Below are 57,671 nucleotides of genomic sequence, written 5' to 3' on the forward strand. Positions count from 1 at the left end.
GCTGTATGCGCAGGAAAACGGGCAGGGCATGATGTTCCCGGCCGACGAAAACGACGGTTCCGAGCCGTCGCCCTCGTCCGGTCCGATGGAAGTGGTGGAAAACAGCGAGCCTCCGCCGCCCTCGGCCGGTGGTGATGACGACCGCCCGAAGCGCGGCGCACCGCACCTGCGCGTCGTCAAGTAGGCCTCCGCCGCCCCTTCGGGGGCTTGTGGACGTTCCGGATCGGCCACACACTGGCAGCATGGCATCCTTCAGTGACCTTTTCTGGCTTCTTGTCCTCGCCGGCGGTATCGCGAGCTGGTACAGGCTGACGCGTGCGCGGGAAGTTGCCGCACGCGCCGCGGCGGGGCTGTGCAAGCGTTACGGCCTCCAGTTGCTGGATCAGTCGGTCGGCCTGCGCGCCATGCGCCTCCAGGGTGTGGACGGCGTGCGTCGGCTCGAGCGCTGCTACGGCTTCGAAGTGAGCCTGGATGGCCAGTCCCGCCAGTCGGCACGCCTGTGGATGGCGGGCCACGATATCGCCAGTTACTCCCTGCCGGGGGCCGACGCGCCGGAACTGGAAACCGTGGTGGCCATCGATCCCCTGGTCCACGGCAGCAACGTCATCTCGCTGGCCGACCGGCGCCGGCTGCACTGAGCACCCCCGGCTGCACGTCGAGCCGCAGGGAAAGATCGATGGCGCGTACATGCTTGGTCAGCGCGCCGCTGGAAATGAAATCCACGCCGGTTTCGGCAATGTCGCGGAGCGTGGCCAGTTCCACGTTCCCAGACACTTCGAGCGACATCCTGCCGTCGGTATAGGTGACGGCCTCGGCCAGCATCGCCGGGGTGAAGTTGTCGAGCAACGCGCGGTCCGCCCCGGCGTCGATCGCCTCGGCCAGTTCGGCCATCGTCTCCACTTCCACGATCAACGGCAGGGCCGGATGGATGCGCCGCGCCGCCTCCACGGCCGGACGAATGCCGCCCGCGGCGATGATGTGGTTTTCCTTGAGCATCATGGCGTCGAACAGGCCGATGCGATGGTTGGTGCCGCCGCCGCAGCGCACGGCGTATTTCTGCGCGCGGCGCAGGCCCGGCAGGGTCTTGCGCGTGTCGAGGATGCGCGTGCGCGTGCCCGCCAGCGCATCGGCATAGCGTGCGGTAACGGTGGCAGTGGACGACAGCAGCTGCAGGAAGTTGAGCGCGGTACGTTCGGCGGTGACCAGGGCGCGCGCCTTGCCGGCGAGACGGCAGATGGCGCTGCCGGCGGCGATGCGGTCGCCATCGTGGAGCGACCACGCGATGTCCACGTTCGGGTCCAGCGTGCGGAACGCCGCGTCGAACCAGGCCGTGCCGCACAGTACGGCATCTTCGCGACAGGTAAGCACGGCGGTGGCGGTGGCGGCTGCATCGAGCAGGTCGGCGGTGGCGTCGCCCGGGCCGATGTCCTCGCTCAGGGCGCGATCGACATCGGCTTGTATCTCGACGGCCGGCGGCAGCGCGTCGGCCAGGGATTGCGACTCGTTGGAAGTCATCGTGGGGATGCGCCCAGGGAAGAGGGCGCTACCTTAGCAAACCTCAGGCACCCGGATCCGGTGTGCGCAGGCGTTCCACGATGGCGTCCATGGCGCGGTCGAACAGCAGCGCGGAATCGAGCAGCCGCGCCGTGCCGTTGGCAAAGCCCTGGGCCAGGCCGGCAAGACTGTGGTCGGCCACCTTGAGGCCGCGACGGTTCACGAACAGGTAGCGACCGCTGATCGGGCTGATCCACGAGAGCTTGGCGCGGTCGGTGCTGCCGTCCTCGCTGGTGAATTCCATCCACTGGCCGACCTTCAGCTCGCGGGCCTGGGCGAGGTTGCGCTCGTCGAAGGCCTCGTCCGGCAGGGATTCGTCCTCGGGCACCGGCTCGACGATCGGTTCGTCGATCGCCTGGATCGCATCGGGCAGCGGCGTCACGCTGGCGATGAGCGTGCCCGATCCGGTCTCCGCTACGGATTCGCCCAACTGCTGCCGGTAGAACGCGTGCAACTGCGCCAGCAATTGTTCGGTGTCGGCATCCTGGAACGCCACGGCGGCCAGCCCGCGGCGCAGTGTCTGCTCCACCGAGGGCAGCAGCGCACGCAGGTCGCGTCGCCCGTTGAGGTCATAGACCGGACGGGCACTGGCGATGAAGTCGTCGACGAAGCGCAGCGATTCGCGGAATTCGGGCGATTCCTCGCCCTGGCGCAGCAGGGTGAGCACGATGTAGTTGGCCCAGGCCCGGGTCAGTACACCGTGGATCAGCGGCGGTAACGCGGCGCCGCCGACCCGGCCGACGATTTCCTGCGCGGCGCGCCGACGGGCGTGCTCCAGTTTTTCGCGGCCGCGGGTGGATTCGGCCACGCGCTGCTCGGCCAGCTCCGCACGCTTGCGGCTGATGTCGAGAAAATCCTGCAACTCCGTCGCGAGGCGGTTGAAGAGGTCCACGTCGTCGTCGAAGTCGCGCAGCAGCCGCTCGACGATGGTCCGGGTCTTGTCGAACAGGCGGCCGTCGCGATCGGACTCGGCCGACCAGCCCTTGGCCGCATCGGCCATGGCATCCAGCAGCTGGCGCGCCGGGTGGGACTTGTGCGCGAACAGGCGCCGGTCGAGCAGGGCGACCTTCAGGTAGGGGATCTGCAGGCGCGCCAGCATCACCTGCATCTCGGCGGGCAGGTTGCGGTCTTCGAGGATGAACTCGAACAACATGCCCACCAGGTCGATCGTGTCCTCGTCCACGCCCGACACGTGCGCGGTCTGTTGCCCGCGCAGCTGGCCGATCTGGACGAGCAACTGTTCCTTCAGCTGGGCCACGTCGCGGGTGACGTCAGCCTGTGTCGCCAGCGGTGCGGCCTGACTGGGCAGGCTGGCGATCTGGCTTTGCAGCAGGGTCAGCGCACCGAGCATTTCCGCCGCGCTGGGCAGGGGGCCGATCGGCAGGGCCTGGCCACCGCCGGTAGCCGTGCCGGTCAGGGCGGAGATCGCGCCGCGACGGGCGGAGAACATGGCGTGCAACGACTGCATGAACTCCGCGGCGGCCGCGTCGGTCACCGGGGCCGTCGCCTGCGCCGTTGTCATGGCCGATGACGCCGGGCCGGTAGGGGCGGGCGCGTCGCTGCGGCGCGTGGCGATCTCGTGGCGCAACTGCGGAAGCACGCCGGCCGCAGCCAGTTCGTTGTTGATGTCGTCGTAGAGCTCGTCGATGCCGGCGAGCACGTAGCGGTCGAACAGCTTGTAGATGATCAGCTTGACCCGAACCTCCACCACCAGCTCGCGCATGGCCTGGCGGAAGGCTCCGGCCAGCAAGGCGGGGCCGACGGGGTTGGAGGCGTCGTCCATGCGGGCGCCGCCGCAGATCACGGAGAGGCGCTGGTTCACCGCGAAGAGGGCACGCGCGAGGCGTTGCTCGTTCTTGCCGATCATGCTGGTGATCGCCAGCGATTCTTCCAGCTCGTTCTCGCCGACAAGGCTGAGTTCGATGTTCGCCAGAGGGCGGGCGTGCGCGTCGGACTCGGGCGCGCGCGTGCGGCCGGCGGAGAAGTCGGCCAGGTCGCGGGCCACCTGGCCCAGGAAACTGCGTTCGACGATCGCGCGCTTCTTGCGGACCTCGCGCATGCCGTCGAAGAACTGGGTTTGCGCGGCGTTATTCTCGGCCTTCTCGGCCAGGTCGAACAGGGCGTCGTCGATGTTCTCGAACATGTTGGTGGCCAGCGCGTGCAGCCGCTTGGTCGCCAGCCCGCGTACCGTGACCAGGAGCGCACCCACACTTTCGATACGAGGGTCCAGCCGATGGCTTAGATCGACGACGTTCGACGGCTCGTTCGCGTTATTCATCGCGCATCTCTGGATTCACCGGCCCCCGCCTGAGGGGCCATTGTGCGGGATCGAATGCTTTAAAGTGTGACTTGGGTCACGGATTCTGCGCGAGCCCGCTCTCCGGCGTAAAGCCGGCCAGTTGCAGCGTGCCGATGCCGGCTTCCGGCAGCATCACGGGGATGCCGTCCTCGACCCGATAGACCAACTGGCCGTCGGTGGTAATCAGGCCTTCGGTCAGGATATCGGTGACTTTCTCGCCGGCTACCGTGTCGACGGAGCCCGCGCGGATGGCGCTGTTGAGGGTGTCGCGCTCGGCCGCCGTCAGGGGGCGCAGGGGGCGCTTGCTGACCGGGCAGCAGAGGATGTCGAGAAGACGCTTGTCCATGGAGAGCGGCCGTGACGGCCAACCTGTAGATCGGGAATGCACTTACAATAGCGACTTTTGGGTGGCCGGGCCATGATTTCCAACGAAGGTAACGGAGCGGGCGCGCCGCGCGTGGGCGTGGTGATGGGCTCGCGATCGGACTGGGAAACGATGGAGCATGCCTCCGCCACACTGACCCGCCTGGGTGTCGTCCACGAGGTGCAGGTGGTTTCGGCCCACCGCACGCCCGATCTCCTGTTCGGCTATGCCGAGGGCGCGCGTGGCCGCGGTATCCAGGTGATCATCGCCGGCGCCGGTGGCGCGGCCCACCTGCCGGGCATGATCGCGGCGAAGACGGCCCTGCCGGTGTTCGGTGTGCCCGTGCAGTCCAAGGCCCTGAACGGCATGGATTCCCTGCTTTCCATTGCGCAGATGCCTGCGGGCATCCCCGTGGGCACGCTGGCAATCGGCCGGGCCGGTGCGACCAACGCCGCCTTGCTGGCCGCCTCCGTGCTCGCCCTGCACGATTCCGCCGTGGCCAGCGCGCTGGATGCCTTCCGCGCCGAGCAGACCCGCAACGTCCTCGACCATCCGGACCCGCGCACGTGAGCCGCACGCTCCCCACCGTAGGCATCCTCGGCGGCGGCCAGCTGGCGCGCATGCTGGCCCTGGCCGCGGCACCGCTGGGTATTCGCACCCTCGTGGTGGACGCGTCGCCCGACGCCTGCGCCGGCCAGGTGGCCGAGCTGGTGGTGGCCGACTGGTCCGACGATGCCGCGCTGGCCGCGTTTGCCGCACGGGTGGACGTGATCACCTTCGATTTCGAGAACGTGCCCGCCGCCGTCGCCGAGCGCCTGGCCGGGCAGGTCGATGTGTTCCCGAACCCGCGGGCCCTGGCCGTGGCGCAGGATCGCCTCAGCGAGAAAACCCTGTTCCGCGAAGCGGGTCTGGATACCCCCGACTTCGAGACCGTGGACACGCGCGACGACCTGGTTCGCGCCATCGCCCGGATCGGCACGCCGGCCATCCTGAAGACGCGGCGGCTCGGCTACGACGGCAAGGGGCAGTTCCGCCTGAAGTCGGACGGCGATATCGACGCGGCCTGGGCTGCGCTCGGCGATGCCGCCGGCCAGCACGGGCTGATCCTGGAAGCCTTCGTGCCGTTCGACCGGGAGTTGTCGGTGGTAGCCGTGCGAGGCCGCGACGGTGCCTTTCGTGCGTGGCCGCTGACGCGCAACTGGCATGTCGACGGCGTCCTGTCGCTCAGCCTCGCCCCCGCGCCGGGCACGTCCGACGACATGGAGCGTGCCGCCATCGCCCATGCGCGCACCATCGCGGAAAAACTGGATTACGTGGGTGTGTTCGCGCTGGAGCTGTTCGTCCGCGGCGGCGACCTGCTCGGCAACGAAATGGCCCCGCGCGTGCACAACTCCGGTCACTGGACCATCGAGGGCGCACACACCAGCCAGTTCGAGAACCATATCCGCGCCGTGCTGGGCCTGGCCTTGGGCGACACGGGCGTCCGTGGCGCCAGCGCCATGCTCAACTGGATCGGCGACCTGCCGGACCCGGCGCCGGTGTTATCGGTGGCCGACGGCCACTGGCACGATTACGGAAAGGGCGCGCGCGATGGCCGCAAGGTCGGCCACGCGACGATCTGTGCCGCCGATGCCGGCAGCCTGCGAGCGAAGCTTGCCGAGGTGGGTGCGGTACTGGGTCGCGATGAACAGGTGGCGCCGGCTGTCGAGCTGCTGGGCTGACGCCCCTCCGCTACCCACGTAGGAGCGCGCGATGCGCGCGACATCGTTTCGCGGCAATCTGCAACCTGGCGCGCCAGGCCTGGCGCCTGGCCTCAACACATGTCGCGCACATCGTGCGCTCCTACACGAGCCATCGCGCACATCGTGCGCTCCTACAGGCGGTTGTAGGAGCGCACGATGTGCGCGATCTCGGTGCGTCACAACACGCGGTTACGCGCTGCAACGCACCGACAAACCTCAGGCGAGGTTCTTCGCCGCAAAATCCCAGTTGACCAGATTCCAGAAGGCTTCCAGGTACTTCGGGCGGGCGTTGCGGTAATCGATGTAATAGGCGTGTTCCCACACGTCCGCGGTGAACAGCGGCTTGTCGCTGCCGGTGATCGGCGTGGCGGCGTTGGACGTGTTGACGATGGCGAGCGAGCCATCCGGGCGCTGCACCAGCCAGGTCCAGCCGGAGCCGAAGTTGGCGGCGGCCTGCTTGGCGAATTCTTCCTTGAACTTGTCCACGCCACCGAAGGCCTTGGTCAGCGCGTCGGCGAGCTTGGCCGGCGGCTCGGCGCCGCCCGGGGCACGCATGGAGTGCCAGTAGAAGGTGTGGTTCCAGATCTGGGCGGCGTTGTTGAAGATACCGCCCGAGGACGACTTGACGATGTCCTCAAGGCTCTTGTCCTCGAATTCAGTACCCTTGACCAAGTTATTCAGGTTGGTCACGTAGGTCTGGTGGTGCTTGCCGTAGTGAAACTCCAGCGTTTCGGCGGAGATGTGCGGCTCGAGTGCATTCTTTTCGTAGGGAAGCGGGGGAAGTTCGAACGCCATGAGGGAGCTCCTTAGCGGTGGCTGGGGGGAAGGGCGTCAACAGGGGGCGCGGCGGCCCACGCTGTTACACTACGCAACTAATCGCATTCTAATGATGAAACCCGACCTATGGACGTCGTAGACGAGATCAAGGCCATCGTGGCGGCCCATCCGATCGTGCTTTTCATGAAAGGCACGCCGGAATACCCCACCTGCGGATTCTCCGATCGCGCGGTCAAGGCGCTGGCAGCGGCGGGCGCCACCTTCTTCACCGTCAACGTCCTGGCCGATCCCCGCGTCCGGGCAGGCCTGCCGCACTACTCCAACTGGCCCACCTTTCCCCAGCTGTTCCTGCTGGGCGAGTTCATCGGGGGCTGCGACATCGTCGAGGACCTGCACTCGGCTGGCGAGCTTAAGCGCATGGCTGCCGATGTGGCGGAGGCCAATTCGTGAGTTCTCTGCCGTCGGCGCGCCTGCCTGCCTCCTGGGCTCCCACCTCCGGCCTGCTCGATGGGCGGGTGGTGGTGGTCACCGGTGTCACGGGTGGCCTGGGCGGCGCGACGGCGATGGCGGCGGTGCGCGCCGGCGCCACGGTGGTCATCACCGGGCGCAAGGTGCGTGCCCTGGAAAAACGCTACGACGAGCTGGTGGCACTGGGCGGTGCCGAGCCGGTGATCCATCCGCTGGACCTGGAAAGCGCCACCCCGAACGACTACACGGCGTTGGCCGAGGGCATCGAAAAGGAGTTTGGCCGCCTCGACGGCATCGTGCACGCCGCGGCGCACTTCAACGAGTTGACGCCGCTGGCCATGCACAAGCCGGATGACTGGCTGCGCGCCATGCAGGTCAACGTGTCGGCACCGTTCGCGCTGACCCAGGCCTGCATGCCCTTGATGGGCAAGGCCGCGGACAGCGCGGTAGTGTTCGTCCTGGACGATCCCGACCTGCTGTCGCGTGCGCACTGGGGCGGTTACGGGGTATCCAAGGCGGCCCTGGAGCGCCTTGCCACCGTGCTGCACGCCGAAAACGGCCGCGGCCCCCTGCGTGTGCACGCGCTGCTGCCGGCGCCGATGCGCACGGCCCTGCGCCGCGCGGCCTATTACGGCGAGAACACGCTGGAACGGCCGCTGCCCGTGGCAACGGCCGAGGCCATCATCTACCTGCTTTCGGACGCGGGGTCTGCCGCGCGCGGCAGCGTGCTCGACCTCCGTCCCGCCCCTTGAACGTCGTATAGGAGTTATCCATGGAAGCGCAGATGACGACGTTGTCGGCAGGCATCCTGCTGTTCCTCATCATGGACCCGCTGGGCAACATCCCGCTGTTCCTGGCCTTGCTCAAGGACGTGCCGCCGCAGCGGCGGCGCAAGGTCATGATTCGCGAGCTGCTGATCGCCCTGGGCGTGCTGGTCGGGTTCCTGCTGGGCGGCCAGTACATCCTCAAGGTGCTGCAGCTGCGCCAGGAGTCGGTGAGCATCGCCGGCGGCATCGTGCTGTTCCTGATCGGCATTCGCATGGTGTTTCCGCCCGTCGAGGGCGGCGTATTCGGCAAGCCGGGGGAGGGCGAACCCTTCATCGTGCCCATGGCCATTCCCGGCGTGGCGGGCCCGTCGGCCATGGCCGCGCTGCTCCTGCTGACCAACTCCCAGCCGGGCCGTACCGCCGAATGGGGGATTGCCCTGTTCCTGGCCTGGCTGGCCACCTCGGTGATCCTGCTCAGCTCCACCTTCCTGTTCAAATGGCTGGGTGAGAGCGTCCTGACCGCACTGGAGCGCCTGATGGGCATGCTGCTGATCGCCCTGTCGGTGCAGATGTTCCTCACCGGGCTCTCCGCCTACCTCCATATCGCGGTCTGACCCAGTCTTTCGGGTCTCCGCCCGCAGGAACGTACGCAACGGTAGGGTTGCTGTCATAATTGACGGCGAGCATGCACCGGGCGGACACCGTCCGTCCGGTGCATGTGTCCGATGCCCGGCGAGGGGCACTTGAGGATGTTCGAAGGCTTATGAGAAACCACGACTCCGTACCGGCCCCGTTCGGTTTGAACCGTTCGACGTCAAGGGGAGCCTGAACCATGCTCAGCATCGATCAGACACTGATGGAGCGCCTGCCCTGGCTGGCGCAGCACCCGTTGATCCGCAAGCCGCTGGTCGGCATGCTGGAAAAGCTGGCCCACGAGACCCGCTTCAACCAGACGCTGGATCACGCCGGAACGGCGCTGGGCTTCGATTTCTGCGAGCGCACCCTGGATTACCTGGGCGTCAGCTGCCGGATCACCGAGCGCGAGCGCGAGAACATTCCGGTCGAAGGGCCGCTCATCGTCGTGGCCAATCACCCCTTGGGCATGGTGGACGCGATCGCCCTGCTGCAGATGATCGGCACGGTGCGCCGGGATGTCCGCATCCTGGGCAACGACGTGCTGGCCGCCGTGCCCCAGCTGGGGCCGTTGCTGCTGCCCGTGGACGTGTTTGGCAAGGGTGCTGCCTCGCGCATGCGCAACATCTTCCGCGCCATCCAGGCCGGCGAAGTGCTGGTCATGTTCCCCGCAGGTGAAGTGTCCCGCGTGGGGCCGTCGGGCGTGCGCGACGGCAAGTGGTCCGACGGTTTCGCCCGCATCGCCATGAAAGCCGGCGTGCCGGTGCTGCCCGTGCACATCGCCGCGCGTAATTCGGTCGCCTTCTATGGCCTATCGATGCTGGCCAAGCCGCTCAGCACCGCCATGCTACCGCGCGAGGCCACCTCCGGCCGCCAGCGCGTCGGTTTCCGCATCGGCAAGCTGGTGGACGCCGACGAACTGAAACAGGTCAGCGGTGGTTCCGCGGAGCAGGCCGCACGCCTGATGCGCCGCCATGTCTACCGTGTGGGCCGCGGTCGCGACCTGGTGTTCGGTGGCCAGACGCCGCTTGCGCACCCCGAACCCGTGGAGCGTGTTTCCGCGGAGCTTGACCAGGCCGAGTTGCTGGCCTCGCTGCCGGACGGCAAGCGCATCGTGCTGCTGCAAGGCTCGCAGGACAGCTATGCGATGCGCGAGATCGGCCGGCTGCGCGAACTGACTTTCCGTCGCGTGGGCGAGGGCACCGGCAAGCGCCGCGACCTCGATGCCTACGATCCCCATTACGAGCACCTCGTGCTGTGGGACGCCAAGGCCCTGCGCATCGTGGGCGCCTATCGTTTCGGTCATGGCGGCCGGCTGATCGCCGCACGCGGCATGGCGTCCCTTTACACGTCCAGCCTGTTCGACTATTCGCCGGCGCTCGAGTCGCGACTGGCCCAGGGGTTGGAACTCGGTCGCAGCTTCATTACCCCCGCCTACTGGCGTTCCCGCGCACTCGACCAGCTCTGGCAGGGCATCGGCCTCTACCTGCAGCGCAACGCGGATGTGCGTTACCTGTTCGGGCCGGTCAGCATGTCCGTCAGCATGCCGCGCGAAGCGCGCGAATGGATCGCGGCGGCGCACCAGCATTTCTTCGGTGTGCAGGGGCTTGCGGCGGCACGTCAGCCGTTCGTCATCCCGGACGCCACTATCGCCTCGGTACGTGCCGAACTGGAAGGGCTGGACGCCGCCAGTGGCCTCGGCCGGCTGAAGCATCGCCTCGACGCGCTCGGCGTGACGCTGCCGGTGCTCTACCGGCAGTACGTGGACCTGGTGGAGCCGACCGGCGTTCAGTTCCTGGCCTTCGGCGAAGACCCGGATTTCTCCGGCTGCGTGGATGGCCTGGTGCTACTCGACCTGGCCGCGCTGAAGCCGTCCAAGCGGTCGCGTTACCTGGGCAAGGGCTGACGACGCCACGGGAATCTGCCCTTGTGCGGATTCCCGATGTCGCCCCAGTAGATGGACACGCCAGCGGGTATCGCTCGCGTATCCGTGCGTCTCGGCATGGCGTGGGGCCTGTATCGAGCCGGTGGCGATTTCGGGAATGGATTTCCAGCCTTTCAAACCCCAGTGCTCATCGTTAAACTGTCATAAAGCGGAGATAAGGTTGACCCTTGTCTGCTGGTCCGCCAGCCGTGTTCCGCTGTAGCCGAGAAAACAGGTCATCTGTTTCCCAACGTGTTGACCCACCTGCATTCGCGGGTCATTCGCCGTGTCCGGAGATAACGTTTTTTCTTGCGCAGAACGTAATAAATATCGGTTTGCAGATAATCGATATCAATTACGGAAAGGGTATTAAAAGCCGATTCAAAAGAATAAATAGCTGCCTCGAAAGGGGCCGGCCATGGACGGCTTTGGCATGACCTCAACCCAGTGTTTCAGGAAACCTTCCATGATCCGCAATTCCCTTTCGGGCGCCATCGCCCTGACCCTTTTCGCGGCCGCCAGTGTCGCGTCGGCGCAGGATAGCCAGGGCACGCAGGCCGCCGAGGCGCAGCGCGTCCGCAGTGCCGCCGCCAGCACCTCGAATACCACGAACGACAACGCCACCCGCCGCGCTACCCAGCAGATGGAATCGGTGCAGGTGAAGGCGGATTCGCTGTCGCTCGGCGCGGGCCTGATGTCCGTCCAGGACGCGCCCAAGGCCGTGTCCACCGTGTCGCGCGAGGCCATCATCCGCGCCGCGCCCGGCATCAATTTCACCCAGGCGATCGACTCGATCCCCGGCGTCACGGCGTCGACCGACGACTACACGGGCCTCAACGACGGCAACGCCTCGATCCGCGGCTTCAGCCTCGACGAGATCGGCGTGACGGTGAACGGCGCCCCGATCAACGACAGCGGCAACTACAAGATCTACGCCACCGAATACGGTGACAGCGAGAACATGGGCGACGTGACCGTGCAGCCCGGGTTCCCCGAGAACGGCACGCCGATCTCCGGCGCCGCGGGCGGTTCCATCGCGTGGGTCACGGTCGATCCGTCGCACACCGCCGGTCTGGACGTCAGCCAGTCCGGCGGCGGCAACAGTTATCACCGCACGTTCTTTCGCCTGAACACCGGTGACACCGGCCCGGTGCGCTCGTGGATTTCCTATTCCAACAACGAAACCAACCTGTGGCGCGGCCGCGGCAAGGCCAAGGTCACCAAGGTCGACGAGAAAACCGTCTGGCAGATCGACGACAAGAATTCGGTCGCGTTCTCGGTGCAGTACAACCGCCTGATCAAGACGAACTACGAGTCGCTGACAAAGGCCCAGGCGGCCCAGCAGTACGACCAGAGCTACCTGGGCACATATACGCCCGGCAGCACCAGCAGCAACTACTACGCGCTGCACCAGAACCCGTTCCGCAACTACCTGGCCAGCATGGACGGCGAGTTCACGCTGTCCGACAACCTGCGCCTGTCGGTGGTGCCGTATTTCCAGTACGGCTACGGCGGTGGCGGCTCGGGCAGCACCTTCACCGAGAACGCGAAGGCCAACGGCAACTACTACAGGACGGTGGCGTACGACCTCAACGGCGACGGCAAGATCGGCGGCACCCAGCTGGTCAACTCGTACAGCTACTCGACGACTTACCGGCCCGGCATCATCGCCAAGTTCAACCAGGACCTGAGCGACAGCAACAGCCTGGAATACGGGGTGTGGGCCGAGCGCCCGCGCCAGCAGCAGGGTCAGGCGTTCGTGCCCGTGGATTACGCCACCGGCGTGCCCATCGATACGTGGGCCGCCAAGGGCTCGCGCATCACCTATCCGGACGGCACGTCGCAGAAGGCTTACAGCCAGTACACCACGACGACCAACGCCAAGGCGTTCGTCACCGACAACTGGAACCCGACCGACAAGCTGACCCTCACGGGCAGCGTCGCCTATGTCTGGTCCAAGCGTGATGGCGATGTCACCGAATACCCGGATTCCGCGGGCGCGATCAATGCGGCCGGCAAAGTGACGGTGACGCCCACCAACATTGGCTACGGCGCCTCGCCTGTGGACACGTACCACAAGTGGACGCCCACGGCGGGTGCGAAGTACCAGCTGGATGCCGAGAACCAGATCTACTTCGGGATCGGCAAGACGTTCCGTGCCCCGATCAACGGCGCGGTGCTGAGCAACGCCCTCTACGGCTACGGCACGGCCCAGGCCGGCGCGCTGCCGAACAAGCCCGAAACCTCGACCAGTGCCGACCTGGGCTGGCGCTACTACGGCGAGCGCGCGTCGCTCAGCGTCGATGCCTTCGCGGCCAATTTCAACAACAAGCAGGTCTCCGGCTACGACGAGGCCACCGGTCTGGGCGTGTATACGCAGCTGGGCAAGGTGCATAACCGCGGCATGAGTGCCGAGGGTAGCTTCAGCTTCGACCCGCAGTGGTCGGTGTACGGCAACTACACCTACCTGCAGTCGCGTATGGAGGACAACCTCGATTCCCTCGGCGACGGCATCTACAACACCCGCGGCAAGACCCTCCTCAACGCACCGCGCAATTCGGGCTATGTGGAACTCAGCTACAAGAACGGGCCGTTCTGGGCCGGACTGAATGCCAAGTACCAGGGTTCTATCTGGGGCGACTGGTCGAACACGGAGCGTGTGGGCGGCTACACCACGCTGAACCTCAATGCGGGCTGGGATTTCCCGGACTTCTCCTCGACCTTCCGCAAGCCGTACATCAAGGTCAACGTGTTCAACCTGACCGATCGCAAGGCGCTGACCAATGCGAACAACACCTCGGCCTTCCTGGCGAGCAACCCCGGCAAGATCAAGGATGCCAATGGGGTGACCCTGTTCACGTCGGCGCCTTACTACTCGGTGCTGGAGGAGCGGACGTTCATGGTGACTTTCGGGGCCTCGTTCTTCTGAGTCTCGTCCGATCCGGATAGGGGGGGCAGGCCCTCCCTATCGGCCTTGCCCATGCGCATGATCTTCAGGCCCCTCCTCGCGAGGGGCCTTTTTTTGTGTCGACCGCGCAGGTCTGCGCGGTATAGGCAACACGGGCTTGCGCCCCGCTGCGCCGCTGGTCGACATCGCGGGCCGGGGGTGGTTCTTACAAGATCCGTTGACACGAGCCTTGTTGGAAAAATATATATAATAAAATCAATGCATTAATCGAAAGTAACGCCAGTCGCCATGGAAGTGGTATTTATCAAACTGGCGTGAAAACGTTACAAATCTGTCATACAATGCCGTTAAAGTTGGCTTAACAACTGTCGCCACCGGTCGCAAGGATGTGAGCCGGGTCACACGAGACGACACAGCCAACGATTTGGGGAAAGTCCAGATGCGATGCTCCACCCGGCTCCGCGCCAGGTAGCCCTTCGTCTGGAAAAAATTTTCGTATGCAAGCCACAGGGTCGACCACTAGATGAATAGCCGCATCCGCGCCAAACTCCTGCCGCTGGCGATCGCCTCGCTGCTGACGGCACCTGCGTTCGCGCAGGAAACCTCGTCCACGATCAGCGGCCGCGTCCTCGACGCCGCCGGCCAGCCGGTGGCCAATGCCACCGTCGTGATCGTGCATGAGCCGTCGGGCACGACGAAGACCACCACCACCGATGCCAGCGGCCGTTACTCGGCCCAGGGCCTGCGCGTCGGCGGTCCGTTCGACGTGACCGCGACCAAGGATGGCGCCCCGTCGGCTCGCCAGGACAACGTCTACCTGCAGCTGGGCGCGGACACCGCGGTCAACCTGAGCTCCGGCGCCGCCGCCAATGCCGCCGATGCCACCGCGCTGAATGCGGTCACCGTGTCGGCCGTCTCCGGCCAGTTCTCGTCGGAGAACAAGGGCCTGGGCACTACCATTTCGCAGGCGCAGCTGAAGGCCACGCCGGCCCCGAGCCGCAACATCGCGGACATCGCCCGTCTCGACCCGCGCGTCAACGTCGACCACGGCACCGGCGCGATCTCGGCCAACGGCCAGAATGCCCGTATGAACAGCATCAAGGTCGACGGCCTGGGCGTGGGCGACCCGTTCGGCCTGAACGGCACGGGCATGCCGACCGTCGGCTCGCCGGTCTCGATGGATACGATCGATTCGTTCAACATTTCGACGGCTAATTACGATGTCAGCTCCGACACGATCGGCGCGGATATCAATGCCGTCACCAAGTCGGGTACGAACGAGTTCCATGGTTCGGCCTACTACGGCTTCAAGAACGCCAGCAGCATGGTCGGCAAGGCCGGCTGGCTCGACCAGGGTCGGGACTACACCGAGTTCGATCGTAACTGGGTGGCTGGCGCGACTGTCGGCGGTCCGATCATCAAGGACAAGCTGTTCTTCTTCGCTGGTTACGAGAAGGAAGAAGTGACCGGCCTGAGCTCGGGCGCGGTGAACGGCCTCGATCCTTCGCTGACCACCTCGACGCTCAACAAGATCTCGCCTGCCGATCTTCAGCGCATCGTCAATGGCGCGAACGGTCTCGGCATCGTGCCCGGCAGCACCGGTGCCAACGCCGGCACGCTGACCGACAAGCGCTACATCGCCAAGCTGGACTGGAACATCACGGACGGCCACCGCATGAACCTTGCGTACTCGCGTACCAAGGAGGTGAAGCCCAATCCGCAGGGTAACGGCACGTCGTCCGTCGGCCTGTCGAGCTACTGGTACACCGTCAATTCCGACATCAAGAACTACACGCTGCAGTCGTTCGACGACTGGAACGACATCTTCTCGTCGGAAACCAAGATCGGTTACAGCGATTATTCGCTGAACCGTTCGGTCGATACGCAGCAGCCGATGCTTACCGTTCGCGCGAACAACACGACCTTCGGCACCAGCGCCACCGGCCCGACCGTCAACCTCGGCGAAGACCAGTTCAGCCATTACAACGTGGCTTCGGTGAAGACGCTCAACGCCATGTGGGCCGGCACCCTCTACCTCGGCGACCACACCATCAAGGGTGGTTTCGAGTGGGAGCGCAACCGCATCTATAACCTGTTCGGCCGCACTGAATTCGGTGCGTACACGTTCGGCAACGACGGCGTTAACAACATTGGCCGGGGCCTTTACAGCAACTATTCGCTGTATCAGCCGGCCCAGGGTTACTCGCTGGACGATATCGCCGCCCAGTGGGAGCTGCGTCGTCATACGTTCTTCCTGCAGGACACCTGGCAGGCGTCGGACAACCTGTCCGTCCAGTTCGGCTTCCGCGTCAACAAGTACCTGACCGACGACAAGCCGCTGTACAACGCGACGTTCCAGTCGAAGTACGGCTTCAGCAATGCCAACACGATCAACGGCAGCCAGTTGGTCGAACCGCGCCTGTCGTTCAACTACACCTTCGACAGCGAGTACAAGACCCAGCTGCGCGGTGGCGTTGGCCTGTTCCAGTCCGATCCGCCGACGGTGTGGATGACCAATCCGTACCAGAACAACGGCATCAACGTCGCCACGTACTCGTATGATCGCCTGGCCGATGGCGTGAACTGCAAGCTCGGCACCCAGACGCTGCCGTGCCCGCTGTTCAGTGCCGACCCGCTCAACCAGCCGACCAGCGGAGCGGGCACCATTCCCCAGCAGGCGGTGGATACGGTCGACAAGAACTTCAAGCTGCCCAGCGTGTGGAAATCGTCGATCGCGTTCGATCGTGAACTGCCGTGGCAGGGCATCATCGCCAGCATCGAGTACCAGCACCTCGACGTTCAGGACGGGATCCTCTACCAGAACCTGAACCTCGGTGGCCCGACTGGCCTCATGCCGGACGGTCGCTACACGTATAACGGCTGCATCGGCGGCTCGACCCCGGTGGGTGGCCCGACGGGCGTGAACTGCACGGGCAACGCAGCGGACCGCATCGGCTCGAATACGGCCGGCACGCTTGCTCGCGCTCGCCGCGACAACCGTTTCGCCCAGGGCGTCACCTACCTGACCAACACCTCGAAGGGTGGTGCTGACACCGTCACGCTGTCGTTCTCGAAGCCGATGGCGGATGGTTGGTCGTGGAGCGTCGCGGCCACTGGCGGTCATTCGACCGAAGTGAACCCCGGTACGTCGAGCCAGGCCACGTCGAACTATTCGAACAGTGCCTGGACCAACCCGAACGAAGATGTCGCATCCACGGCCAACACGAACATCGCGAAGCGCCTGAACGCCTCGCTCACGTGGCAGCACAACTTCTTCGGTGACTACGCCACCACGATCAGCGCGTTCTACGACGGTCACTCCGGCGTGCCGTACAGCTGGATCTTCGGCAACGATTCGAACGGCGACAGCTACTCGAAGGATCTGGCGTATATCCCGACCCGTAACGACGGCACGGTGTTTCGCAATGCGACCGGTACGGCAGCGGCCTCGCAGCAGCTGGTCAACCAGTTCTACGACTACATCAACGGTGACAGCTACCTGCGCAAGCAGCAGGGCAAGATTGCCAAGCGTAATGGCGCCACGTCGGCCTGGGTCAACCAGATCGACCTGAGCATGAGCCAGGAAATTCCCGGCATCTTCAAGGGCAACAAGGGCGAGATCCGCCTGGACGTGTACAACTTCCTGAACCTCGTGAACAAGAAGTGGGGCCAGCAGTCGTATGTCGGCTTCCCGTACACCCGCACCCTGGCCAACTTCGGTGGCGTCAACGCGCAGGGCGAGTACGTCTACAACCTTCCGACCGATACCAACGGCAACTACCAGCCGGGCCTGAAGGGCATCTACGACGCCCCGACCGACAACAGCGCGACCAAGATCAACCCGGTCTCGCGTTGGTCCGCCATGCTGACGGTTCGCTACACGTTCTAAGCGAAGGATTCGCTGTTTTATCCGGAGGCCGGCATCCGTGAGGGTGCCGGCCTTCTTTTTGCGCCGGACGGCGCCGGTCTTGACCCCCCGGCGCCGTCCGCGTGATCCTAGGCGGTCCGCTCCCGATCCGGAGCGGGGTTCGCCGCTAATCCGCGGTCGTAAAGGACGAGTAACTCCATGAATGCCATCCATTTCGGGGACCCGGTCAACGGCAAGACCGTGAGTGCCCGCGTATCGCCGGCCGGCGGCCTCGACATCCTCTCCCGTAACGAAGTGGCGCGCCTGCGCGACGCCAGCGGGTCGGGCCTGCACCAGTTGCTGCGCCGTTGCGCGCTGGCGGTGCTGACCTCGGGCAACCTCTCGGACGACCCGGGCACCCTGTTCGAGCAATACCCCGATTTCGACATCCAGGTGCTGCAGGAAGATCGCGGCATCAAGATCGAACTGAAGAATGCACCGGAGCAGGCCTTCGTCGACGGCCGCATCATCCGCGGCATCAACGAGCTGCTGGTCGCGGTGGTTCGCGACATCGTCTACGTCTCCACCCAGCTGGAAGCCGGCGCCTTCGATCTCGACGACACCGTGGGCATCACGCACGCCGTGTTCGAGATCCTGCGTAATTCCCGCATCCTGCGTCCGCAGGTGGACCCCAACCTCGTGGTCTGCTGGGGTGGTCATTCCATCTCTCGCGATGAATACGAGTACACCAAGCGGGTCGGTTACCAGCTCGGCTTACGTGGCCTGGATATCTGCACGGGGTGCGGCCCGGGTGCGATGAAGGGCCCCATGAAAGGCGCGACCATCGCCCACGCCAAGCAGCGTCGCAAGGGCAACCGCTATATCGGTGTGACCGAGCCGGGCATCATCGCGGCGGAGTCGCCCAATCCGATCGTCAACAACCTGGTCATCATGCCGGACATCGAGAAGCGTCTCGAGGCGTTCGTGCGGCTGGGCCACGGCATCATCGTCTTCCCGGGCGGCGTCGGCACGGCGGAAGAAATCCTCTACATGCTCGGCATCCTGCTGTTGCCGAAGAACAAGGGCATTCCTTTCCCGTTGATCTTCACCGGGCCGCAGCAGTCGGCCGCGTACTTCGAGCAGATCGACCGTTTCCTCCGCCTGACGCTCGGCGACGATGTGGCGAAGCACTACAAGATCATCGTCGACGATCCGGCGGCGGTCGCGCACGCCATGGTTGCGGGCATCGAGAAGGTGCGCAATCACCGGCTCGACAACAAGGATGCCTTCTTCTTCAACTGGGCCCTGGACATCCCGCTGCCGTTCCAGCAGCCGTTCCGCCCCACGCACGAAGCCATGGCCGGCCTGGCGCTGCATCGCGATCGCCCGAAGCACGAACTGGCGGCCGATCTTCGCCGTGCGTTCTCGGGCATCGTTGCCGGCAACGTCAAGGAGGAGGGCGTGCGCGCCATCGAACAGTCCGGCCCGTTCGTGATCGACGGCGAGCCGGAAATCATGCGCGCCCTCGACGAGATGCTGAAAGCCTTCGTTGCGCAGCACCGCATGAAGCTGCCCGGCGGCACGGCGTACGAGCCGTGCTACGTGGTGCGTACCTGAGAAGCGTACTTAAGTAATAGCGGGTCGGATCGGGCAGGCCGGTCCGGCTCGCCATTAGCTGAACGCCACGCGCAAACGGGCACGATGCGTCACACCGTCTAGACGGCTCCACAAGCGAGGATGGCGCCCACGCATCCCGTCCGGAGAGATTCCATGCTCGTCACCATCCTGCTCGTCATCCTCGTTCTCGCGCTCATCGGCGGCCTGCCCACCTGGGGCTATTCCAGCTCGTGGGGTTACGGTCCCAGCGGCGGTATCGGCGTGGTCCTCGCCATCGTGCTGATCTGTTGGCTGCTCGGCGTATTCTGATTTATCCACGTTCCCGGTGACGCTCAGGCGCACCGGGAATGGAGCACACCATGACCCGACCGCATCGTCCCGTTCCCGCGACCGACAAGGTGCCGACAGGTACCGAGCCCGTGCCTCTCGACGAGTCGCCCGTGAATCGCCCCGGTCCCGATCCGGATACCGACGGCGATCCCGTGGAGACCTGAGTTGTCGCGCGTGGCGTGGCCGGGCGACATCGTTCCTCGCAGCTTCTTCCATCGCGACGCGCGCGACGTGGCCCCGCAGCTGCTGAACAAGCTGCTGGCCTGCGCCGACGGAAGGGTAGGGCGCATCGTGGAAGTCGAGGCCTATGTCGGCGCCATCGATCCTGCCGCGCATACGTTCCGTGGCATGACCAAGCGCAACGCGGTGATGTTCGGACCGCCCGGCCACATGTACGTCTACTTTACCTACGGCATGCACTGGTGTGCGAACACGGTGTGCGGTGACGAAGGCGAAGGCTCCGGGGTCCTCATGCGCGCGCTGGAACCGGTAGCGGGTATCGCAACGATGCGCGCATCGCGGCCGCGTATCCGTAAAGACCGCGAGCTGTGCAGCGGCCCGGCCCGGTTGACCCAGGCCATGGGTATCACCGGCGCGCAGAACGGTATCGACCTGGTGCGGGCGCGGGATGGTTACACGATTCTGGACGACGGCATGCCGCCACCCGATGAGGTGGTCGGTTCCGCGCGTATCGGCATCCGGGAAGGCACCGACCTCCTGTGGCGATGGTTCGTGGCAGGCAATCCCCACGTCTCACGCGCCTGAGGCCCCTGTGCGTCGCGGGGGAGGGCGGGTTGGCTTTACCGTTCCATGTGGCATAACCTCTGGCGCATACCCGACATGGAGGCTCGCATGAAGCGCATCGTCACCGCGTTCGTTCTTACCGCCCTTTCCATTGGCGTCGCCTCCGCAGATACCTATCGCTTCGGCTCCCAGGTCGTGACCACGGGCGACAGCGAAGGCCGTCTCCGCCAGATCGCCGGCAAGCCCGATCGTGAAACGCCGATCGAAACACCGCGTGGCGGCCTCGAGGGGTATCGGCTGGAGTATGTCGATCACGGTAAATCCGTGCAGATCGAGATCGTCGACGGGCGCATCCGCTCGATCACGCAACTGCAAAACTGACTCGAGAACGTCGATGGGTTATCATCGACGTCCCAACCCCATGTCCTGGATTCGCCCGGTGCTTACGCCACCCTGATCGTCACCCTTGTGTTTACAGGCTGCGGTATCTACCGCAGGACGATCGCGTGTCGGTCCCCTACCGACCGCCTATCCGGTTACCAGGACAATTCATGAATACCTCTACCCGTTGGAGCCAGCAGTGGTTCTTCAACGTGCGTGGCGACGTGCTCTCGGGCCTTGTCGTCGCGCTCGCGCTCATTCCCGAAGCCATCGCGTTTTCCGTCATCGCCGGCGTGGACCCCAAGGTGGGTCTCTACGCATCGTTCTCGATGGCGGTGGTGATCGCTTTCACGGGCGGCCGGCCCGCCATGATTTCCGCCGCCACCGGGGCGATGGCCCTGCTGATGGTGAGCATGGTCAAGACCCACGGCTTGCAGTACCTGTTATTGACGACCATCGCGACGGGTCTGTTCCAGGTGCTGGCAGGCGCGCTCCGGCTCGGCGGCCTCATGCGTTTCGTTTCGCGGTCCGTGGTCACCGGGTTCGTCAACGCATTGGCCATCCTTATCTTCATGGCGCAGTTGCCCGAGCTTATCGGCGTGTCGTGGATGGTCTATCCGATGACCGCCGGCGCGCTGGTTATCATTTACCTGTTTCCCTACGTCACGCGCGCCGTGCCATCGCCATTGGTGGCCATCGTGGTGATGACGGTCATCGCCATCGTCTTCCGCATCGATATCCACCGTGTGGGCGACATGGGCGCACTGCCTGATTCGTTGCCGCACTTCCTGCTGCCGGACGTGCCGCTGAACTGGGAAACCGCCAGGATCGTCTTGCCCACGGCAGCGACGCTGGCGGTGGTCGGACTGCTCGAATCGATGATGACCTTGCAGATCGTCAACGACATGACCGACACGCGGTCGGACAAGAATCGCGAATGCATGGGGCAGGGTTTCGCCAATATCGCGACCGGCTTCATCGGTGGCATGGCGGGCTGCGCCATGATCGGCCAGTCGGTCATCAACGTACGCTCCGGCGGTCGCGGCCGGCTATCGACGCTGGTGGCCGGCGTGGTGCTGCTGATGCTGGTGGTGTTCGGCGCACCATGGGTCAGCCAGATCCCCATGGCGGCGCTGGTGGCGGTGATGATCATGGTCTCGCTCAGCACGTTCAACTGGCGATCCATCGCGGCGCTACGCACGCATCCCACGTCGTCCAGCATCGTCATGCTGGGCACGGTGGTGGTCACGGTCTGGACGCATGATCTTGCACGTGGCGTGTTGACCGGCGTGATCCTCTCCGCGGTGTTCTTCGCGCGCAAGGTCGGTCGCATGCTCGACGTGGACAGCTCGCTCTCCGAGGAAGGCGTGCGCACCTATGTCGTCTCCGGCCAGGTGTTCTTTGCATCGGCGGATACGTTCGGTGACTTCTTCGACGTGAAGGAAGAGGACCTGAGCGGCGTGGTGATCGATGTCACAGCAGCCCACCTGTGGGACCTGACCGCTATCGGTGCGCTGGATCGCGTGGTGCTCAAGTTCCGCCAGGCAGGCGTCACGGTGGACGTCGTCGGCCTGAACGCTGCCAGCCATGAACTGGTGCAGCGCCTGGGTACGCACCACCGCGAGGGTGCGTCACTGGATACCGGCGCTCACTGAGTGTATGGATGGGCGGGTTACCGCCCAAAAGAAAAGGGCCTGCATCGCTGCAGACCCTTTCAAAACCTGGCGCCCGAAGTTGGACTCGAACCAACGACCCCCTGATTAACAGTCAAGTGCTCTAACCGGCTGAGCTATTCGGGCGGGGAGCCACGTATTGTGTTGATGTCGATGGGGGCTGTCAAGCGGCTCTAGGCATTTTTTGCGCGGTGCCGGGCACACGCCGCCGCGATGTCGGCAGGGGCGGTTTCGCGACGGATGCGGCCCGACCGCGCCAACACGATGCTGACCGCCGTATGGGCTTTGCCCCGAAGGCACAGGCTGATCCGCTGGTTATCGTGGTTAGCGGTGCCATCGGGCCGGAAGTTCACCTCGGATCGCCCGGCCGAGTGAACGATGTTGATGGCGCGGGGCACGGTATCCGACACATCGAACAAGGCTTTGGCCTGTTGGTCGCGGGCGATCCAGCCCAGGCTCCAGTCGACGGTTGCGGAGCACAGCCGTCCGTCTTCGCTGGGACACACATAGGTAGGGTGGCCTCGGCGGATCGCCATGGCGCGGGCCTTGTTCAGCGATGTGAAGAGTGCTTCCCCAGTGGCTTTCAACTGATATCGGGCCAGCGTCCCGGCAAGGGCCGGCAGGGCCATCATCACCAGCATGCCGGTGATCACCAGGGTGGTGGTCAGGTCGGGCAGGGTGAAGCCGCCTGGGAGCCGTTGGCGTGTGGGCATGGGGGAGCGACCGCGGCAGGAAAGTCCTCGACCATCCTGACTCGGGCGAGCGCCATCCACTGTCGGGTGGGGACCTCACGCCCCGTAGGCGGCGGCCGTTTAAAATCATGCCTTCAGCCAGCATATCGTCGCCCATGACCGATCGCTTCCAGCTCGTCTCGCCCTATAAGCCCGCCGGTGACCAGTCGGAGGCCATCCGCCGCCTGAGCGAGGGCTTCGAATCCGGCCTGGCCGCCCAGACCCTGCTCGGCGTGACCGGGTCCGGAAAGACCTTCACCATCGCCAACGTGGTGGAGCAGATCCAGAAGCCGACCATCGTGCTGGCGCCGAACAAGACGCTGGCCGCCCAGCTCTACGGCGAATTCAAGGAGTTCTTTCCGCATAACGCGGTGGAGTACTTCGTCAGCTACTACGACTACTACCAGCCGGAAGCCTACGTGGTGGCCTCGGATACCTTCATCGAGAAGGATTCCAGCATCAACGACCACATCGAGCAGATGCGCCTTGCTGCGACCAAGGCGCTGTTGTCGCGCCGCGACTCCCTGATCGTGGCCACCGTGTCGGCGATCTACGGCCTGGGTGATCCCGAGGATTATATGAGCCTCCGGCTCATCCTCTCGCGCGGCGAGCATATCCAGCAGCGCGCGCTGATCCGTCAGCTGACCGAACTGCAATACGTGCGCAACGAGATGGACCTGCGGCGCGGCACATACCGTGTACGCGGCGAAGTGGTCGACGTGTTCCCGGCGGAGTCGGAGTCCGAGGCGTTGCGCATCGAGCTGTTCGATGGCGAGGTCGAAAACCTCTCGCTGTTCGACCCGCTCACCGGCGAGGTGCTGCGCAAGGTGCCCCGATACACCGTGTATCCGAAGACCCATTACGCCAGCACGCGGCAGAGCGTTCTCAACGCGATGGAGACGATCAAGGTCGAGCTGTCCGAGCGGCTGGAGCAGCTGTATCGCGACAACAAGCTGGTCGAGGCCCAGCGCCTGGAGCAGCGCACCCGTTTCGACCTGGAGATGATGGCCGAGGTGGGCTTCTGCCAGGGCATCGAAAACTACTCGCGACACATGACCCGTCGTGGTCCGGGCGAGCCGCCGCCGACACTTTTCGACTACCTGCCGCCGGATGCGTTGATGGTGGTGGATGAATCGCACGTCACGGTTCCCCAGCTCGGTGCCATGTACAAGGGCGACCGGTCGCGCAAGGAAACCCTGGTGGAATTCGGTTTCCGGCTTCCTTCGGCCATGGACAACCGCCCCCTGCGTTTCGAGGAATGGGAGCGGCGGGCGCCGCGCGCGATCTACGTGTCGGCAACGCCGGCCAAATACGAGCTGGACCGCTCCGACGACAACGTCGTGGAACTGGTGGTGCGCCCCACGGGCCTGATCGATCCCGAGGTGGAAGTCCGGCCGGTGCGTACGCAGGTCGACGATCTGTTGGGCGAGATCCACAAGCGTGTGGCGATGGGCGACCGCGTGCTGGTCACCACCCTGACAAAACGCATGGCGGAAAACCTGACCGATTACCTCTCCGAGCACGAGGTGCGGGTCCGCTACCTGCATGCGGACATCGACACGGTGGAGCGCACCGAGATCATCCGCGACCTGCGCCTGGGCGAGTTCGATGTTCTCGTGGGTATCAACCTGCTTCGCGAGGGACTGGACATGCCCGAGGTATCGCTGGTGGCGATCCTCGATGCGGACAAGGAGGGTTTCCTTCGCTCCACGCGCTCGCTGATCCAGACAATCGGCCGCGCGGCGCGCAACGTGCGGGGCAAGGCCATCCTCTACGGCGACACCATCACCGGTTCCATGAAGGATGCGATGGACGAGACCGCGCGCCGACGCGAGAAGCAGGTCGAGTACAACACGCTCCATGGCATCACGCCGACCACGGTGGTGCGACGCATTGCGGACATCATGGAAGGCGCGCGTGCCGACGTGGGCTCCCGCGGCAAGGGTCGCAAGGGCAAGGAGTCGAAGAAGGCCCAGGAGGAGCAGGTCGATTACGGTGCGCTGACGCCGGAACAGGCGGGTGTGACCATCAAGAAGCTGGAAACGCGGATGTACAAGCACGCCCAGAACCTCGAGTTCGAGGAGGCCGGCAAGCTTCGCGACGAGATCCACCGGCTGCGGGAGCGGGCCCTGCGCTGAGGTGGCTGCCCCGGCGGGTTGCGCCGGTCCGGCAAAAATATATGGCGGGGCTCTTGCAGCGGGGACCGGGCGCCGGTAAACTGCGCAGCTCTTCGGGCGGTTAGCTCAGCGGTAGAGCACTACCTTGACATGGTAGGGGTCACAAGTTCGATCCTTGTACCGCCCACCACTTCCCTCACGGGGCAGTGGCATGAAGAAGCTGAAAAAAGGAGCCTGCGGCTCCTTTTTTTGTGCCCGGCATTTGGACGACATGCAGAACGGCCCCCACTCACGCTTAGTGATGACCGGCAACCCGGTGCAGGCATGGCGTGCGCTAGCCAGACTGGAGCCCCTGACGCGAATCGGTCCGGATTCTCACGACCCATCGCCTCGCGTCCCTGCACACTGAGGAGGATCAGCGCGATGGAGTACGTCATGAAGAAGACGCGATACCCGGGCCCAGGCCGGCCCGCGGGCTACGCCGGCTGCATGCATCCCTCAGGTGCCGACCTTGCGGGCATACTCGGCGGTATGCAGGAGCAATTGGGCCGGCTCGACGAGCGTACGGCCAGTATGAATGTGCTCCTTGACCGGATGATGCAGCGTCAGGACGCAACCGATGCCCGTTTGGCAGCGGCAGAGGTCCGTACGGAGCAGCGTTTTTCGGAGGTGGAGCAGCGTTTTGCCGACGCTGAAGCCAGGTCGGAGCAGCGCGTACTCGCATCGGAAGCGCGATCCGATCAGCGCCTTGCGGCAACCGAAGCCCGACTCATAAAGCGTCTGGATGCGAGCGACGAGCACGCCAGGGCCGAAACAGCGCGCCTCGGCTTGCGACTGGATGGTGTGGAAACCAGGCTGGAGCAGCTGATCGCCTGGAAACACCGCGTCGTGGGTGCGGTGTTGGCCGCGGGCGTGGCCGGTGGTGTTGCAAGTATCGTGGCCGATACCGTGTTTCGTCTGCTCGGCATGTCGCGGTAACCGGAATGAGGCCACGTGGCGGCTCAGGGCCCGCCAGCACGCCGCAGAGTCGCTACACTCGTTGCTTTCCCGGTGGAGCGACATCCCGTGGGCTACCTTCTGATCAAATCCCTGCACATCGTCTTCGTCATCGCCTGGATGGCAGCGGTCTTTTACCTGCCGCGGATACTGATCAACATCGTGGAGGCGGGCGGCGAGGCCGCGGTCCGCGCACGGCTCATCCTGATGGGCCGTCGGCTCTACCGGTTCGGGCACATCATGTTCGGGGTGGCGCTCGTTTTCGGTCTGGTGCTCTGGTTTTATTTCCACATCGCCGGCGGTTGGCTGCACGTGAAGCTGGCACTGGTCGCCGCGATGCTCGCCTACTACCTCTGGACGGGACGCCTGCTGAAACGCAGCGAGGCTGGCGGTTCGCTGCCGTCGTCCAAGGCCCTGCGGCTTTGCAACGAGTTGCCGGTGCTGGTCCTGTTGGCCATCGTCTATCTCGTTGTCGGGAAGCCGTTCTGACGTCTCGTCCCGTGCGACATGAGGCAGGCATCATCACCCGCATGATTCCCGAGTCCGCTGGAGCCCCGTGGTGACTGTAGCGAACGACATCGCGCCAGGCCTCATGGTCCTGCATGGCAACCGCCTGGAAGAACTGCGTGACGTCCTGGTGGCGTGGCTTCGGCGTGCACCCCTGCAGCCCCTGGAAAACGAATCGATCCTGGTCCAGTCCAACGGCATCGCGCAATGGTTCCGCCTGGCTCTGGCACGCTCGGAGGCCGATGGTGGCATGGGTATCGCCGCGGCCGTCGATGTCCAGTTGCCGGGGCGTTTTCTCTGGGTCGCGTACCGCGCCGTGCTCGGCAAGGATGCCGTGCCGCCGGAGTCGCCTTTCGACAAGTCCCGTCTGGTCTGGCGCCTGATGCGCCTGTTGCCTTCCGTGGCCGCCGAGGAGGGCTTCGCATCGCTGAGCGCGTTCCTCGGCAAGGACGACGACGCGCGCAAGTGCCACCAGCTGGCCGAGCGGCTTGCCGACCTCTACGACCAGTACCAGGTATACCGTGCCGACTGGCTCGACGATTGGGCGGCAGGACGCGACGTGCTGCGGGATGCCCGCGGTGCGGCGCCCGACATGGCGGAAGACGATCGCTGGCAGGCGCGCCTGTGGCGTCGCCTGCTAGACGATGTCGGCCCGGACGAGGCCGACGGCCACCGTGCCGCGGTCCACGAGCGCTTCCTGAGGGCCGTGGCCTCCACGTCGGAGCGTCCGGCAACCCTGTCGCGCCGCATCGTGGTGTTCGGCATGTCGTCGCTTCCGCGGCAAACGCTGGAGGCCCTGTCCGCGCTGGCGCGCTGGTCGCAGGTGGTGCTGGTGGTGATGAATCCGTGTCGCCACTACTGGGCGGACATTGTCGACGACCGCGAGTTGCTGCGGGCCGAGCGGAGGCGTCAGGAAAGCAAACCCGGCATGCCCCTGCTGCCGTCCGACGAGGACATGCACCTCTACGCCAACCCCCTGCTGGCCGCCTGGGGCAAGCAGGGTCGCGACTACATCCGCCTGCTCGACGAGTTCGACCATCCGGATACCTATCGCGAGCGTTTCACCGCGTGGGACCAGCGCATCGACCTGTTCGCCGAGCCGACCGGCAACACGCTGCTCGGGCAGGTGCAGGCGGCCATCCTCGACCTGGAGCCCCTGCCGGAAGAACCGCGGCCGGTGGCGGCGGACGACACCTCCATCGTCTTCCATCTCGCGCACGGGCCGCAGCGCGAGGTGGAGATCCTGCACGACCAGCTGCTTGCCCGGTTCGAGGCGTCAGCCCGCGACGGCCATCCCATCCTGCCTCGCGACGTGATCGTGATGGTGCCCGATATCGGAACCTACGGCCCGCACATCGACGCCGTCTTCGGCCGCGTGCCGCGCGACGACCCGCGATTCATTCCGTTCAGCGTGGCGGATCGTGCGGCCCGTGGCACCGTTCCGCTGGTCATGGCGCTGGACATGCTGATGGGCATGACCGAGTCGCGGTTCACGGCCGGCGAGATGGCCGATCTGCTCGATGTCCCGGCGGTGCGCACGCGTTTCGGCCTGGCGGAGGACGACCTGCCCTTGCTGCATCGCTGGATCGGCGGCGCCGGTATCCGCTGGGGGCTGGATGCGGCACAGCGCGGTTCGCTGGGGCTACCGGCCCTGGAGCAGAACACCTGGGCGTTCGGCCTGCGGCGCATGTTGCTGGGCTATGCCGTGGGGGAAGGGGAGGCATGGGGCGATATCGAGCCCTTCGACGAGGTGGGCGGGCTCGATGCGGCACTGGTCGGTCCGTTGTCCGATCTCCTCGCCGCACTCGGTCGCCACTGGCAACACATGGCCGAACCGGCGCCAGCCGCGACATGGGGGACACGCCTGCGCCGGCTGATCGACGATTTCTTCGACCGCTCCGATGCCGAGGATGCCAAGCAGTTGGAGCGCCTCCTGGATGCCCTCGATACCTGGGAGGGCGCTTGCGCCGAAGCCCGGTTCGACGAGCCCTTGCCGGTGGACGTGGTGCGCGAGGCCTGGCTGGGTCAGTTCGACGACGCGGGACTCTCCAAGCGATTCCTCGCCGGTGCAGTCAGCTTCGGTACGCTGATGCCCATGCGGGCCATCCCGTTCCGGGTGGTCTGCCTGCTGGGCATGAACGACGGCGACTACCCGCGTGCCCGCCCCCCCATGGATTTCGACCTGATGTCGCGGTCGGGTGCGTGGCGGCCGGGCGACCGCTCGCGTCGTGAGGACGATCGCTACCTTTTCCTCGAGGCTCTGCTGTCCGCGCGCGATGCCCTGCACATCGGCTGGGTCGCGCGCAGCGCCCGCGACAACAGCGAGCGCGCGCCATCGGTGCTGGTGGGACAGCTGCGCGATTACCTGGCATCGGCATGGCTGTGCGCCGACGGTCAGCCGCTTCTGGCACACCTGTCGGTGGAGCACCCGTTGCAGCCCTTCAGTCGTGCCTACTTTCGTCAGGGCGACGCCCGGTTGTTCACCTACGCCAGCGAGTGGCGCCAGGCGCACGACATCGCACCGTCCGCCGACGCGTCGACCTTGCCGGCGCTGCTCGTCGAACGGCCCATCGGGCTTGCCGTGCTGCGGCGTTTCCTGCGTCATCCGGTGCGGGAGTTCTTCCAGGCACGGCTCGGCGTGCGGTTCGAACTGGGTGACATCGCGGGCGACGACCAGGAGCCGTTCGCGGTCGATGCGCTGGGTCGGTTCGGCATGACCGACACCTTGCTGCGTGCCGCCATCCACAGCGGCAACGACGCCGCAGACGCGATCGATATGGCCGCATCGCGGCTGCAACGCAGCGGCCTGCTGCCCATGGGCGGGTTCGCTGCGCCGGTGCGCCGTGAACTGACGGCCACGGCGTCGGCCATCTTCGCCCGGTTCATGACCGAGCGCCGCCGCTGGCCGGTCGATGCCGGCAAGCGGGAAGTGCGTGTCGAGGCCGCGGGTGTGGTCGTCGAGGACTGGCTGGCCGAGCTCCGTGCCGATACGGAAGGCAACCTCGCCGCTTTCCTGCTTTCGCCCGCGAATGTGCTGGAGCCCGATGGCTCACCACGTACGCACCGGCTGGTGATGCCGTGGATCGACCACCTGGTGGCCCAGGCCGCCGGGCTTGCCGTGCAGACCCGTTACGTCGGGCCGGATGCCACGATCGTGCTTGCCCTGATCCCGACCAACCGTGCCACGGCGATGCTGGAGACGCTGCTGCTTGCATGGCGCGAGGGCATGCGGGCGCCGCTGCCGGTCGCCGCGCGCACCGCGCTTTCGGCGCTCCTGGCCCCGGAGGAATCATCGATGCAGGCCGCACGACAAGCCTACGAGGGCGTCTACGATCGTGCACGGGGCGAAGTGGACGGCGATCCGTACCTGATGCGCGCGTGGCCCGAGTTCGATGCGCTCGAGCGCGCCGGTTTCACCCGCTGGCTGCAGCCCTATCGCGACCTGCTGGGCGCGCTTCACGTGGAGCGCGCATGACCCTCGACTTCCAGACGCTGGACCCGCTGACCATGCCGCTGGACGGCGTGCGCCTGATCGAGGCCAGTGCCGGCACGGGCAAGACGTGGACGATCGCCGCACTTTACGTGCGCGCCGTGTTGGGCCATGGCGTGGCGCAGCCCCTGCTGCCACCGCAGATCCTGGTGGTGACGTTTACCGAGGCGGCCACGCAAGAACTGCGCGAGCGCGTGCGGGCGCGTCTCGTCGAGGCGGCCGCCGCCTTCCGTGCCGGCACGACAAAAGAACCCTTCCTCGCCGCGCTCCTGGATGCCTGCGAGGCGGAGCGTCATGGCGCGTGCGCGCGCCGGCTCGAACTCGCCGCGCAATGGATGGACGAAGCAGCCATCTTCACCATCCATGGCTGGAGCCAGCGGATGCTGATCCAGCATGCCTTCGGCAGTGGCCACGCCTTCGCCCAGACGCTGGAGCCGGACGAGAGCGAACTGCTCGCCGAGTGCGTACGCGACTACTGGCGCAAGGCGTTCTACCTGCTCGACGAGGCGCGTCTCGCGCCCATCCTCGAGGAATGGCAGACGCCCGATGCGCTTGCGCGCGCACTACGCCCCTTGCTGTTCGGCGGCGAGGCCACGTTGCGCGTCAACGGCGAGGTATTGGCCTCCGGCGGCGATCTCGATGCGGCCCTGCTCGATCGTGCCGCATGGGACGAGGAGGATGAGCGACGCCACGCGGATGCGGCGCGCACTTGGCTCGCCGATATCGATCGCATCGAGGCGACCATTACCGCCGCGGTAGGCGACAAGACCCTGCACAACGGCTGGTACAAGCCGGACCGTATTCCCACCGATCTTGCCGCCATGCGTTACTGGGCGGAACGTGCCGAACGCGTCGACTTCGATATCGCGCGTTATTCCGTGACGCGGCTGGGCAAGGCGACGGGCAAGGGCAAGCATCGGCCCGAGCATCCGGCGTTTGCGGCGCTGGAACACTGGCAGGCCTGGCAGGCGGGAAAGGTAGGCGTTCGCCATGTCGTGTTGGCCGACGCCCTGGCCTGGGTACGCGAGCGTTTCGCCGCGCAGAAACGGCGGCGCGCGCAGATCGGGTTCGACGACCTCCTGCTGCGCCTGGATCGGGCGCTCGCGGCCGACACCGGTACGGGACTGGCGCAGACCATCGCCCGGCAATACCCGCTCGCCCTCATCGACGAGTTCCAGGACACGGACCCCTTGCAGTACCGGATCTTCCGCGCGATCTACGCCGCGGCGGAAGGTACCGGACTGTTGTTGATCGGCGACCCCAAGCAGGCCATCTATGCCTTCCGCGGGGCCGACATCCAGACCTACCTCGGGGCCAGGGCGGAAGCCCTCCCGCCGCATTACAGCCTGGACACCAACCATCGTTCCAGCGAGGCCATGGTGGCGGCCGTCAACGCGTTGTTCGGGCATGCCGAAACCCATGCCACGGGAGCCTTCCACTTCCCCGACCGCGGGCTGCCCTTCGCACCGGTGCGGTCCCGTGGCCGTAGCGAACGCCTGGTCATCGACGACGACGTGCCCGCGGCCTTGCAGGTCTGGCTGCTCGACGACGAACAGCCGGTCGGCGTGCGTATCTATCGCGAGCAGATGGCAGGTGCCTGCGCCACGCACATCGTCGAACTGCTGAATGCCGCGGGCCGTGGCCGCTGCGGTTTCGTTTCGGCCGAAGGCCACTTCACGGCGTTGAAGCCGGCGGATATCGCCGTTCTGATCCGTAGCCACAGCGAGGCGACCCAGATACGCGATGCGCTGGCGCAGCGCCACGTGCGCAGCGTGTTCCTGTCCGATCGCGACTCGGTGCTCGAAAGCATCGAGGCCCACGACGTCCTGCTCTGGCTGCGTGCCGTGGCCGAGCCATCCTCCGACACGGCCATGCGTGCCGCGCTGGCCACCCGCAGCCTCGATCTGGGCTACGGCGAGCTGGAGCGCCTCAATGTCGACGAGCGGCACTGGGAGCGGCGTGGGCAGGAGCTGTTCGAACTGCGCGAGACGTGGCGCCGGGGTGGGGTGCTGGCCATGCTGCACCGTTTCCTGCACCTGTTCGACCTTCCGGCGCGGTTGCTGGCGCAGCGCGGCGGCGAACGCAGCCTGACCAACCTGCTGCACCTGGCCGAGCTGCTGCAGCAGGCCGCGTCCACGATCGAGGGTGAGCAGGCGCTCATCCGTCATCTGGCCGAGCGTATCGCCGACACCGCCGGTCACACGGGCGACGACCAGATCGTCCGCCTGGAAAGCGACGACGATCTGGTCAAGGTGGTGACCATCCACAAGTCGAAGGGTCTGGAATATCCCCTGGTCTTCCTGCCCTTCGCGGCCGCCGTGGCAGGCATGCGCCCGGGGCAGGGGTATCGCTACCACGACGGCAACGGGGCACAGCTGGAACTGGTCGCGGCCAGCCACCAGGGTGCGGGCGATGCCGTGCGTGAAGCGAAGGAGGCTGCCGAGCGCGCGGTGTTGCAGGAAGACCTGCGCCTGCTCTACGTCGCCCTGACCCGTGCGCGTCACGCGTGCTGGATCGGTGTCGCGCCGGTCAGTCATGCGTCCGCGAAAAAACCGCAGCTGCACAAGGCGGCGTTGGGTCACCTGCTGACCGGTGGCGCGGAGATAGACAACGGCGCGATAGAGGGTCTTCTGCGGCGCCTTGCGGACGGTCATGCCTGCATCGCCGTGGACTACATGCCCGCGCCGGAAGACAACCGATACGAACCCCCGGTGCAGCAGGAACATCCTGCACCGGCGCGTCGTGCGCACATCGCGCGCGCCGAGCCCTGGTGGATCGCCAGCTACAGTGCACTGCGTCATGCGGAGGACGACATCGTCGCGCCGGAAACCGCCACCGACGACGTGATCGTCGAATACGCGAGCGAGCGTCCGGCGGCGCTGGCGGAGGCCGGCAGCATCCATGCGTTCGAGCGTGGCGCGGAGGCCGGCACCTTCCTGCACGACCTGCTCGAGTGGATGGCGGAGGAAGGCTTTGCGGCGGTCGCCCGCGATCCGCAGCGCCTGCGCGATACCGTGGCACGCCGCTGCGAGCGTCGCGGCTGGGCGCACGCGATCGACCTGCTGACGACCTGGCTGCTCGGGTTGCTGTCCACGCCGCTGTCCTTGCCTGACGGCCGCACGCTCGCGCTCGGTGCGCTGGACGATCCCCGCCGCTATCGCGCGGAGCTGGAATTCCTGTTCGAAGCGAAGGGTGTCGATACGCTCGCGCTGGACCGCATCGTCCGCACCCACACGCTGGATGGCGCGGCAAGGCCGGCGCTCGCGTCCGATCGCGTCAACGGCATGCTCAAGGGCTTCATCGATCTCATCATCGAGCACGAAGGGCGCTGGTACGTCGTGGACTACAAGTCCAACTGGCTGGGCACCGACCAGCACGCCTACACGCCGGAGGCCATGCGCCGCTCCATCCTCGACGCCCGCTACGAGTTGCAATACGCGCTCTACCTGCTTGCGCTGCATCGCCAGCTGCGTACACGCCTGGGCGACGCCTACGACTACGACACCCATATCGGCGGCGCCATCTATCTTTACCTGCGTGGCGTGGACGGTCGCGGTCACGGCGTGCATGCCGAGCGTCCGCCGCGGGCGATGATCGACGCGCTGGACACCTTGTTCCGGGGAGCGGACGCATGAACACCGTGCCGACACGCGACGACCTCGATCGCTGGATGGACAACGCGGTGGCGGAGGATCGTCTTCGTCCGGTCGATCGCGCGTTCGCGCGCTTCCTCGGCAGCCTCGATCCCCAGGGTGATCCGCGGGTCCTGCTGGCGGCGGCGCAGGCCAGCCGCGAGCTGGGCGATGGACATATCTGCGTCGACATCGGCACCTGGAACACCGCCGCCGACGCCGCGCTGGCGGATATCCGGCCTGTCCTCGCAGCCTCGCCGCTGGTGGCCGGTCCCACGGGGGACGCCGCCGCGCCGCTGGTCCTCGATGGCGATCTGCTCTACCTGCGCCGTTTCTGGCGTGACGAGGCACGCGTGGCCGAGGCCGTGCTCGGCCGGTTGGCGCCGCTGCCGGTGCCGGACGACTTGGCCGCGGAGCTGGATCGCCTGTTTCCTGTCGTGGAGAGCGGACCCGACTGGCAGAAGATCGCTTGCGCCATCGCGGCGCGGGGCGCGTTCGCCGTCATCACGGGCGGCCCGGGCACGGGCAAGACCACAACGGTCATTCGCCTGCTGGGGCTGTTGCAGACGATGGCGCAGCGTGCGGGCCAGCCGCGCCTGCGCATACGTCTCGCCGCGCCCACCGGCAAGGCGGCTGCGCGACTCAACGCGTCCATCGCCGTGCAGATCGATCGGCTGCAGGTCGATGCCTCCGTCAAGCAGGCGATACCCGCGGAAGTCACCACGCTGCACCGCCTGCTGGGCAGTCGTCCGGACAGCCGTCGCTTTCGCCACGATGCCGACCATCCGCTGCACCTGGATGTCCTGGTCATCGACGAGGCCTCCATGATCGACCTGGAGATGATGGCGGCCACGCTCGATGCGCTGCCACCGCAGGCACGGCTGGTGCTGCTAGGTGACAAGGACCAGTTGTCCTCCGTGGAAGCCGGTGCCGTTCTCGGCGACCTGTGCGCGCGAGCCGACCGAGGCTATTACGACGCCCGCACGCGGGCCTGGCTGGCCGGGACGCTCGGCGTCGACGTGGGCGCCTGGTCCGTGCCGGACGACGAGGCGCGGCCGCTGGACCAGCAGGTGACCATGCTCCGGCGTAGCCGACGCTTCGGCGAGCACAGCGGCATCGGCGCGCTGGCACTAGGCATCAACCACGGCGACATGACCGCCGTGACAGCAGCGTTTTCCACGTCGAGCGGCGAATTGGCCTTGCTGCCGGCATCGGCCGCGTCCATCGCCGCCGTGGCGATCGACGGGCGCGGCCAGACTCCGGGCTATCGGCACTACCTGGACTGGCTGGAGGCAAACCGGCCACCGCTCGGGGCTGACCTCGCAGCCTTCGAGGCATGGGCGGCGGGTGCGCTGACGGCTTATGCGCGATTCCAGTTGCTGTGCGCCACGCGTCATGGCGACGCCGGGGTAGACGCGCAGAACGAACGCATTGCCAAAGGCCTGCTCGAGCGTGGGCTGGTCGAGGCCACCAGCGGCTCGTACGAAGGGCGGCCGGTAATGGTGACGCGTAACGACTACGCGCTAGGCCTGATGAACGGCGACGTCGGCCTGACCCTGTGGGTGCCGGACGGGCAGGGCAGCATGGCGTTGCGCGTGGCGTTCGCCGTCATGCACGAACAGGGTGGGGAGCGCATTCGTTTCGTGGTGCCCAGTCGTCTCTCCGCGGTGGATACCGTGTTCGCGATGACGGTGCACAAGTCGCAGGGGTCCGAATTCGAACACACGGCGTTGGCGCTGCCGGCCGAACCGTCGCCCGTGCTAACGCGCGAGCTGGTCTACACCGGCGTGACCCGCGCCCGCACCGCGTTCACCCTGCTGGCCTCGGCGGACATCCTCGCCTACGCGGTGGGTCGCAAGACCCATCGCGCTTCGGGACTGCTCCGCCGCCTGGTCTGAAGGGGGCGAGCCAGCGAGGTGTCAGTCCACCCGGTAGTACGCTTTGTACCACTCGGCGAACTTCGCCAGCCCCGCGTCGATCGATGTGCTCGGTGCGTAACCGACGTCCCGGCGGATCGCCGAGACGTCGGCCCAGGTATCCGGCACGTCGCCCGGCTGCATCGGCAGCAGGCGCTTTTCGACCGTGCGGCCCAGGTGTTTCTCGAGCAGGCCGATGAAGTCGAGTAGCTGGACGGGTTCGTCATTGCCGATGTTGTACACGCGATACGGCGCCGACGAACTGCCGGCATGCGGCGCCACCGGGTCGTAGCCCGGGTCTGGCTGGGCCGGGTGGTCCAGCGTGCGGACCACGCCCTCGACGATGTCGTCGATATAGGTGAAGTCGCGGCTGTGGTTGCCGTGGTTGAAGACGTCGATGGCCTCGCCCTGCACGATGCGGCGGGCGAACAGGATCGGCGACATGTCCGGCCGGCCCCACGGGCCGTACACCGTGAAAAAGCGTAACCCCGTGGTGGGCAGGCCAAACAGGTGGCTGTAGGTGTGCGCCATCAGCTCGTTGGACTTCTTGGTCGCCGCATACAGGCTGACCGGGTGGTCCACGGCATCCTCGACGGCGAAGGGCATTTTCCGGTTCGCGCCGTAGACCGAGCTGGACGATGCGTAGACCAGATGGCCGACCGCGTGCCGGCGGCATGCCTCCAGGATGTTGACGAAGCCGACCAGGTTGCTTTGCACGTACGCGTGCGGGTGGGTCAGCGAATAACGCACGCCGGCCTGGGCGGCGAGGTTGACCACGCGCTCCGGCTGGAAATCGGCGAAGGCCTTGTCCACTGCAGCCTGCTCGGCAAGATCGGCGCGTACGTGGGTGTAGTTCGGGTGGTCGATGAAGCGGGCCACGCGTGCTTCTTTCAGCGCGGGGTCGTAATAATCGTTGTGGTTGTCGAAGCCCAGCACGGTGTCGCCGCGGGCCAGCAGGCGCTCGGTGAGGGCCGAGCCGACGAAACCGGCGGTGCCGGTGACCAGGATACGCATGGGGAGGGCCTGTTCTCGTAGCGAATGACACAGTGTAACGGACGCCCGGATTGACACGGCCGCGTGCCTGATCTAGCTTTTGCAGGTATCCAGCCGACGAAGGTGGCCCGCGGTAACGCTGGCCGAGTGTGCGACATGCGGACTACGCGCCCCTCCCTCTGACTCCACGCCACGTCTTCGTCATCTTCGAAGGGCGCATGGCGCCCTTTTTGTTTGTCCGGAATTCGCATTCATGATCCAGATCACGCTACCCGACGGCAGCCAGCGCCCGTTCGATCACCCGGTGTCCGTGCAGGACATCGCCGCCTCCATCGGTGCGGGCCTTGCCAAGGCCACGCTCGCCGGCAAGGTGGACGGCACGCTGGTGGATGCCAGCTTCACGATCGACCACGATGCCGCGCTCGAGATCGTCACCGACAAGAGCCCCGAGGCGCTGGACATCCTGCGCCACTCCACGGCCCACCTGCTGGGCCAGGCCGTGCAGCGCCTGTTCCCCGGCGCGCAGGTCACCATCGGCCCGGTGATCGACAACGGTTTCTACTACGACTTCGCCTACGAACGCCCCTTCACCCCGGACGACCTCGAGGCCATCCAGGCGGAGATGGAAAAGATCGTCAAGGAACAGATCCCGGTGACGCGCTCGGTCAAGAGCCGCGACGAGGCGATCGACTTCTTCCGTGGCTTGGGCGAGGAGTACAAGGCCCAGATCATCGAGAGCATCCCGGCGGGCGAGACGCTGTCGCTCTACACGCAGGGTGAGTTCACCGACCTCTGCCGTGGCCCGCACGTGCCCAACACGGGCAAGCTGCGCGCCTTCAAGCTGATGAAGGTGGCCGGCGCCTACTGGCGCGGTGATTCCAACAACGAGATGCTTACCCGCATCTACGGCACGTCCTGGCTCAACGACAAGGACCTCAAGGCCTACCTGCACCAGCTGGAGGAGGCCGAGAAGCGCGACCACCGCCGCATCGGCAAGCAGCTCGACCTCTTCCACATGCAGGAAGAAGCGCCTGGCATGATCTTCTGGCACCCCAAGGGCTGGGCCATCTGGCAGGCGGTGGAGCAGTACGTGCGCGGCGTCTACAAGAGCAGCGGCTACCAGGAGGTGCGTGGTCCGCAGATCATGGACGTCAGCCTCTGGAAGAAGTCCGGTCACTGGGACAACTACCAGGAGAATATGTTCTTCACCGAGTCGGAGAAGCGCACGTACGCCCTGAAGCCCATGAACTGCCCGGGCCACATCCAGATCTTCAACACCCACCTGCACAGCTACCGCGACCTGCCGATCCGCTACGGCGAGTTCGGCGGTTGCCACCGTAACGAACCCTCCGGTGCCCTGCACGGCATCATGCGGGTGCGCGCCTTCACCCAGGACGACGGCCATATCTTCTGCACCCCGGCCCAGATCGAAGGCGAGGTCGCGGCGTTCCACGCCCAGGCCATGAAGGTCTACGACGATTTCGGCTTCAACGAGATCGCCATGAAGATCGCCCTGCGCCCCGAAAAGCGGATCGGTGCCGACGAGGTCTGGGACAAGGCCGAGCACGCCCTGCGCGCCGCGCTCCAGGCGGCCGGCGTGGCCTGGGAGGAACTGCCGGGCGAGGGCGCCTTCTACGGCCCCAAGATCGAGTACCACATGAAGGATTCCATCGGCCGCGCCTGGCAGGTGGGCACGATGCAGGTCGATTTCATGATGCCCGAGCGCCTGGGCGCCGAATATGTCGACGAAAACAGCCAGCGCCAGCACCCGGTCATGCTCCACCGGGCCATCGTGGGGTCGATGGAGCGGTTCATCGGCATCCTGATCGAGCACCACGCGGGCTTGCTTCCGACGTGGCTTGCCCCCATTCAGGCGGTTGCATTCAGCATTACCGACGCTCAGGCCGATTATGTGCAGGAGGTAACCCAAGCCCTTGTCGGACAAGGGTTCAGGGTAAACTCCGATTTGCGCAACGAAAAAGTCGGATATAAAATCCGCGAGCACACGTTGCAGAAGGTGCCTTATCTGATCGTGGTCGGTGACCGCGAGAAAGAAACAGGTACCATCTCCGTACGTACCCGCGGCGGCGAGGACCTCGGCAGCATGCCGTTGGCCCAGTTCGTCGAACGTTTGGAAGCCGAGACCCGTCGCTGACGCCACGGGTCCGGTATTGGGATCAATCTTCTGGAGGATAGCGGTATCGCTACGACCGATAACAAGGGCAATCGCAAGAACAGAGACATTCGTGTCCCGCAGGTCCGCGTGCTTGGCGCGGAAGGCGAGCAGCTCGGCATCATGCGGACGGAAGACGCCATCAAGGCCGCTGAAGAGCTGGGCATGGATCTGGTCGAAATCCAGCCGAACGGCGATCCGCCGGTCTGCAAGATCATGGATTACGGCAAGTTCAAGTTCGAGGCCCAGAAGAAGGCTTCGGCTGCGAAGAAGAAGCAGAAGCAGGTCGAGATCAAGGAAGTGAAGTTCCGCCCCGTCACCGACGAGGGCGACTACCAGATCAAGCTGCGCAAGATGCGCGAGTTCCTGGAAGAAGGCGACAAGGTCAAGGTCACCATCCGCTTCCGCGGTCGCGAAATGTCCCATCAGGACCTCGGCCAGAACCTGGCCCGCCGGGTCCAGACGGACATCGGCGAAGATGGCGTGGTGGAGTCCTTCCCCCGTCTCGAAGGCCGCCAGATGGTCATGATGATCGGCCCCAAGAAGAAGATCTGAACCAGAAAGGCGCCCCCGGGCGCCTTTTTGCTACCCGCGACGGATAAGGGGTGTAGGAGCGCACGATGTGCGCGATCCGGGCTCGCCCCGCCCTCGCCCCGCCCTCGCCCTGTCCGTGTCCCCCACGATTGGGGCTCGCCGCGTCCCCGCTTTGTAGGCTTTTCGCGCACAACGTGCGCTCCTACCGCGTTCTTCGTGTATCATCGCCGGCTCGGCCCGTATGGATGGGCCGTACCACCGTACCCGGCAGGATGGAAAGTGCTTGTCCCGCAAGGGCTTGCCGCCGGATCAGTCAGCAACCGAATACGGAGCATTCCGATGCCCAAGATCAAGACCAACCGGGCGGCAGCGAAGCGTTTTCGCAAGACCGCATCCGGCAAGTTCAAAGCCGGTCATGCCTTCAAGTCACATATCCTGACCAAGAAGTCGACCAAGCGTAAGCGCGGCCTGCGCGCTCCCAACCACGTCAAAGCTTGCGACACCAAGGGTGTAGCTCGCATGTTGCCGTATCTCTAAGGGAGGGTTGAACCATGGCTCGTGTTAAGCGTGGCGTTACCGCCCGTCGTCGTCACAAAAAAATCCTCGGCCGTGCGAAGGGCTACTACAACGCCCGTCGCAAGGTATTCCGCGTAGCCAACCAGGCCGTCATCAAGGCTGGCCAGTACGCCTATATCGGCCGCAAGCAGCGCAAGCGTCAGTTCCGCGCCCTGTGGATCGTCCGTATCAATGCTGCTGCCCGTCAGTTCGGTCTGTCGTACAGCCGCCTGATCAACGGTCTGGCCAAGGCCGAGATCGCCGTCGACCGCAAGGTCCTCGCCGACCTCGCCGTGCACGACATCAAGGCATTTGGCGTGATCGCAGAGAAGGCCAAGGCCAGTCTGGCTGCGTAATCCGCTTTGAACGCGCGATAGCGATGTCGCGCGAAGATGGATGACGTGGGGAGAAGGCCTTGCCTTCTCCCCATTTCTTTTTTGGACGTCAGGAAATCCGATGGAATCGATCGAGCATATCGACGCGTCCTTGCGCGACATCGATGCGGCCGCCTCGCTGGAGGCGCTGGACGCCGTCCGCGTCGCGCTGCTGGGCAAGAACGGTGCAGTCACCGCGGCGCTCAAGGCCCTGGGCCAGTTGCAGGGCGATGAGCGTAAGGCGCGGGGCGCCGAGGTCAACCGCGTCAAGGAGCGCCTCACCGACGCCATTGCCGCCCGCAAGCAGGCGCTGGAGCAGGCCGAGCTGGATCGCCGCCTCGCCTCGGAACGCATCGACGTCACGCTGCCGGGCCGCGATGGCGAATACGGCGGCATCCATCCGATCACACGTGCGCTCGAGCGCATCGCCGACATCTTCGGTCGCCTCGGCTACCAGCGGGCCGACGGCCCCGAGATCGAGGACGACTGGCACAACTTCGAAGCGCTGAACTTCCCGCCGCACCATCCCGCGCGGGCGATGCACGACACCTTCTACTTCGGCGACGGTCGCCTGCTGCGCACGCATACCTCGCCGGTGCAGGTGCGCTCGATGCAGGGGCGTCAGCCGCCGATCCGCATCATCGCGCCGGGCAAGGTGTACCGCAGCGATTCCGACCAGACCCATTCGCCGATGTTCCACCAGATCGAGGGCCTGCTGGTCGACGAGACCTCCAGCTTCGCCGACCTGAAAGGCACGCTGGCCGAGTTCATCCGCGCGTTCTTCGAACGCGATTTCGAGATGCGCTTCCGTCCCAGCTACTTCCCGTTTACCGAGCCCTCGGCGGAAGTGGATATCCGCTGGGATGCCGAAGACGGTTCCACGCGCTGGCTGGAAGTGCTCGGCTGCGGCATGGTCCACCCGACCGTGCTGGCCAACTGCGGCATCGATCCGGAGCGTTACACCGGGTTCGCCTTCGGCCTGGGCGTGGAGCGCTTCGCCATGCTGCGCTACGGCGTCGGCGACCTGCGCGCCTTCTTCGAGAACGACCTGCGCTTCCTTCGCCAGTTCGCCTGACCGCCCTCCGGATCAAAGAGTGTTCCCATGAAATTCTCCGAAAACTGGTTGCGCGAACTGGTCGCCATCAATGACGACCGCGCGGCGCTGGTCCATGCGCTCACCATGTCCGGCCTGGAAGTGGAAGAGGTCACCGAACTGGGTGACGGGCTGCAAGGTGTGGTCGTGGCCGAGATCGTGGCCGCCACCAGGCACCCCGAAGCCGATCGCCTGCAGGTCTGCATGGTCGACGCCGGCCTCGGCGAACCGGTGCAGATCGTCTGCGGTGCGCCCAATGCGCGCGTTGGCATCCGCGTCCCGCTGGCCACGGTGGGCGCCACGCTGCCCGGCGGTATCGCGATCAAGGCGGCGACACTGCGCGGTGTCGAATCGTTCGGCATGCTGTGTTCGGCCAAGGAACTGGGCATCGACGCCGACGCATCGGGCCTGCTCGAGTTGCCGGCCGATGCGCCGGTCGGCACCCCGCTGGCCGACTACCTTGGCCTGCCCGACGCCAGCATCGAGCTGAAGATCACCCCGAACCGCCCCGACGTGCTGGGCCTCAACGGCCTGGCGCACGACGTGGCGGCCCTGTTCGGCAGCCGGGTCAAGGCCATCGGTGTCGACGCGGTGCCGGTGACCGCGAGTGCCACGCGCGAGGTGCGCCTCGACGCCGGCGCGGACGCGCCGCGCTACCTGGGGCGCATCATCGAAGGTATCGATGCAGCGGCCGCCTCGCCGCTGTGGATGGCCGAACGCCTGCGTCGCGCCGGCATCCGTCCGATCAGCGCCATCGTGGACGTCACCCAGTACGTGATGCTGGAACTCGGCCACCCGCTGCATGCCTTCGACAACGACACGCTGCACGGCGCCATCGTCGTGCGTCATGCGGGGCCGGGCGAAACCCTGAAGCTGCTCGACGGCAACACGGCCACGCTGGACCCCTCGTTCGTGGTGATTGCCGATGAAGCCCGCGCCCTGGCCGTGGCCGGCATCATGGGCGGCTTCGATTCGCGTGTGACCGAGAGCACGCGCAACGTGTTCCTGGAAGCCGCGCATTTCGCCCCCGCGGCCATCATGGGCCGCGCGCGCAAGCTCGGCCTGCACACGGATGCCTCGCATCGCTACGAGCGCGGCGTCGATCCGGCGCTGCCGCGGCGCGCCATGGAGCGGGCCACCGAGCTGCTGCTGCAGATCGCCGGCGGCCAGGCGGGCCCGATCACGCTGGCGGAGCGTCCGGAAGACCTGCGCGAGCATGCGCCGGTCGTCCTGCGCCACGCGCGCCTGCACCGCATCCTGGGTATCGAGGTCACGGCCGACGAAGTGGCCCGTATCTTTACCGCCCTGGGCATGGGCGTGGAAGAGATCGCCGACGGCTGGCGGGTGACCCCGCCGAGCAGCCGCTTCGATATCGAGCGCGAGGAAGACCTCATCGAGGAAGTCGCCCGCATCCACGGTTACGAGCGCATCCCCACGCACATTCCCGCCGGCCAGATCGCCTTGCGCTCGGAGCCGGAGGCGCGCCTGACCGAGATGGCCCTGCGCGACCAGCTGGCCGCGCGCGGGTACTTCGAGGCGGTGACGCTGTCCTTCCTCGGCGCCGACCTGCTGACCACCTGGGGCCTGGATCATGCCTGGGTGCCGCTGGCCAACCCGCTTTCCGCCGACCTGGCGGTGATGCGCACCTCGCTGCTGCCCGGCCTGGTCGAGGTCCTGCGGCACAACCGTGCGCGCCAGCAGGAGCGCGTCCGTTTGTTCGAGGTGGCGCGCAGCTTCCATGCCACCGGCGGTGCGCCCGATGAGATCGGCCGCGTGGCGGTGGTCGCCTCGGGCCCCGCGCGTGCCGAGCAATGGGGTGCGCCGTCGCGCACGGTCGATTTCTTCGACCTCAAGGGCGACCTCGATGCCTTGATCGCCCACACCGGTGAGCCGGCCCGCTGGTCGGTCGACACCGAAAGCCTGCCGTCCTGGCTGCATCCGGGTCGCAGCGCGCGGGTGCTGCGCGACGGCCAGCCCGTCGGCTACCTGGGCGCTCTGCATCCGGCGCTGGCCAAGGCGCTGGACCTGGGCCCCGATGTGCACGTGATGGAGTTGGCCCTCGAGCCGATCCTCGCGCGTCGGCTGCCCAGCGCCACCCGAGTGACCCGCTTCCCCGCCGTCCGCCGCGACATCGCCGTGGAACTGCCGGAAGAGGTGTCCTGGTCCGCCGTCGAGACCGCCGTGCGGGGTGCCCTGGGAGAGGTCCTGAAAGAGCTTCGACTGTTCGATCGATACGCCGGAAAGGGGATCGACGAAGGACGAAAGAGTCTCGCTATGGGCTTGATTTTACAGGACGCTTCACGCACCCTTACCGACGAAGATGCCGACGCTCGCGTGGCAGAAGCGGTGGGGGCATTGGAGAAGACATGCAAGGCAAGATTGCGAGGGTAAGATGGCGCTGACCAAGGCGGAAATGGCCGAGCGGCTTTTCCTCGACGTGGGTCTCAACAAGCGTGAGGCCAAGGAGTTCGTTGACGCGTACTTCGAGGTCGTGCGCGAAGCCCTCGAGCGTGGCGAACAGGTCAAGTTGTCCGGCTTCGGCAATTTCGATCTGCGCCAGAAGAATCAGCGTCCCGGTCGCAATCCCAAGACCGGCGAAGAAATTCCCATCTCTGCCCGGCGGGTCGTCACCTTCCGTCCCGGCCAGAAACTCAAGGTAAGAGTCGAGGGCTATGCTGGACCCAGGGAATAACACCGAGCTTCCGGCGATCCCGGCAAAGCGCTATTTCACCATCGGTGAGGTCAGCGAGCTTTGCGGCGTCAAGCCGCATGTACTGCGCTACTGGGAGCAGGAATTTCCCGCGCTCAAGCCGGTCAAGCGCCGCGGCAACCGTCGCTACTACCAGCGCCACGACGTGCTGATGATCCGCCAGATCCGCTCGTTGCTGTACGACGAGGGTTTCACCATCACCGGTGCGCGTGCGCGGCTGGAGGGCCCCCAGGCCCGGATGGAAGCCAGCATGTCCCATCAGATCGTCCGTCAGGTTCGCCTGGAGCTGGAAGAAGTCCTTACCCTGCTTCGTCGTTGAACCGCTTTCGCAGTTCACGGCGTTGCTGCTACAATCGTTTGCTCGTCGGGGTGTAGCGCAGCCTGGTAGCGCACTACGCTGGGGGTGTAGTGGTCGCGAGTTCGAATCTCGCCACCCCGACCATTATTCGAAAAGGCGTCCCGATGGGGCGCCTTTTTTCGTTTAAGGTGGCGGCCAGGAGAACGGTGCCCATGACTTCCCCTCGCCATCCGTCGCCCGACGGCAGCCATCATCGACCGCATGCGCTGGAGCCGGCGGTTCGCCTGCCGTCCACCGCGCATCTGCGCGCCCTGGAAGCGGCGGCCAGGCTGGGTTCGTTCGAACGGGCCAGCCATGAGCTGGCGATCACGCCCAGCGCCGTGGCCAAGCGGGTGGCTGCGCTGGAGTCGCTGCTGGGCGTAAAGATGCTGTCGCGTACGGGGCGGGGCGTGGAGCCCACGGCCATCGGTCGGGAATACCTGGAGCAGGTGAATGTCGCGCTGGGCCTGCTTACGCGGTCCGCGTACCACCAGCGTGCGTCCACCTCGCGCCGGCGCCTGCGTGTCGCCACGCCACCCACGTTCGGTCGCGACCTGCTGGTGCCGCACCTGCCGGCTTTCAGCGAACGGCATCCGGACATCGAACTGGAGCTGATGCCCTCGATCCCTTACCTGGACATCACCGCGCCCGGCTGGGACGTGGAGATCCGTTTCGGCGACGGTGCGTTCGACGGCGTGCTCAGCGAACGGCTGACCGACGACACCGTGTTCCCGGTGGCCAGTCCTGCCTACCTGGCCCGGGTCCGCTTCGATACGCCCGCCGACATGCTGCGCCGTGGCGTGCTGCTGCGCTGCCCGCTCGAACCGTGGGGACCGTGGATGCGTGCGGCGCGCGAGCATACCGGCACGGGGGATGTCGACGAGCCTACCCAGGGCCATCGGTTGATGGATCTGGGCATGCTGATGGAAGCGGCGTTGAACGGGCAGGGCGTGGCCCTGGTCCGGCGTAGTCTTGCCTGGCGGTATCTGCAGGCGGGGCGGCTCATCCCGCTGTTCGCTATCGAAGCGCGGCCGACATCCGCTTACTACCTGTGCTCGCCACGTGGCGTGGACGACGGCGGATCGCGCGCCGCGTTCGGAACGTGGCTGCGCGAGGTGTGTCGGGCAGCGCAAGGCGCATCTGCTTCGCGGAACGCGTAGGAACGGCGACCTCAGGTGGTGCCCTGCACCCGCGCATGCACCGGCAGCCACGGCTCGCCATGCTCGTCCAGCAGCACCGAGCGATCCAGGTCGTGCACCGACGTATGCCCGGTCAGTGCCATGCTGACGTCCAGTTCGCGACGCAATATCTCGATGACGCGCGTCACGCCCTCCTGGCCCATGGCACCGAGTCCGTAGAGGAATGCCTTGCCGATGAGGCCGGCACGCGCGCCCAGCGCCACGGCCTTGAGCAGCGACTGCCCGGTCTGGATGCCGCCGTCGAACAGCACCTCGATATCGTTGCCCACCGCGTCGACCACGCGGGGCAGGGCGACGGCCGAGGCGATGGCGCCGTCCAGCTGTCGGCCGCCGTGGTTGGAGACCACGATGGCATCGACGCCGGCGGCCACCGCTGCACGGGCATCGTCGGGGTCCATGATGCCTTTGAGGATCAGCTTGCCGGGCCACAGGTCCCTGATCCAGGCGATGTCGTCCCAGCTCAGCCGTGGATCGAACTGGCTGCCGATCCACTGGGCCAGCGTGGTCAGCCCGCCGGCCCCGTCGATCTGGCCGGCCAGGTTGCCGAACGATCGACTCGGTGCGGTCAGTACGCCTTGTACCCAGCGCGGCTTGCCGAGGATGTCCACCAGGTTCTTCAGGGTGAGCTTCGGCGGCACGGTCATGCCGTTCTTGATCTCGCGATGGCGTTGGCCCTGGATCTGCAGGTCGGCCGTGACCATGAGTGCCGAACAGCCGGCCTCGCGCGCACGGGCGATCAGGGAGCGGGTGAAGCCGCGGTCGCGCATGACGTAGATCTGGAACCAGAAGGGGTGGTCAACTGCTGCCGCGACCTGTTCCACCGAACAGATCGACATGGTGCTCAGGCAGAACGGGATGCCCGCCGCGCCGGCGGCGCGCGCGGCCAGTATTTCGCCGGACCCGTGGGTGAGGCCGGTCAGCCCGGTGGGTGCGATGGCCAGGGGAAGCGACACCGGCTGGTCGACGATGGTCGTCGCCAGGTCGCGCTGGTCGACGTCGATCATTACCCGCTGGCGCAGGCGGATGCGGTCGAACACGGCGCGATTGTCGCGCAGCGTTACCTCGTCGTACGAGCCATGGTCGGCGTAGTCGAAGAAGGCGCGGGGAACGCGCTTGCGGGCCAGCTCGCGCAGGTCGGCGACACAGGTGATCGGAGCAGACATGGGTCGTCCAGCGCAGGGATACGGTGATCCGATGCTAGGACGACCCGCCGGCGCCGGTCGCGAAAAAAAGGCGTGGCTGGCGCGACGCGGGCTCGCGTCAGTAGAGGACGCGCGCCCGCAGCGTGCCTTCGATGGCCGCCAGTTCGTTGCGCAGGGCCACCGCGTGCTCCTCGCTGGTGGTCACGTCGATGACGACGTAACCCACCTGCGGGGAGGTCTGCAGGTACTGGCCGTCGATGTTGACCGCCTCGCGCGAGAACACCTCGTTCACCCGCGACAGCACACCGGGGATGTTGCGGTGGATATGCAGCAGGCGGCGGCTGGTCGGGTGGCCGGGCAGGGACACCTCGGGGAAGTTCACCGCCGAGAGCGTGCTGCCGTTGTCGCTGTAGCGCACCAGCTTGGACGCGACCTCGATGCCGATGTTCTCCTGCGCCTCGGCGGTGCTGCCGCCGACATGCGGGGTGAGGATCACGTTGTCCATGCCCACCAGCGGCGAGACGAACGGATCGCCGTTGCCCTTGGGCTCGACGGGGAACACGTCGATGGCGGCGCCGGCAAGGTGCTTCTCGCGCAGCGCGTCGGCCAGCGCGTCGATATCCACCACCGTGCCGCGCGAGGCGTTGATCAGCATGGAGCCGGCACGCATGCGGGCGATCTCCGCGGCACCGATCAGGTGCCTGGTCTGCGCGGTTTCCGGCACGTGCAGCGTGACCACGTCGGCACGCTCGAGCAGGTCGTCCAGGCTGGAGGCCGGCCGCGCGTTGCCCAGCGACAGCTTGGGCTCGATATCGTGGAAGATCACGCGCATGCCCAGCGATTCGGCCAGCACGCCGACCTGGGTGCCGATATGGCCATAACCGACGATGCCCAGCACCTTGTCGCGCACCTCGAAGCTGCCGGCGGCCGACTTGGACCAGCCGCCGCGATGGCACTCGGCGTTCTTCTCGGGGATGCGCCGCACCAGCATGATCGTCTCGGCGATGACCAGCTCGGCCACGCTGCGCGTGTTGGAGTAGGGCGCGTTGAACACCGGCACGCCCAGGCGCTCGGCCTCGGCCGCATCGACCTGGTTGGTGCCGATGCAGAAGCAGCCCACCGCGATGAGGCGGCGCGCCTCGGCCAGGACGTCGGCGGAGAGGTGCGTGCGCGAGCGGATGCCGACGATGTGCGCATCGGCGATGCGCTGCTTGAGTTCGTCCTCGGGCAGCGATTTCTCGTGGAACTCGATCTGCGAGTAACCGGCCTGGCGGAAGGTGTCGAGTGCGCTGCGGCTCACCCCTTCCAGCAGCAGCACCTTGATGTCTTCTTTCGGGTACGACGTGCGTTTCATGGCTGGCGCTTCTGTTCCGCGGATCGGCTGAACACTATGCCAGATCGGGGCGCCCATGTTGCAGCGCGGCGACGGGACTGGCACCCTCGATGGACACCCGAGCGAGATTCCCATGACCGATCCGCGCCTGGCCGAACTGGCCCGTCTCCTTCCCGACCTGAAGCTGTCCACGGAACCGGGCGACCTGGAACACCACGGGCGCGACTGGACGCGCCGCTGGACACCGGCGCCACTGGCCATCGCCTACCCGGCCACGGTGGCGGAAGTGCAGGGCATCGTGCGCTGGGCGAACGGGCAGGGCGTCGGGCTGGTGCCGTCCGGCGGTCGCACCGGCCTCTCCGGCGGTGCCGTGGCCGCCCATGGCGAACTGGTGGTCACGCTCGACCGCATGAACCGCGTACTCGACTTCGACCCGATCGACCGCACCCTCACCGTGCAGCCCGGCATCGCCCTGGAAGCGGTGCATAACGCCGCCCGCGAGCACTCGCTGATCTACCCGGTGGACTTCGCCGCGCGCGGTTCGTGCCAGATCGGCGGCAATATCGCCACCAACGCCGGCGGCATCCGCGTGATCCGCTACGGCAACACCCGCCAGTGGGTGGCCGGGCTGAAGGTGGTCACGGGCACGGGCGAGCTGCTGGACCTTAACCGGGGGCTGGTCAAGAACGCCTCCGGCTACGATTTCCGGCACCTGGTCATCGGCTCCGAAGGCACCCTTGGCATCGTCGTCGAGGCCACCCTCAGCCTGACCTCGCCGCCGCCGCCCTCGCAAGTGATGCTGCTGGCCATCCCTGCCATGGATGCCCTGATGAAGGTGTTTGCCGAAGCGCGGCACTCCCTCAGCCTGGGCGCCTTCGAATTCTTCACCGACCGGGCGTTGCACCACGTGGTGGCCCATGGCGCACGGCGTCCCTTCGAGGAAGACCATCCGTTCTACGTGGTGGCCGAGTTCGACGTGCCCGATGCCGCCGCCGAAGCCGCCGCCCTGGCCTTCTTCGAGTTCTGCCTGGGCGAGGGCTGGGTGGTGGACGGCGTCATCAGTTCCAGCGAGGCGCAGGCTGCGTCGTTGTGGCGGTTGCGCGAGGGCATCACGGAGTCGCTGGCGCCGCACAAACCCTATAAGAACGATGTCTCGGTGCGGATCTCCGCCGTGCCCGCCTTCATGGCGGACATGCAGACCCTGCTCGCGGCGGAGTACCCCGATGTCGACGTGGTCTGGTTCGGGCATATCGGCGACGGCAACCTGCACATCAACGTGCTAAAGCCGGAAGGCCTGGACAATGCCGTGTTCGTCGCCCAGTGCGAGCACGTCACCTCCTTGCTGGTCGACACGCTGCACCGCCATGGCGGCAGCATCTCCGCCGAACACGGCATCGGCCTGGTCAAGAAGCCCTGGCTGGGCAGTGTTCGTAGCGAAGCCGAGATCGCGCTGATGCGCGGGATCAAGGCGGTATGGGACCCCAACGGCATCATGAATCCGGGGAAGCTGCTCTAGCACACTCTGAACCAAGGGTATCTGGCCCGGCGCGGAAGCGGCGAGGGCATGCCTCGAGGCGCATGAAAGGGACATGTCGTCAGCGTCAGGCGACGCGACGCAACAGCGGTATTTTTCTTGCCAGGTGAATCACGAGGGCCGTCGACACGAACACCGCGAGCCAGACGATCGGGATGCGGGCCCAAGGTGCGGTCAGATCGTCATCGACGTGCAAACGTTCCACGTAGAGCCACAGGACCATGGGATGCAGCCCGTAGATGCCGAGTGAGCCGTCGGCAATCCAGCGGATCGGCGTCATCAGCGGTGTCGGCACCCGGGGGATGGTCGTCAGCCATACGAAAGCGGACACGGACGCTATCGCGACCAGGGGCGTCTGGTAGGCGAAGAAGAACTCGTTCGGTTCGCCCCGGTATCCGGAATATAGATAAGTCGCCACGACGATACCGGCCACCGATGCCACAAAGACCAGCAGACATCGCCATCGGTCGGCCGGCGAGACGATCGGAGTGTACCGGGTCAGATAGGCGCCCAGCACGAAGAAGCCGACGAATCCTGAGAACAGCTGCACGCCCAGGAACGATGGCGGATCCCAGTCTTCCGACACCAGCAGGCGCACCTGGTTGAGCACGCAGGACACCATGAACCACAGCAGCAGGAAGATCCTTGTCTCCGCCGGTGTCGATGCTCGCAGCATCCTGCTCAGGAAGGGGGCGGAAAGATAAAGACCCAAAGCCACGTAGAAGTACCAAAGGTGTCGGTACGGCTCCATGAGGTAATGGGCGACCTGTGCGGTCCACGAAATGGATCGGTCACCGAAGACGACGACATACAAGACGGTCCAGAACACCAGGGGTGGCACGACGCGCAACGCGCGGCGGCGATAGAACGTCGGGATCGGCTCGTCCTTCCACAGCAGCAATGCCCCGGACAACATGAAGAAGATCGGGGCCGCCGCCCGGGCAACGGCATCGTAGGTCACGGATGGCAGCCACATCGAGCCGAACGCATAAAAATAGGTGGCAGCGGTATGAACCAGCACCACCATGGCGCAGGCGACCGCCCGTGTGACGTCCATGGCCGGCGAGCGACCGGCTTGCGGAGCAACATGCGGTTCCGGCCGTGGAAGCTTCAACCTCAACATGGTCAACGACAACATAGCGTCTCACCGAGTCGATGCACGTGCACCGCCCCCAGAAGCACGCCAAGCGTGATCGCCAGCGACAGGACCAGGGTCGCGGCTTCGAAACCCAGCGCGTCCATGGCACCTCCTGTCAGCAAGGCAGCGATGGGCGTGCCACACAACGTGGCTGCCGAAAAACGCGTCATCTCGTGGCCCACATCGTGTGACGGCACATGGCGTTGCAGCCACGACTGCGACTGGATGCCATGGCGGGCGGCGGCGAAGGAAAACAGCAGGAACGCCAGCAGCGTCACGGCCGGACCGCTTGCCTGACAAAGAAGTAGATAGGCGGTAGATGCGACGGCCCAGCAGGCCAGCATCCGGCGCGCGGTACCTGGAAACGAGGGCGCGACGCGCTGGGCGACGGTGCTGGCCACGCCGACGCCCATACATTGCACGACATAGATCAGCAGATAGCTTCCGCCTCGGTGTCTGGCCAGGATCAAGGGCAGCAGGATCTGCACCGGACCGAACACGAGCACCGAGCTGGCGAAGACATAGGCATGGAACACCCGCGGAATAGCGATGGCCTTGGCTGTGGCCGATGTCGTGACCCGTGGGCTCGACGGGCTGCCGGGCGAGCGGCGAATCGGCCCATGGCGGCGCAGCGCAGCCAGCAGCGGCAGGGAGCAGAGGACACAGATCGCGTCGATGCCGAAGGCCACGGCCAACCCAGTATCTCCCCGGGTGCCGAAGATCAGCCATCCTGCAACCAGCGGCAGTACCACGGTCGCCACCGCCGAGACCAGCGCGAAGATCGCGTTGCCGATAGACAGCCAGCCTTTGCGGACATACAAAGTGAACACCGCGCGCCCGGCGGGAAATGCAACGGCCCAGACGATTCCACCGAGTGCCGTCGAAACATAGACGGCGACGATCGACATGCCACCCCGCCAGACCAGCAACGCGATCGCCGCATTGGCGATGACGAAGAACCACCGACACAGGCGCAGCGTTCGCAACGGGTCGACGCGATCGAGCAGGCGCGGGAAAGCCAGCAACAGACAAAGGCTCGGCGTAGCTTCGATCGCCATCGTGATGCCGAGGTCCCATGCTTTTCCGGTCAGCCGCATGACCAGAAACGGCAAGGCGACCAGGGTGAAACTGGCTCCGAGCGTGGTCGTCAGATTGTCCAGAAGCAGCAGCTTGAAACGTGGCTCCCGGCGTCCCACGCGCCACAGCCGCCGCAACCGCCCCATCGCTCCGATCATGCTCACGATCCGCCGGATCGATCCGCGTGCCGCATGAAAAATACATCGCCGTCGCGATCCAGCCTCAGGCCAAACGCGGTAGCGATCGTCCGCAGTTTATGCTCGTCGAGCAGCCATGCGGGCTCGACATCGTCCACGCCGACATCGAGCACCCATTGCATGCCGAACCAATGCGTGAGGATGACGCCATCCTCCGCGAGCGCTTCGGCGATCGCAGCGAAGTAACGCTCGAAATGCTTTTGGCAGCAGGCGAAGCTGCTCAGGTTGTTGTCGACGATGTAGTCGAACGAACCGGCGTCGAAAGCGTTGGCGAAGGTTTCGCCATGCTTGTTCATGAGCAATGGTGTATAGCCGGGTAGATCGAGCCTCTGCGCATGTCGCCATTCATCGACGGACACCGTGACCGCGACGACGGCATCGACGTCGTCCGCCAGCAGACTGGCGAGGGATGAATTGCCGGCCCCGACATGCAGGATGCGCTTGCCCGCCAGGGGAGCACGCGTCAGCCAACGATTGATGGCCAGCTGGTCGTCGGTGGGCGCGCAGGACGAATAATCGATCAGCGGCCACGAGATGGCACCCGCGGCCGCGTCATAGCGTTCGACCGTTGGCTCGATGCCGCAGTCGCCGAGAATGACACCGATGTCAAATCGTGCCTTGAAAGACGGCGCGCAAGGCACGTTTTCGGACAGAATATTCTGAGAAGAGGGTGCCATGGCGCCTGACTCCGCGAGGACGGATGATCAATGTAGGCACGGCAATTGCCGCGTTAAAAGATGTCTGGATAAAAGACTCTCGTCGGGGGATGGAAACTGTGCGGCTCCTCACAGATTGCCGAAGACCGGAACGACATGCTCGACGCCGGCCTCATGACATCGTTGTCAATATGATCAGTCTTTCGGTGCTTCTGGGCTTCATCGGGTTTTCGACCCTGCTTCTGGCGCTGTGTCTGTTGTTTCTGCTCGTCTGGTCTTTGGTGAAGGCGTTTCGTCCCGTGCAGGTCGCCACCCCCAGGTTGGCGAACTATCCGTTCGTCTCCATCCTCGTGCCGTTTTTCAACGAACCCGAAGACTCGTTTCTGCGTACGCTCGACGCGATCGAGGCCACGGATTACCGCGGAAAAATGGAAGTCATCCTCATCGACGACGGTTCGAGCAATACGACACCCGGCTCTCTTGCCGAATGGTTGCGACATCCTCGACGAAAGCACTACGTGCTGTGTTCGCTCGCGCGAAACAGTGGTGCCAAGGGGCGAGCGCTCGATGCGGCCCTCCCCCTGATTTCGACCGATTCCGACGTCGTAACGGTGATAGACAGCGATACTGTCATCCTGCCCGGAGCCCTGCGTCTGGCCGTGGAGGCGTTATACGCGTCGCCCACGCACGCGGCGGCCTGTGGCTTGATCGTACCAGCCGGTCGCCACGACTCCTGGCTGCATAGCTTCCAGTTCTACGAGCATGTCGGCGCACTGGCGACGATCCGTTTCGTTCAGAGCCGCATGGGAATGGTCAACGTCGTTGCCGGCGCGTTCTCCTTGCACAAGACCGCCGTGATTCGGGAGCTGGGTGGCTGGGGCGAATGGCTGGTAGAAGACATCGCCTGGACCTGGCGGGCACTGGCACATGGCTACACCATCGGCTACGCGCCGGATGCCATCGCCTATACGGTCTGTCCGTCGACCTTGTTCGGGCTGTTCCGGCAGCGACGTCGCTGGGCACGTGGCAGGCTGGAATCGTTCCGTGTCGCCTGGCGGATATCCCGCGCGCATACGATGAAGATGCTGCCCTGGTGGCTGCTCTGGGCGCAGTCCGCCCTGCTGCCGACGCTGCTGCTCAGCATCGCCGCCGCCTGGCTGTACGAAAGCAGGCTGCTGTTCGGTCTGGCCGTGGCGAACTGGGTGATGATGGCCCTTTTGAACGGAGTGGCCTGTCTGCAGGCGCGCCACAGGCTGAAGCTTGGCTGGCAGGACATGCTGCTGGTTTCGCTCTACAACACCGGCATCGATACCTTATTGCTGCCTGCCAATGTGGTCGGCCTGGTCGACGAATTGCGCGGCGGACGCAAGAGCTGGCTGACCCGCTGACCAGCACTTGATGCACGGCGGGAGCAGGCCACGCTCCCTTCTACCGGACGACATGGCATGGATTACCACGCGTTTCTCTCCCAGTTCCCGGATACGTATATCGGCCGCGGTCGCACCGATCGGCGCGAGATCGCTTTGACTTTCGACGATGGCCCGGGGCTGGCTACATCGGCCTTGCTGGCGATACTGCGCGAGTACGACGTGCAGGCGACCTTCTTCTGTCTGGGCGAGAAGGCACGCGGTGTGCCCGACATGGTTCGGGCTATCGCACGCGATGGGCACGAGGTAGGCAATCACGGTTTCACTCATCGCGACGTGCGCGCGCTCGATCCCGAGACATTCTGGATGACCGAGGTTCTCCCGGCGCGCTCGCTGTTGGAGGATGTGGCGGGCACGCCGGTGGCGCTGTTTCGTCCACCGTTTGGAGAGATCTCCCCGGCCCAGACCGCGCGCCTCGCCGAAGAAGGCGTGACGCTCGTCGGCTGGTCGATCGATCCGCGTGACTGGGACGAGGTCGAGGCAAAGGACCACGCCGGCCGCGTGGTGCGCGACGTGCTAGAACAGGTGCACCCCGGTGCGATCGTCCTGCTTCACGATGGTGACGAGGGCGAACGCGCTCGTCCCGCGATCGTCGAGATCGTCAGGCACGTCGTGCCCGCGCTGTGGGCGATGGGTTTCAGCTTCGTCACCGCCGGTCGATTGTGGGAAGCCCGATAGCCGAAGTGTTTAAGGTTGGCAGGCGGCGGTGCGCCCATTAGCCTATTGGCCCCCGCCTTCCCCACAGGACCCGCCCCCATGGCCCAGGATTCCCCCGACCTCTACCCGTCGATCGAGCCCTTCAACAGCGGCATGCTCGAGGTCTCGCCGCTGCACACGCTGTATTTCGAGGAAAGCGGCAACCCCGACGGCAAGCCTGTGGTGTTCCTCCACGGCGGCCCTGGTGGCGGCACCAACCCGCGTTGCCGCCGGTTCTTCGATCCGAAGAAATACCGCATCGTCCTTTTCGACCAGCGTGGCTGCGGCAAGTCCACGCCGCATGCGGAGCTCACCGACAACACCACCTGGGACCTCGTCGCCGATATCGAGCAGGTACGTGAACACCTGGGTATCGACACGTGGCAGGTCTTCGGCGGCTCGTGGGGCTCGACCCTCGCGCTGGCCTATGCCGAGACCCATCCGCAGCGCGTCAGCGAACTGGTGCTGCGCGGCATCTTCATGCTGCGCCGTTCGGAGCTGGAGTGGTTCTACCAGGGCGGTTGCGACCAGCTGTACCCGGACGCCTGGGAAACCTACCTCTCGGCCATCCCGCCGGCCGAACACGGCGACCTCATCAGCGCCTACCATCGTCGTCTGACCAGCACGGACCCGGCGGTGCGCGTCGCCGCCGCACGGGCCTGGTCGGTTTGGGAGGGCGCGACCAGCTACCTCTACCAGGATGAAGGCCATATCGCCTCCAGCGGTGAGGACGAGTTCGCCCTCGCGTTCGCGCGGATCGAGTGCCACTACTTCGTCAACGCCGGCTTCTTCGAGGTGGACGGCCAGCTGCTGCGCGACGTGGACAGGATCCGCCACATCCCGACGGTGATCGTGCAGGGCCGTTACGACGTGGTCTGCCCCATGCGCAGCGCCTGGGACCTGCACCGCGCGTTCCCCGAGGCCGACCTGAAGGTCGTGCAGGACGCCGGGCACTCAGCGTTCGAGCCGGGCATCGTCCGCGAGCTGGTGCGGGCCACGGATCGCTTCGCCGGCTGAGACAAAAAAAAGGCTGCCCGGTCGATGCCGGGCAGCCAGGGCTGGATCAGAACAAGCGTCAGAACAAGCGCAGCGGCAGGGTCACCAGGTCCACCACGAAACCGTCGTGGTCGGATGAGCCCATCGCGTTCTTCACGCCCGTGGCCGAGGCCGCGTCGTCCAGCGTCTGCACCGGTGCGTCGAGGTTGCCGCGGCCGTACTCCATGCGCAGGAACAGGCCGCGTGCCACGGTGTTGAGCAGCGCGTGGTCGAGCACCTGGTGCGTCGGCACCGAGCGGGGCGCCTGGCCCTGCACGTTGCCGAAGTTCTCGGTGAACAGGAACGAATAGCGATCGTTCGCCGGCACCGAATCCACCGCGTTCCACAGGGCCGGCTTGACCAGGTTGCCGCCGAGCTTCAGCAGGTTCTGGCTGTCGTCGTAGCGGCCGGAAATCAGGCCGACCACATCGGTGAAGCCATCGCTGAACTGGTAGGCGTTGAAGTCGCCGACGACCAGCAGCGGCGCCAGCAGGTTCTTCCGTCCCGACTGCAAGGTCTGGACCTGCGCCGCGAGCGACTTCGCCTGGAGGAAGCGCTTCTGCCGGTCACGCTCGGCCGTGCTGCCGGTCTTGTCCACGTTCTGCCGTGCCTTCGGATGCACGGCGATCACGTTGATGCGCATCTTGCCGAGGATCGAGGGCACCTCGGCGGTCAGCAGCAGCGGCGGATGGTCGTGGACGAAGGCGGTGCTGCCCTGGTCCTGCCAGGTCTCGTCGGCGGCCAGCTGGTGGACGTCCAGCACGCGTACGCGATCGGTACGGACCAGGAAGCCGACGTTGATGCCGCTGGGGTCGTGGCCTTCCTGCAGGAATGCCTCGTACTGCGCCGGGTAATCGTCACCCAGCTGCTTGGCCAGGCCTTGCAGCACGGTCAGGCTCTTCACTTCCTCCACCGAGAGGATGTCCGGCAGCTTCAGCACGCTGCCGACGTACGCGGACAGGCGCTGGGTCTTCAGGCGCACCTGGTCGGCGGTCGGCTCGGTGTCGCCACCGCTGCAGGTAAAGGTGGTGTTGAACTGCGTGTCGCAGAAGCGCTCCATGTTGAACGCACCCACACGCACGGCGAAGAACGGTCGCGAGTCCACCGGACGCGGCAGTTCGGCCGCTTTGGTCACGGTCACCTTCGTGGGAATGAAGGTGTACGCCCCGAACGTATACGACATGACGCCCTCGGCGCGGAACGTGGTGCCGGCGTTGAACGGCGTGTTCGCCGCCACCGCGCCGTAGTCGGCCGTGTTCATCTTGAACACTTCCGGATTGCCGGACCAGTTCGGCAGGTTCACGCCGTCCGGCACCGGCACGGTGTAACGCACGCCGGGCTTGCGCAGCGAGCGCTGACCGTTGGCCGTGACGTACACCTCCGCGAACGGCTCGTTGCTGAAACGCAGGTTGCCGGTGGTGATCATGCCGTTGTCGATCGCCACGCGCATGCCGACATAGCACTGGAAGTTGGTCTCGCCGCAGGACAGCGCGTTCGGGTCTGTCGAGGGCACGTTGGCGCCGAAGACGACCGGTGCGGGCAGCTTCGCACCACGCATCGTGGTCGCCACCGTGGCGTTCTTCAGTTCGGGCAGGTTGAAGTAGTTGTCGACCGTGGCCTCCACGTCGACCATGTCGCCGATCGCGACCGACGGCGCGGATTGCGTGAACACGTAAATGCCGTTGGAAGTGAGGCGGTCGTCGTCGGCGCGGCTGTCCGGCGTCTGCATCGTGAAGCCGGCCGGGCCCACGGCGGTGACGATGTTGCCCTTCGTGGCGACACGCTTGCCGAGCAACGGCGACACCTGCCCGCGACCGGTGACCTGCCAGATCTCGGCGGTGAGCGGGATCTGGTTGAGGATCGCGCCGACCGCGGTGGCCTTGGCCAGCGTGACGCCGCCGGTGGCGTCGCTCAGGTTGACGCGGAAGGCCTTGTCCGGCCCAGCGGCCTTGGCGCCATGCACGTTGACGGTAAGCGTGGTGGCGGTCGATCCCGCAGGAATCGTCAGCGTCGTGTCGACCGCATCGTAGTCGCCGGCGGCGACGGTCGCG

At 65.8% G+C, this 57,671-nt stretch carries 47 protein-coding genes and 3 tRNA genes (2 of these 50 only partly in view); 37 read left to right on the forward strand and 13 right to left on the reverse strand.

Annotated elements, in window-relative coordinates; all coding sequences use genetic code 11:
• Together QRN34_RS11180 and QRN34_RS11185 are read left to right on the forward strand one after the other, a co-directional pair.
• Positions 1-184, forward strand: partial view of a ClpXP protease specificity-enhancing factor gene (locus QRN34_RS11180; protein ID WP_285404546.1) — the 3' end only. Its footprint begins 260 nt before the window's first position; the window shows 184 of its 444 coding nt (coding positions 261-444); the start codon falls outside the window, past its left edge; the stop codon is at positions 182-184.
• 58 nt (positions 185-242) lie between these two features.
• Positions 243-638 (forward strand): DUF3301 domain-containing protein, encoded by a 396-nt coding sequence (locus QRN34_RS11185; protein WP_285404547.1) that lies wholly within the window; start codon positions 243-245, stop codon positions 636-638.
• Here QRN34_RS11185 and nadC read toward each other — a convergent pair.
• The 3 genes from nadC to QRN34_RS11200 form a co-directional block, all read right to left on the reverse strand.
• Entirely contained in the window at positions 604-1,515 is a 912-nt protein-coding gene (nadC, locus tag QRN34_RS11190; protein ID WP_285404548.1) for a carboxylating nicotinate-nucleotide diphosphorylase, read from the reverse strand. The two genes, QRN34_RS11185 and nadC, sit on opposite strands and share 35 nt — an antisense overlap.
• A gap of 43 nt (positions 1,516-1,558) precedes the next feature.
• Positions 1,559-3,832 carry a DUF1631 domain-containing protein gene (locus tag QRN34_RS11195; protein ID WP_285404549.1) on the reverse strand — a complete coding sequence of 758 codons (2,274 nt, stop codon included), beginning with the start codon at positions 3,830-3,832 and terminating at the stop codon, positions 1,559-1,561.
• A gap of 76 nt (positions 3,833-3,908) precedes the next feature.
• Positions 3,909-4,199, reverse strand: a complete 291-nt coding sequence (locus QRN34_RS11200) for a Trm112 family protein (RefSeq protein ID WP_285404550.1) — start codon at positions 4,197-4,199, stop codon at positions 3,909-3,911.
• A 72-nt stretch (positions 4,200-4,271) separates the two neighbouring features.
• Between QRN34_RS11200 and purE the strand changes: the two genes are divergently transcribed.
• Both purE and QRN34_RS11210 read left to right on the forward strand, forming a co-directional pair.
• On the forward strand, positions 4,272-4,787 hold the full coding sequence (gene purE, locus QRN34_RS11205; RefSeq protein WP_285404551.1) for a 5-(carboxyamino)imidazole ribonucleotide mutase: 516 nt from the start codon (positions 4,272-4,274) through the stop codon (positions 4,785-4,787).
• Positions 4,784-5,938 (forward strand): 5-(carboxyamino)imidazole ribonucleotide synthase, encoded by a 1,155-nt coding sequence (locus tag QRN34_RS11210; RefSeq protein ID WP_285404552.1) that lies wholly within the window; start codon positions 4,784-4,786, stop codon positions 5,936-5,938. The genes purE and QRN34_RS11210 overlap by 4 nt, the downstream gene beginning before the upstream one ends.
• A gap of 237 nt (positions 5,939-6,175) precedes the next feature.
• Here QRN34_RS11210 and QRN34_RS11215 read toward each other — a convergent pair whose 3' ends face one another.
• Complete coding sequence (locus tag QRN34_RS11215) at positions 6,176-6,754, reverse strand: Fe-Mn family superoxide dismutase (RefSeq protein WP_036140438.1); 579 nt, start codon at positions 6,752-6,754, stop codon at positions 6,176-6,178.
• A 108-nt stretch (positions 6,755-6,862) separates the two neighbouring features.
• Between QRN34_RS11215 and grxD the strand changes: the two genes are divergently transcribed.
• The 12 genes from grxD (at position 6,863) to QRN34_RS11275 (ending at position 22,010) form a co-directional block, all read left to right on the forward strand.
• Positions 6,863-7,186 (forward strand): Grx4 family monothiol glutaredoxin, encoded by a 324-nt coding sequence (gene grxD / locus QRN34_RS11220; RefSeq protein WP_285404553.1) that lies wholly within the window; start codon positions 6,863-6,865, stop codon positions 7,184-7,186.
• Positions 7,183-7,956, forward strand: coding sequence for an SDR family NAD(P)-dependent oxidoreductase (locus QRN34_RS11225; RefSeq protein ID WP_285404554.1), 774 nt, complete (start codon positions 7,183-7,185; stop codon positions 7,954-7,956). The genes grxD and QRN34_RS11225 overlap by 4 nt, the downstream gene beginning before the upstream one ends.
• A 32-nt stretch (positions 7,957-7,988) precedes the next feature.
• A complete protein-coding gene (locus tag QRN34_RS11230) occupies positions 7,989-8,585 on the forward strand; it encodes a YhgN family NAAT transporter (protein WP_285404591.1) in 597 nt (198 codons plus the stop codon).
• Positions 8,586-8,803: 218 nt separating this feature from the next.
• Positions 8,804-10,510, forward strand: a complete 1,707-nt coding sequence (locus tag QRN34_RS11235; RefSeq protein WP_036140444.1) for a lysophospholipid acyltransferase family protein — start codon at positions 8,804-8,806, stop codon at positions 10,508-10,510.
• 484 nt (positions 10,511-10,994) lie between these two features.
• Positions 10,995-13,457, forward strand: coding sequence for a TonB-dependent receptor (locus tag QRN34_RS11240; protein WP_285404555.1), 2,463 nt, complete (start codon positions 10,995-10,997; stop codon positions 13,455-13,457).
• 502 nt (positions 13,458-13,959) lie between these two features.
• Positions 13,960-17,325 carry a TonB-dependent receptor gene (locus QRN34_RS11245; protein ID WP_285404556.1) on the forward strand — a complete coding sequence of 1,122 codons (3,366 nt, stop codon included), beginning with the start codon at positions 13,960-13,962 and terminating at the stop codon, positions 17,323-17,325.
• Positions 17,326-17,502: 177 nt separating this feature from the next.
• On the forward strand, positions 17,503-18,900 hold the full coding sequence (gene ppnN, locus QRN34_RS11250; protein WP_051938659.1) for a nucleotide 5'-monophosphate nucleosidase PpnN: 1,398 nt from the start codon (positions 17,503-17,505) through the stop codon (positions 18,898-18,900).
• Positions 18,901-19,053: 153 nt separating this feature from the next.
• Positions 19,054-19,209 carry a DUF3309 family protein gene (locus QRN34_RS11255; RefSeq protein WP_081916427.1) on the forward strand — a complete coding sequence of 52 codons (156 nt, stop codon included), beginning with the start codon at positions 19,054-19,056 and terminating at the stop codon, positions 19,207-19,209.
• A gap of 50 nt (positions 19,210-19,259) precedes the next feature.
• Positions 19,260-19,394 carry a hypothetical protein gene (locus tag QRN34_RS11260; RefSeq protein ID WP_255349638.1) on the forward strand — a complete coding sequence of 45 codons (135 nt, stop codon included), beginning with the start codon at positions 19,260-19,262 and terminating at the stop codon, positions 19,392-19,394.
• A gap of 10 nt (positions 19,395-19,404) precedes the next feature.
• Positions 19,405-19,995 (forward strand): DNA-3-methyladenine glycosylase, encoded by a 591-nt coding sequence (locus tag QRN34_RS11265; RefSeq protein WP_285404592.1) that lies wholly within the window; start codon positions 19,405-19,407, stop codon positions 19,993-19,995.
• Between the two features lie 87 nt (positions 19,996-20,082).
• The gene (locus QRN34_RS11270; protein WP_285404558.1) at positions 20,083-20,355 is read left to right on the forward strand and encodes a DUF2845 domain-containing protein; all 273 of its coding nucleotides are present in this window, start codon (positions 20,083-20,085) and stop codon (positions 20,353-20,355) included.
• Between the two features lie 170 nt (positions 20,356-20,525).
• Positions 20,526-22,010: a SulP family inorganic anion transporter gene (locus tag QRN34_RS11275; RefSeq protein ID WP_285404559.1), complete on the forward strand. Its 1,485-nt coding sequence runs from the start codon at positions 20,526-20,528 to the stop codon at positions 22,008-22,010.
• A 67-nt stretch (positions 22,011-22,077) separates the two neighbouring features.
• Here QRN34_RS11275 and QRN34_RS11280 read toward each other — a convergent pair.
• Together QRN34_RS11280 and QRN34_RS11285 are read right to left on the reverse strand one after the other, a co-directional pair.
• Positions 22,078-22,154, reverse strand: a tRNA-Asn gene (locus QRN34_RS11280).
• A 47-nt stretch (positions 22,155-22,201) separates the two neighbouring features.
• Positions 22,202-22,669 carry a GspH/FimT family pseudopilin gene (locus tag QRN34_RS11285; RefSeq protein ID WP_285404561.1) on the reverse strand — a complete coding sequence of 156 codons (468 nt, stop codon included), beginning with the start codon at positions 22,667-22,669 and terminating at the stop codon, positions 22,202-22,204.
• A 206-nt stretch (positions 22,670-22,875) separates the two neighbouring features.
• Here QRN34_RS11285 and uvrB point away from each other — a divergent pair, with 206 nt between their 5' ends.
• From uvrB to recD, 7 genes are all read left to right on the forward strand, one after another.
• Positions 22,876-24,897, forward strand: a complete 2,022-nt coding sequence (gene uvrB / locus QRN34_RS11290; protein WP_285404562.1) for an excinuclease ABC subunit UvrB — start codon at positions 22,876-22,878, stop codon at positions 24,895-24,897.
• Between the two features lie 94 nt (positions 24,898-24,991).
• Positions 24,992-25,066: transfer RNA gene (locus tag QRN34_RS11295), tRNA-Val, on the forward strand.
• Between the two features lie 245 nt (positions 25,067-25,311).
• On the forward strand, positions 25,312-25,854 hold the full coding sequence (locus QRN34_RS11300; RefSeq protein ID WP_285404564.1) for a hypothetical protein: 543 nt from the start codon (positions 25,312-25,314) through the stop codon (positions 25,852-25,854).
• Between the two features lie 87 nt (positions 25,855-25,941).
• Entirely contained in the window at positions 25,942-26,361 is a 420-nt protein-coding gene (locus QRN34_RS11305; RefSeq protein WP_285404565.1) for a CopD family protein, read from the forward strand.
• 70 nt (positions 26,362-26,431) lie between these two features.
• Positions 26,432-29,854: an exodeoxyribonuclease V subunit gamma gene (recC, locus tag QRN34_RS11310; RefSeq protein WP_285404566.1), complete on the forward strand. Its 3,423-nt coding sequence runs from the start codon at positions 26,432-26,434 to the stop codon at positions 29,852-29,854.
• Positions 29,851-33,504: an exodeoxyribonuclease V subunit beta gene (gene recB, locus QRN34_RS11315; protein WP_285404567.1), complete on the forward strand. Its 3,654-nt coding sequence runs from the start codon at positions 29,851-29,853 to the stop codon at positions 33,502-33,504. The genes recC and recB overlap by 4 nt, the downstream gene beginning before the upstream one ends.
• Positions 33,501-35,399 carry an exodeoxyribonuclease V subunit alpha gene (recD, locus tag QRN34_RS11320; RefSeq protein ID WP_285404568.1) on the forward strand — a complete coding sequence of 633 codons (1,899 nt, stop codon included), beginning with the start codon at positions 33,501-33,503 and terminating at the stop codon, positions 35,397-35,399. Before recB ends, recD begins: the two co-directional genes overlap by 4 nt.
• 21 nt (positions 35,400-35,420) lie before the next feature.
• Here recD and QRN34_RS11325 read toward each other — a convergent pair whose 3' ends face one another.
• Positions 35,421-36,431, reverse strand: coding sequence for an NAD-dependent epimerase (locus QRN34_RS11325; protein WP_285404569.1), 1,011 nt, complete (start codon positions 36,429-36,431; stop codon positions 35,421-35,423).
• 232 nt (positions 36,432-36,663) lie between these two features.
• Here QRN34_RS11325 and thrS point away from each other — a divergent pair, with 232 nt between their 5' ends.
• The 10 genes from thrS to QRN34_RS11375 all read left to right on the forward strand — a co-directional run bounded on the left by thrS (position 36,664) and on the right by QRN34_RS11375 (position 45,346).
• Positions 36,664-38,565: a threonine--tRNA ligase gene (thrS, locus tag QRN34_RS11330; RefSeq protein WP_285404570.1), complete on the forward strand. Its 1,902-nt coding sequence runs from the start codon at positions 36,664-36,666 to the stop codon at positions 38,563-38,565.
• 45 nt (positions 38,566-38,610) lie between these two features.
• Positions 38,611-39,138: a translation initiation factor IF-3 gene (gene infC / locus QRN34_RS11335; protein ID WP_343123045.1), complete on the forward strand. Its 528-nt coding sequence runs from the start codon at positions 38,611-38,613 to the stop codon at positions 39,136-39,138.
• A gap of 318 nt (positions 39,139-39,456) precedes the next feature.
• Positions 39,457-39,654 (forward strand): 50S ribosomal protein L35, encoded by a 198-nt coding sequence (gene rpmI / locus QRN34_RS11340; protein ID WP_036114929.1) that lies wholly within the window; start codon positions 39,457-39,459, stop codon positions 39,652-39,654.
• A gap of 14 nt (positions 39,655-39,668) precedes the next feature.
• Entirely contained in the window at positions 39,669-40,028 is a 360-nt protein-coding gene (gene rplT / locus QRN34_RS11345; protein ID WP_285404571.1) for a 50S ribosomal protein L20, read from the forward strand.
• A 100-nt stretch (positions 40,029-40,128) separates the two neighbouring features.
• Complete coding sequence (pheS, locus tag QRN34_RS11350) at positions 40,129-41,121, forward strand: phenylalanine--tRNA ligase subunit alpha (RefSeq protein ID WP_285404572.1); 993 nt, start codon at positions 40,129-40,131, stop codon at positions 41,119-41,121.
• Positions 41,122-41,148: 27 nt separating this feature from the next.
• Complete coding sequence (pheT, locus tag QRN34_RS11355; protein WP_285404573.1) at positions 41,149-43,530, forward strand: phenylalanine--tRNA ligase subunit beta; 2,382 nt, start codon at positions 41,149-41,151, stop codon at positions 43,528-43,530.
• Position 43,531: 1 nt separating this feature from the next.
• Positions 43,532-43,831: an integration host factor subunit alpha gene (gene ihfA / locus QRN34_RS11360; protein ID WP_036140472.1), complete on the forward strand. Its 300-nt coding sequence runs from the start codon at positions 43,532-43,534 to the stop codon at positions 43,829-43,831.
• Positions 43,812-44,168, forward strand: a complete 357-nt coding sequence (locus QRN34_RS11365) for a MerR family transcriptional regulator (RefSeq protein WP_036114913.1) — start codon at positions 43,812-43,814, stop codon at positions 44,166-44,168. Before ihfA ends, QRN34_RS11365 begins: the two co-directional genes overlap by 20 nt.
• Positions 44,169-44,214: 46 nt before the next feature.
• Positions 44,215-44,291, forward strand: a tRNA-Pro gene (locus QRN34_RS11370).
• A gap of 68 nt (positions 44,292-44,359) precedes the next feature.
• Positions 44,360-45,346, forward strand: a complete 987-nt coding sequence (locus tag QRN34_RS11375; RefSeq protein ID WP_285404574.1) for a LysR substrate-binding domain-containing protein — start codon at positions 44,360-44,362, stop codon at positions 45,344-45,346.
• Between the two features lie 11 nt (positions 45,347-45,357).
• Here the strand turns inward: QRN34_RS11375 and QRN34_RS11380 are convergent, their stop codons facing one another.
• Together QRN34_RS11380 and serA are read right to left on the reverse strand one after the other, a co-directional pair.
• Entirely contained in the window at positions 45,358-46,548 is a 1,191-nt protein-coding gene (locus QRN34_RS11380) for an alpha-hydroxy acid oxidase (protein ID WP_285404575.1), read from the reverse strand.
• A gap of 97 nt (positions 46,549-46,645) precedes the next feature.
• Positions 46,646-47,881 carry a phosphoglycerate dehydrogenase gene (gene serA, locus QRN34_RS11385; protein WP_285404576.1) on the reverse strand — a complete coding sequence of 412 codons (1,236 nt, stop codon included), beginning with the start codon at positions 47,879-47,881 and terminating at the stop codon, positions 46,646-46,648.
• A 112-nt stretch (positions 47,882-47,993) separates the two neighbouring features.
• Here serA and QRN34_RS11390 point away from each other — a divergent pair, with 112 nt between their 5' ends.
• A complete protein-coding gene (locus tag QRN34_RS11390; RefSeq protein ID WP_285404577.1) occupies positions 47,994-49,376 on the forward strand; it encodes an FAD-binding oxidoreductase in 1,383 nt (460 codons plus the stop codon).
• Between the two features lie 85 nt (positions 49,377-49,461).
• Here the strand turns inward: QRN34_RS11390 and QRN34_RS11395 are convergent, their stop codons facing one another.
• From QRN34_RS11395 to QRN34_RS11405, 3 genes are all read right to left on the reverse strand, one after another.
• Positions 49,462-50,451, reverse strand: a complete 990-nt coding sequence (locus QRN34_RS11395) for an acyltransferase family protein (RefSeq protein WP_285404578.1) — start codon at positions 50,449-50,451, stop codon at positions 49,462-49,464.
• A 68-nt stretch (positions 50,452-50,519) separates the two neighbouring features.
• A complete protein-coding gene (locus tag QRN34_RS11400) occupies positions 50,520-51,767 on the reverse strand; it encodes an MFS transporter (RefSeq protein WP_285404579.1) in 1,248 nt (415 codons plus the stop codon).
• A gap of 2 nt (positions 51,768-51,769) precedes the next feature.
• A complete protein-coding gene (locus QRN34_RS11405) occupies positions 51,770-52,483 on the reverse strand; it encodes a hypothetical protein (protein WP_285404580.1) in 714 nt (237 codons plus the stop codon).
• A gap of 170 nt (positions 52,484-52,653) precedes the next feature.
• On the opposite strand from QRN34_RS11405, the gene QRN34_RS11410 reads away from it, so the two are divergent.
• The 3 genes from QRN34_RS11410 (at position 52,654) to pip (ending at position 55,602) form a co-directional block, all read left to right on the forward strand.
• Positions 52,654-53,850, forward strand: a complete 1,197-nt coding sequence (locus tag QRN34_RS11410; RefSeq protein WP_285404581.1) for a glycosyltransferase family 2 protein — start codon at positions 52,654-52,656, stop codon at positions 53,848-53,850.
• Between the two features lie 57 nt (positions 53,851-53,907).
• Entirely contained in the window at positions 53,908-54,567 is a 660-nt protein-coding gene (locus QRN34_RS11415) for a polysaccharide deacetylase family protein (protein WP_285404582.1), read from the forward strand.
• Positions 54,568-54,645: 78 nt separating this feature from the next.
• The gene (pip, locus tag QRN34_RS11420) at positions 54,646-55,602 is read left to right on the forward strand and encodes a prolyl aminopeptidase (protein ID WP_285404583.1); all 957 of its coding nucleotides are present in this window, start codon (positions 54,646-54,648) and stop codon (positions 55,600-55,602) included.
• Positions 55,603-55,660: 58 nt separating this feature from the next.
• Here the strand turns inward: pip and QRN34_RS11425 are convergent, their stop codons facing one another.
• Positions 55,661-57,671: the 3' portion of a lamin tail domain-containing protein gene (locus tag QRN34_RS11425; protein ID WP_285404584.1), read on the reverse strand. Its footprint extends 725 nt past the window's final position; only the last 2,011 of its 2,736 coding nucleotides appear in the window; its start codon lies beyond the right edge, outside the window — the gene reads right to left on this strand; its stop codon occupies positions 55,661-55,663.

The sequence above is a fragment of the Luteibacter sp. ME-Dv--P-043b genome (assembly GCF_030209605.1).
Lineage (GTDB): Bacteria > Pseudomonadota > Gammaproteobacteria > Xanthomonadales > Rhodanobacteraceae > Luteibacter.

Coding starts and splice junctions, on each gene's coding strand:
- QRN34_RS11185 (WP_285404547.1), top strand. CDS start 243: ATGGCATCCTTCAGTGACCTTTTCTGGCTTCTTGTCCTCGCCGGCGGT.
- nadC (WP_285404548.1), bottom strand. CDS start 1,515: ATGACTTCCAACGAGTCGCAATCCCTGGCCGACGCGCTGCCGCCGGCC.
- QRN34_RS11195 (WP_285404549.1), bottom strand. CDS start 3,832: ATGAATAACGCGAACGAGCCGTCGAACGTCGTCGATCTAAGCCATCGG.
- QRN34_RS11200 (WP_285404550.1), bottom strand. CDS start 4,199: ATGGACAAGCGTCTTCTCGACATCCTCTGCTGCCCGGTCAGCAAGCGC.
- purE (WP_285404551.1), top strand. CDS start 4,272: ATGATTTCCAACGAAGGTAACGGAGCGGGCGCGCCGCGCGTGGGCGTG.
- QRN34_RS11215 (WP_036140438.1), bottom strand. CDS start 6,754: ATGGCGTTCGAACTTCCCCCGCTTCCCTACGAAAAGAATGCACTCGAG.
- grxD (WP_285404553.1), top strand. CDS start 6,863: ATGGACGTCGTAGACGAGATCAAGGCCATCGTGGCGGCCCATCCGATC.
- QRN34_RS11230 (WP_285404591.1), top strand. CDS start 7,989: ATGACGACGTTGTCGGCAGGCATCCTGCTGTTCCTCATCATGGACCCG.
- QRN34_RS11235 (WP_036140444.1), top strand. CDS start 8,804: ATGCTCAGCATCGATCAGACACTGATGGAGCGCCTGCCCTGGCTGGCG.
- QRN34_RS11240 (WP_285404555.1), top strand. CDS start 10,995: ATGATCCGCAATTCCCTTTCGGGCGCCATCGCCCTGACCCTTTTCGCG.
- QRN34_RS11245 (WP_285404556.1), top strand. CDS start 13,960: ATGAATAGCCGCATCCGCGCCAAACTCCTGCCGCTGGCGATCGCCTCG.
- ppnN (WP_051938659.1), top strand. CDS start 17,503: ATGAATGCCATCCATTTCGGGGACCCGGTCAACGGCAAGACCGTGAGT.
- QRN34_RS11255 (WP_081916427.1), top strand. CDS start 19,054: ATGCTCGTCACCATCCTGCTCGTCATCCTCGTTCTCGCGCTCATCGGC.
- QRN34_RS11260 (WP_255349638.1), top strand. CDS start 19,260: ATGACCCGACCGCATCGTCCCGTTCCCGCGACCGACAAGGTGCCGACA.
- QRN34_RS11270 (WP_285404558.1), top strand. CDS start 20,083: ATGAAGCGCATCGTCACCGCGTTCGTTCTTACCGCCCTTTCCATTGGC.
- QRN34_RS11275 (WP_285404559.1), top strand. CDS start 20,526: ATGAATACCTCTACCCGTTGGAGCCAGCAGTGGTTCTTCAACGTGCGT.
- QRN34_RS11285 (WP_285404561.1), bottom strand. CDS start 22,669: ATGCTGGTGATGATGGCCCTGCCGGCCCTTGCCGGGACGCTGGCCCGA.
- uvrB (WP_285404562.1), top strand. CDS start 22,876: ATGACCGATCGCTTCCAGCTCGTCTCGCCCTATAAGCCCGCCGGTGAC.
- QRN34_RS11300 (WP_285404564.1), top strand. CDS start 25,312: ATGAAGAAGACGCGATACCCGGGCCCAGGCCGGCCCGCGGGCTACGCC.
- recB (WP_285404567.1), top strand. CDS start 29,851: ATGACCCTCGACTTCCAGACGCTGGACCCGCTGACCATGCCGCTGGAC.
- recD (WP_285404568.1), top strand. CDS start 33,501: ATGAACACCGTGCCGACACGCGACGACCTCGATCGCTGGATGGACAAC.
- QRN34_RS11325 (WP_285404569.1), bottom strand. CDS start 36,431: ATGCGTATCCTGGTCACCGGCACCGCCGGTTTCGTCGGCTCGGCCCTC.
- thrS (WP_285404570.1), top strand. CDS start 36,664: ATGATCCAGATCACGCTACCCGACGGCAGCCAGCGCCCGTTCGATCAC.
- rpmI (WP_036114929.1), top strand. CDS start 39,457: ATGCCCAAGATCAAGACCAACCGGGCGGCAGCGAAGCGTTTTCGCAAG.
- rplT (WP_285404571.1), top strand. CDS start 39,669: ATGGCTCGTGTTAAGCGTGGCGTTACCGCCCGTCGTCGTCACAAAAAA.
- pheS (WP_285404572.1), top strand. CDS start 40,129: ATGGAATCGATCGAGCATATCGACGCGTCCTTGCGCGACATCGATGCG.
- pheT (WP_285404573.1), top strand. CDS start 41,149: ATGAAATTCTCCGAAAACTGGTTGCGCGAACTGGTCGCCATCAATGAC.
- ihfA (WP_036140472.1), top strand. CDS start 43,532: ATGGCGCTGACCAAGGCGGAAATGGCCGAGCGGCTTTTCCTCGACGTG.
- QRN34_RS11365 (WP_036114913.1), top strand. CDS start 43,812: ATGCTGGACCCAGGGAATAACACCGAGCTTCCGGCGATCCCGGCAAAG.
- QRN34_RS11375 (WP_285404574.1), top strand. CDS start 44,360: ATGACTTCCCCTCGCCATCCGTCGCCCGACGGCAGCCATCATCGACCG.
- QRN34_RS11380 (WP_285404575.1), bottom strand. CDS start 46,548: ATGTCTGCTCCGATCACCTGTGTCGCCGACCTGCGCGAGCTGGCCCGC.
- serA (WP_285404576.1), bottom strand. CDS start 47,881: ATGAAACGCACGTCGTACCCGAAAGAAGACATCAAGGTGCTGCTGCTG.
- QRN34_RS11390 (WP_285404577.1), top strand. CDS start 47,994: ATGACCGATCCGCGCCTGGCCGAACTGGCCCGTCTCCTTCCCGACCTG.
- QRN34_RS11395 (WP_285404578.1), bottom strand. CDS start 50,451: ATGGACGTCACACGGGCGGTCGCCTGCGCCATGGTGGTGCTGGTTCAT.
- QRN34_RS11400 (WP_285404579.1), bottom strand. CDS start 51,767: ATGATCGGAGCGATGGGGCGGTTGCGGCGGCTGTGGCGCGTGGGACGC.
- QRN34_RS11405 (WP_285404580.1), bottom strand. CDS start 52,483: ATGGCACCCTCTTCTCAGAATATTCTGTCCGAAAACGTGCCTTGCGCG.
- QRN34_RS11410 (WP_285404581.1), top strand. CDS start 52,654: ATGATCAGTCTTTCGGTGCTTCTGGGCTTCATCGGGTTTTCGACCCTG.
- QRN34_RS11415 (WP_285404582.1), top strand. CDS start 53,908: ATGGATTACCACGCGTTTCTCTCCCAGTTCCCGGATACGTATATCGGC.
- pip (WP_285404583.1), top strand. CDS start 54,646: ATGGCCCAGGATTCCCCCGACCTCTACCCGTCGATCGAGCCCTTCAAC.